This window comes from Pseudomonas sp. JDS08PS003 (assembly GCF_045013505.1).
GTDB lineage: Bacteria > Pseudomonadota > Gammaproteobacteria > Pseudomonadales > Pseudomonadaceae > Aquipseudomonas > Aquipseudomonas protegens_B.
Map to the genome: position 1 here is coordinate 6,815,858 of NZ_CP120724.1, position 55,983 is coordinate 6,871,840.

Consider the following 55,983-nt stretch of genomic DNA (forward strand, 5'->3'; position numbering starts at 1 on the left):
TCCGGGGTCTTGAAGCGCAGGAACGGCTTGCCCTTGACCACCGGCATGTCCCACGGATCGTTGGGCCCCAGGAAGATCACCATCAGGCGAATGTTCGGATTGCTGGCCAAGGTGCTCTCAACGGTCTTGGGCCAGTTGAAGAAGCTTGGATAGGCAAGGCCGGTGCTCTGCTTGCTGAGGTTCAGGCTCTTGACGTTGTAGCGTTTGCGCAAGGTGTTGGCCATGTGCGGCGCCACGCCCTGCATCAGGGAATCACCGACGAAGAACACCTCATCCCCAGTGGCCAGGCTGGCCATCAGCGGCGCCGCGTGCCCCTGCTCGACCTGGGGTGGATGGCTGACCACGGGAGCCACGGCCACTGGCTGCGGATGCACCGGGACCGGTGCCTGGGGAGCCACATGGACCGGGGCCGCGTGAGCGGTGCTCAGCGGCGGGTGCTCTGGCGCGGCCGCGACCTTCGGCAACGGCGCAGGCTCTTCGTCCGCGGCCGCTTCAGCCTGGGCCACCAGGCTCAGGTCGGCGGTTGCGGCAAAGCTGCCGACAAAGGCCACCCGGGCATTTTCCAGGGCCTGGTTGAGCTGCGCGCCAAAACGCCACTGCGGGTTCTGCGAAAGTCCCGGAATCTCGCAGTCATCGTGGTACTTCTGCTGGCAGTAGAGACGGATCGACTGCTGGTTGAACCACACCAGCAACAGGCTGGTCACCACCAGGGCATAGAACACCTTGGCTGCGCTGCCGAAGCTGACCGACAAGGGCGAACGGTTAGAAACTGGCATAGATGAACCCCGGCACGCCCGACGGTGAGGCGAAGATAACCACGCAGATGAACAGCCCCAACGGCACTGGATAGAACAGCCACGGCAAGCCGGTGGCCGCATCGAACAGGCGGCGCAGCAGCGCCACGATCCGTGGGTAGAAGGCGACAAACAACAGGCAGCCCAACAGGCTCAAGGCGCTGCCGGCCAGGCCGCTGAAGGACAGGCCGCCCAGGCCACTGAGCATGTCCATGGCGTCGGACAAGGTCGCGCAGCGGAAGAAGATCCAGGCAAAGGCCACGTAGTGGAAGGTCAGCAGGCGAGCCATCAGATCCGCGCCGATCCAGCTCGGCCCCCGGGCCAGCAACGGGCTGCACAGTTTGTACAGCGCCAGGCCAACGCCATGCAGCGCGCCCCAGATAATGAAGTTGGCGCTGGCGCCGTGCCACAAACCGGAGATCAGCATCGCCAGCAGCATGTTCAGGTTGCCGCGCCACACCGGCCCCCGGTTGCCCCCCAGCGGGATATACACGTAGTCACGGATAAAGGTCGACAGGCTGATGTGCCAGCGTCCCCAGAACTCCTTGAGGTTGCGCGCCGCATAGGGGTAGTTGAAGTTCAACGGCAGGCGAAAGCCCAGCAACAGGGCGATACCGGTCACCAGATCGGTGTAGCCGCTGAAGTTGAAGTAGATCAGGAACGAATAGCCGTACACCGCCCGCAGGATCTGCTCGGCCGAGAAGGCCACCGGGCTGTCGAACACCGGGTCGACCCATTCATTGGCCAGCCAGGAGCTGAGGAAGAACAGTTTGACCACCGCCATGGCGATCAGGCCCAGGGCCCGTTGCGGCTCCAGCACCTGACGCAACTGCGGCGGGTTGATCTGTTCCAGCATGGGGATCGCCCGGTTCACGGGACCGGCAATCAGGCTGGGGAAAAACGCCAGGTACAGCGCCAGGTCAAAGGGCGAGCCCGGCGTCAGCTCGCGACGGTTGATCGACACCAGGTAGCTGACCGAGTGGAAGGCATAGAACGACAGCCCCACCGGCAACAGCACCTCCAGCAACGGTAGCGACACTTCCACACCAAACTGGGCGAAGGCGCTCTGCACCGTGCTGGTGAAGAAGTCCTGGTACTTGAACAGATAAAAAGCCCCGAGCACCAGCAGCAACATCAGGCCATTGACCCAGCCCCGCCCGGGATAACGCTGGCTCAACAGACCGAGCAGATACACCAGGGCCGTGTAGCCCAGCAGGATGTAGAGGAAGTTCAGGCTGAAGCTGGCGAGGATCGCGTAGCTGGCGGCCAGCAGCAGGCCGTTCTGCAGACGCAGACTGAAGCCCAGGCCCCAATACAGAATGAAGAACAGGATGAAGCAGAGGCCGAATTCGATCGAGAGATAGCTCACAACGTAGTCCATTACGTGCAGACGGGGACAAACCCGGCACAGGGAGAGCAGGCAGGAGGAGTGGAAACGGGCGCGATTATGGCAGAGGGGCTTCGGCAGTCACAAGTTGAAACATTCTCCGCCTATAGCGGACGCCAGCTCCGCACCGAACGACAGACACCCCTTGTAGGAGCTGGCTTGCCAGCGAAAGCGTCCACAAGGGCGACGCCAGATCCAAGGGCCTGTTCGCCGGCAAGCCGACGCCTACGGATGAGGGCGGCTTGGCGGACCGGTTTACCGTAGGAGCTGGCTTGCCAGCGAAGGCGTCCACAAGGGCGACGCCAGATCCAAAGGACTGTTCGCCGGCAAGCCGGCTCCTACAGAGGGGCGGTGCAGCGGGCCGGGTTACTGGATGTCTTCGGGTTTGACGATGACCCAGTTCTTGTCCGCCGTCACCGGCAGGCCTTCCTTGGCCTGGGCCGCGGCGTGCTTGGCCATCATGCCGTTGAGCTGGGTCATGTACTTGTCCTTGCGGTTGATCCACAGGTGGATGCCACCCTTGGCCACGTCCACATCATGAAACAGCATGTAGCCGTCGCTGGTCGGTGTGTCGCCACCCACCAGCACCGGCTTCTTCCACTCGTCGATGTAAGTCAGGATCGCCGCGTGCTTGCCCGCCATCCAAGTGGCCGGAGTCCACAGGTAAGGCGTCAGCTCCAGGCCAAGGTTGGCCTTCTCGTCGTACTTGCCGTCGGTGATCTGTTTACGCGCGGTGGTCAGGGCGCCAGTCTTGCGGTCCTTGAGCAGGGTGGTCACGCCAATCACGTTCTGCGGCTTGACGTTGTAGCCGTACTTGGGATCGGAGGCGACCATGCGCACCAGCTCTTCGGAGGCGGCGGTCATCACATAGACCTCGATGCCGTTCTCCATCAGTTTGTTGTACAGCTCGGTCTGGCCGGTGAAGACCTTGGGCGGGTTGACCTCGATGGTCTTGACCACGTCACCGTCGTAATAAGTGCTCGGCACCGGCTTGCCGGACGCCATCAGCTCGTCGACGTAGCCCTTGAGCTCCTTGAGGGTGAAGCCGGAGAACACCTGGGCCACCCAGGGGTAGCAGACCATGTCGTCGATTTCGCAAAGGCGATAGTAGTAGCTGAACAGGCTTTCCTTGTGCTCGGCGGTGTCCTTGAACGGAATCAGTTTCAGCGACGGGTCGAGGGTCTCGCGGGTGATCAGCCCCTTGTTTTCCATGTAGGGCAACAGGGACTCTTCCAGATCGTAGCGGTAACTGGTGTTGTCCATGTCGAACACCGCGAAGTTACCCTTGTTGGCGTTGGCCGCGATCATCGCGTCCAGTTGCTTGGCCTGCTCCTGCGGCCAGTGCTTCAACTCGGTGGCGAAGGCCTGGCCGGCAAGGCCCAGGCAGAGTGCAACGGCTAGAAATTTCGGCGCGAACTTCATCTGCGGTTTCTCCCTGAGTGAAAGGTTCGACGCTAACAAATCCCTGTGACAGTTCTCGTCTCTACGCGACCGCTTGCGTCCCGAGAGCGCCAACCGCATGCGCCTGAGCGTCAGCGGCTTATTCCAAAAACGACAGTTGCCATGCGATATCGTTATTAATTCAATAGATTTCAAGCTGTTAGGCTTGCCGGTTCGCAATCGCCCTGAGCCGCGATTGACACAAGTCTTATCGGAGCCCCAATGAATCTGCCGCTGATCCTCAACCTGCTGGTGTTCCTGGCCCTGCTGCTGGGCCTGGCACAAACCCGCCACACCACCTGGAGCCTGGCCAAGAAGGTCCTCCTGGCCCTGGTGCTGGGCGTGGTCTTCGGCATCGCCCTGCACAGCCTCTACGGCGCCGGCAACCCGGTGCTCAAGGCCTCCATCAGCTGGTTCGACCTGGTGGGCAATGGCTACGTGCAGTTGCTGCAGATGATCGTGATCCCCCTGGTGTTCGCCTCGATCCTCAGCGCCGTGGCCCGCCTGCACAACGCCTCGTCCCTGGGCAAGATCAGCTTCCTGACCATCGGCACCCTGCTGTTCACCACCGCCATCGCGGCGCTGGTGGGCATCGGCCTGACCAACCTGTTCGGCCTGACGGCCGAAGGGCTGGTGGCCGGCACCCAGGAAATGGCGCGCCTGCAAGTGATCCAGAGCGATTACGCGGGCAAGGTTGCCGACCTCAACGTGCCGCAGTTGCTGCTGTCGTTCATCCCACAGAACCCTTTCGCCGACCTGGCCCGGGCCAAGCCGACCTCGATCATCAGCGTGGTGATCTTCGCCGCCTTCCTCGGTGTCGCGGCGCTGCAATTGCTCAAGGATGACGCCGACAAAGGGCAGAAAGTGCTCAACGCCATCGACACCTTGCAAGCCTGGGTGATGCGTCTGGTGCGCCTGGTGATGAAACTGACCCCTTACGGCGTGCTGGCGCTGATGACCAAGGTGGTGGCCGGTTCCAACCTGCAGGACATCATCAAGCTCGGCAGTTTCGTGGTGGTGTCCTACCTCGGCCTGGGCCTGATGTTCGTGGTCCACGGCCTGCTGGTAGCCCTGGCCGGGATCAACCCGCTGCGCTTCTTCCGCAAGGTCTGGCCGGTGCTGACCTTCGCCTTCACCAGCCGCTCCAGCGCCGCGAGCATTCCCCTGAGCATCGAAGCCCAGACCCGGCGCCTGGGCATTCCCCAGTCCATTGCCAGCTTCGCTGCCTCGTTCGGCGCCACCATCGGCCAGAACGGCTGCGCCGGCCTGTACCCGGCCATGCTGGCGGTGATGGTTGCCCCCACCGTGGGCATCAACCCGCTGGACCCGCTGTGGATCGCCACCCTGGTGGCCATCGTGACCTTGAGTTCCGCGGGTGTGGCCGGCGTGGGTGGCGGCGCGACCTTCGCCGCGCTGATCGTGCTGCCGGCCATGGGCCTGCCGGTGTCGTTGGTGGCGTTGCTGATTTCCGTGGAGCCGCTGATCGACATGGGCCGCACCGCGCTGAACGTCAGCGGTTCGATGACGGCCGGCGCCATCACCAGCCAGGTGATGCAGCAAACCGACAAGGCATTGCTGGACGCCGATGAGCACGAGGAACTGGCTCAGGCTTGATTGACCTCTTCGCCGGCAAGCCCCCTCCTACGGGGGCCGACTTGCCGGCGAAGCGCTTAACGCTTCTCCCACACCTCGAAGCTGTACGCCGGCTTATCCCCTTCCGGCGGATTCGGCACATCCGACACCAACTGCCATTGGTCCAGATCGAACGCTGGAAACCAGGCATCGCCTTCCGGGCTCAATGCCACCCGCGTCAGATACAGGCGATCCGCCTGCTCCAGGCCTTGGCTATAGAGCTGCGCGCCGCCAATCAGCATCAGCTCGTCGGCACCCTGCTCCAGAGCCCACTCCTCGGCCCGCGCTACCGCGGCCGCCAAAGACGGATAGACCTCGGCACCTTCGAGCACCAGATCGGTCTGACGACTGACCACGATGTTCAACCGCCCCGGCAAGGGCCGGCCCAGGGAATCCCAGGTTTTGCGCCCCATGATGATCGGCTTGCCCAGGGTCGTGGCCTTGAAGTATTTGAAATCCCCCGGCAGGTGCCAGGGCATGCTGTTGTCGACGCCGATCACGCGGTTTTCACCGAGGGCCGCGATCAGGCTGAGAGGGAGAGATTTTTTCATGCCGGCGAGGATACCAGAGGGCCCAAGCCTGGCAACTTCACCCGACCGCCGCTGCAGCAGTTATGCTCAGCGCACTTTTGAGCGATGGAATGACGCGTGACTGCACTGACTCCCCTGCAACGACTGTGGCTGACCGAAACCGTGCGCCTGCGCGAGGAACACGCCGGGCCACTGGACGATCAGGAAGCCAACCGCCTGGCCCGCAACCAGGGCGGCGACCTGGCGACCCGCATCCAGACCCGTGCCCTGTGGCTGGCCCAGCGCGACGGTCTGCACAGCGCGTTGCTGCACTGGCTGCAAGGCGCACGCCTGGCGTTGCTTGCCCTGGCGCTGCTGGCCGTACTCAGTGGCGCCGGCCTGGCCTTCAGCGCCCTGGGCAACACCCAGCAACCGGTCAATGTGTTCTGGGCACTGGGCAGTCTGCTGGGCCTGAACCTGATCCTGCTGCTGAGTTGGCTGATCGGCCTGCTGTTCGCCGGCGAGCACAGCGCCAGCCTGGGCCGGCTGTGGCTATGGCTGAGTGAAAAATTCTCCCGCGACGCCAAAGCCGCGCAGTTACCACCGGCCTTGTTGCTGTTGCTCCAGCGGCGCAAGCTCAATCGCTGGGCCCTGGGCGCCCTGGTCAACGGCCTGTGGTGCCTGGCCCTGTTCAGCGCCGTGGTCATGCTGCTGTTGCTGCTGACCACCCACCGCTACAGCTTTGTCTGGGAAAGCACCCTGCTGGGCGCCGATGCCTTCGTTGCCATTACCAACGCCATCAGCGCCCTGCCCCGAGGCCTGGGCCTCGGCGCGCCAAGTGTGGCAACCATCCAGGCCAGCACCCGGGATGTCTACAACACCGAGCTGGTCCGTCAGTCCTGGGCCATCTGGCTGGTGGTCCTAGTGGTGATCTACGGCGTGCTGCCGCGCCTGCTGCTGATGCTGTTCTGCCGCTGGCGCTGGAAACACGGACAGGCCCGTCTGCAACTGGACCTCAAGTTGCCGGGCTACAGCCAGTTGCGTGAACGCCTGATGCCCAGCAGCGAACGCCTTGGGGTCAATGACGCGGCCCCCGAGCAACTGCATCGGGTCGAAGCCGGCGTCAGCGCCCAGGACAGCAGCGGCGCGCTGTTGGTGGCCATCGAACTGGACCATCAGCGCTCCTGGCCACCGCAACTGCCAGACAGCATCAAGGACGCCGGCATCCTCGACAACCGAGAGTCACGCAACCGTCTGCTGGAGCAGATGAGCCGCTTTCCCCCGGCGCGCCTGGTGATTGCCTGCGACCCTCGGCGCTCGCCGGATCGCGGCAGCCTGGGGCTGATTGCCGAGCTGGCGCGCAACGCTGCGGCGACGCGAATCTGGCTGCTGCAAGCGCCTCCAGGTCAAGCGCTGGACTCGGCTCGCCTGGGCGACTGGCACGCTGCCCTGGAGCAACTTGAGCTGCCGTTCGCCGATTGCGCGCCCCTCAACTGGCTGGAGACCGGTCATGACTGAACCACGCCACCGGGCCCTGAAACTGGCGGTGGTCGGCCACACCAACGTCGGCAAGACCTCATTGCTGCGTACCCTGACCCGGGACGTGGGCTTTGGCGAAGTCTCCCATCGCCCCAGCACCACGCGGCATGTGGAAGGCGCTCGCCTCTCAGTGGATGGCCAACCCCTGCTGGAGCTCTACGACACCCCGGGCCTGGAAGACGCCATCGCCCTGCTGGACTATCTAGAGCGCCTGGAACGCCCCGGCGAACGCCTGGACGGCCCGGCCCGGCTGGCACGCTTTCTCGACGGCAGCGAGGCTCGGCAACGCTTCGAGCAGGAAGCCAAGGTCCTGCGCCAACTGCTGGCCTCGGACGCCGGGTTCTATGTGATCGACGCCCGGGAACCGGTGCTGGCCAAGTACCGGGATGAGCTTGAAGTACTGAGCGGCTGTGGCAAGCCACTGCTGCCGGTGCTGAATTTCGTCAGCAGCGACGAACAGCGCGAAGGCGACTGGCGCGAAGCCCTGGCTCGCCTGGGATTGCATGCCCTGGTGCGCTTCGACAGCGTGGCGCCGCCGGAAGACGGCGAACGACGGCTGTATGAGAGCCTGTCCCTGCTGCTGGAGCAAGCCCGCCCGGCCCTGCAACGGCTGATCGACGACCAGCAGGCACAACGCCTGGCGCGCCAGCAAAGTGCGGCACGGCTGATTGCCGAACTGCTGGTGGACTGCGCCGCCTGCCGCCGCAGCGTGGCCAGCGACACGCAACAGGAGCAGCAGGCGATTGGCGAACTCCGTCAGGCCATCCGTCAGCGTGAGCAACGCTGTGTCGAAGCCCTGCTCAAGCTCTACGCTTTCCGCCCTCAGGACGCCTCGGCCAGTGATCTGCCGCTGTTGGACGGACGTTGGGGCGACGACCTGTTCAATCCGGAAACCCTCAAGCAGTTGGGGGTGCGTGTCGGTGGCGGGATCGCCGCGGGAGCGGCAGCCGGGGCCGGCGTGGATCTGTTGGTAGGTGGCTTGACCCTAGGCGCCGCGGCGTTGGCCGGAGCGATTGCCGGCGGCGCCCTGCAGACCGCCCGCAGCTACGGCAGTCGCCTGCTGGGCAAGCTCAAGGGCCAGCGCGAATTGACCGTGGACGACAGCGTGCTACGGCTGTTGGCGTTGCGTCAGCGGCAGTTGGTACAGGCGCTGGACCGGCGCGGGCATGCGGCCATGGACAGCATCCGTCTGGCCACGCCGGAGGATAAGAGCTGGCGCGAGGGCAAATTACCGGAAGCCCTGAGCAAGGCTCGGGCGCATCCGCAGTGGTCGTCGCTCAATCCCCATGCGCGCCTGAGCCAGGCCGAGCGTCAGGAGCAGATCGAGGCCCTGGCCGAAACCTTGCTGGTTCAGGCGTAGAGCGCCTTCGCCGGCAAGCCGGCTCCTACAGCGCTCTGTAGGAGCCGGCTTGCCCGCGAAAGGGCTCAAGCCAACACCGCCAAGGCCTTGTCCTTGAGGATCTGCAGGTCCATCACCGGCACCCACATCTCCTTGGCCTGCTCGTCCCAGTGGCGCATGCGCAAACTCACCGCACACAGCGGGTCGAGCTCGAAGGCCGCCGCCTCTGCCGCGCTCATCACCCCGCCCTGATACTCCAGGGTGCGTCGACTGGCCTCGCTCAGGCGCTGGTAATACCCCGGCTCCTTGAAGGTCAGGTAACGCTTGGCCTGGACGTGGTATTCCACCAGTTGTGCCAGACGCTCGCTGAAGCCCGCCCGACGCAGATAGTCCGCCCCCAGGCGCTCGTGACTGACCACGCCAAAACCGTGCATGTTCTCGGCATCCTGCTCACAGATATGCCCAATATCGTGGAAGAACGCCGCCAGCACCACTTCGTCGTCATAACCTTCCGCCAGAGCCAACTGCGCCGCCTGGGACATATGCTCGATCTGCGACACCGGCTCGCCGATGTAGTCGTGATCGCCAAAGCGCTCGTACAAGCCGAAAACCTCATCAATCACCTGCTGCCGACTCATCACGCTTCCTCCAGCACCCGGGCGATATTGCCCTCGGCCATGGCCGGACCGACGCTCATGCCCACCCCGGTGTGCATCAGGGCCACATGGACCCCGGGGGCGGCCTCCAGGAAGGAGAACGGTCCGGGCCCGCGAGCACCATAGACGCCCTGCCAGCGCTCCACCACCTGGACCTTGCAGCCCAAGGTCTGCTCGGCCAGCTCGATCAGCCAGTCATCCACCTGCTCGCCATTGAAAGGCGACGGATCGCTGCCGTAATCATGGGAATCGCCGATGATCACCTCTCCATAGGGGGTCGGGCTGATCAACAAGTGAATGCCGTGCTCATGCAGGTGCGGCGCTTCACGCAGGATCTGCGCCTGCACGGCGGCGGCTTCCGGCAGATCGGCAAAGGCGCCGTAATGCACGCAGCTGAGCCCGGTGAGCAACGCATGTTGCAGGTTCAGGTTGACCTGGGGCCGGGCGCGAAGCATCTGCAAGCGGCAGATCTGCGGTTGCAAGGCGGCGATCTGCTCGGCCAGCAAGGTCTGATAATCGTGCCCCGAACACAGCACGATGCGTGGCGCGTGGAAGCTGCCGGCGGTGCTGTGCAGTTGCCCCGGCGCGATGTCACGCACCAGGGTCGAAAAGTGGAACTGCACCCCCAGGTCGCGGCGCAGGTAGTCGATCAGCATCGGGATGGCTTCCCGGGAATACAACTGCTGGTCGTCCAGACCGTGCAACGCCGCCCGGTGATGGCGGAATTGACCGCCGTACAGATCATTCAGGGCTGCGCCCTGGAGCAGATCGACGCGGTAGCCGTGCTCGCGCGCGCGGCCGGCGCAGAAGGCTTCGAGCAACTGCTCCTCGGCGTCGCTGCGGGCGAACAGGTAGGAACCGTTGCGCTTGAGTGGCAGGCCCGCCAGCTGTTGCCAGTCGGCCCAGATATCGCGGCTGGCACGGGCCAGCTCCAGCATGATGCCCGGCGGTTGCCCGGTGACCAGGGCCTGGCCGAAGTTGCGCACCGAAGCCCCCAGGGGCGTGGCGCTGCGCTCGAATACCTGTACCCGCAGACCGCGCTTGGCAGCCGCGTAGGCGTGGGACAGACCAAGGATGCCGGCGCCGACGATCAGCAGATCGCTGTGATGGGTCATGAGTTGTGTCCTGGATGGGGAGCGCCTTCGTCGGCAAGCCGGCTCCTACAAACCCGGTAGAAGCGGCTGGCCGACGAAGGCGATTGATCGGTTACTGCTTGGCGACCTTTTCCGACTTGCCGTCATAGCGCTTGCGCCATTCGGCGAGGATCTCGTCGCGGTTCTTCGAGGCCCAGGCAAAGTCGTTCTTGATCAGGCGCTGCTCGTAGTCGGCCGGCAGTTCGGTCTGCGGCTTGGCGATGCCGGGCTGGGCCAGGACAGCGAAGTTTTCCTTGTACAGCTCCATGGCTTCGGGGCTGGCGGAGAAGTCGGCGAGCTTCTTCGCCGCCTCTTCATGAGGGGTGCCCTTGATCACCGCCGTGGCTTCGATTTCCCAGCCCAGGCCTTCCTTGGGCAGGACGATGTCCAGCGGCGCACCCTGGCGCTTGAGCTGCACGGCCGGGTACTCGAAGGAAATACCAATCGGGAACTCACCGGCGGCGGCCAGCTTGCACGGCTTGGAGCCGGAGTGGACGTACTGGCCGATGTTCTGGTGCAGGTCATCCATGTACTGCCAGCCCTGTTTCTCACCGAAGGTCTGCAGCCAGGCGCTGACATCGAGGAAGCCGGTGCCCGAGGACGCCGGGTTAGGCATGACGATCTTGCCCTTGTACTCGGGCTTGGTCAGGTCCTGCCAGCTCACCGGTTTGGTCAGGCCCTGCTTCTGCGCCTCCACGGTGTTGAAGCAGATGGTCGCGGCCCACACGTCCATGCCGACCCAGGCCGGTGGGTTGGCGGCGTCGCGATAGTTCGGGCCGATCTTGCCCAGGTCCTTGGGCGCGTAGCTTTGCAGCATGCCCTGCTGATCGAGGATCGCCAGGCTGGAAGCCGCCAGACCCCAGACCGCGTCCGCTTGTGGCCGGGCTTTTTCCGCCAGCAGCTTGGCGGTGATGATCCCGGTGGAATCACGCACCCACTTGATCTCCACGTCCGGATTGGCCTTTTCGAAGGCTTGCTTGTAGGACTTCAATTGCTCGGCTTCGAGGGCCGTGTAGACCGTCAATTCGGTTTTCGCAGCAAAAGCGTTCAGGCTGACAGCAGAGAGGACGGCAGCGGCAAGAGCCAGGGGCTTGAACATGGTGCGGTTCCTTAGTGAGTGCAGATCAGAGGGTGAGTGAGCAAGGCATCAGTGGCCCGGCGCGGTCTGCCGCCAGGCCTGGGAGCGGCGCAACAGCCCGCGAGAAGCCCAGGCCAGCAGCAGCGAAACGCCGGCGGAGGTGAACAGGATCAGGGTCGACATGGCCGCAGCGCCGCCGACGTTGCCGGCGTCGTCCATGTTCAGCACAGCGACGGCGGCGAGGATGGTGTCCGGGCTGTAGAGGAAGATCGCCGCCGACACCGTGGTCATGGCCGAAACGAACAGGTAGCGCACGATGTCCAGCAGCGCCGGCAGGCAGATCGGCACGGTAACCCGCAGGTAGTGCCGGTACAGCGGCGCCTTGAGGGACAGCGCGGCGGCCTCGAACTCGGCATCCAACTGGCGCAGGGCGGTGGTGGCGGTCATCTGTGCGGTGGTCAGGTAGTGGGCGATGGTGCACACCACCAGCAGAGTCATGGTTCCGTAGAACACATGCAGCGGGTTGCCGTTGAGGTTGAAGAAGAACACGTAGCCCAGGCCCAGCACCAAACCGGGCACCGCCATCGGTACGAAACTGAGCATGCGCAAGGCCAGGTTAAGGCCACGCTGGCCACTGGTTTTCTCCATCAGGTAAGCCCCCGTGAAGATCACCACACTGCCGATCAGCGCGGTGCACAGGGCCATGGTCAGGCTGTTGCGGTAGGCCAGCCAACCGCCCCCTGCGGTGTCGTTGAACTGGTAGTGGTTCAGCGACAGCGACAGGTTGTACGGCCAGAATTTCACCAAGGAGGAATACACCGCCATGCCGAACACCAGCAACAAGGCCGCGCAGATCAGCAGCACGATGGCCAGGTAGCAAGCGTCGCGCAGCCGCGACGGCGCCGGTTTGAATACCTGGGCGCGGCCGCTCATGGAATCGCCATGACGGCGGCGCAACCAGGCATCGACGCCGAAGCTGAACAACGCCGGCAACAGCAACACCATGCCGATCAGGGCGCCACGGCCAAACTGCTGCTGGCCCACCACCGCCTTGTAGGCCTCCAGGGCCAGGACCTGATAGTCGCCACCCACCACCACCGGCACACCGAAGTCGGTGATGGTCAGGGTGAACACCAGGCAGAACGCAGCGAACACCGCCTGCCGGGTCGCCGGCCAAGTGATGCTGCGAAAGGCCTTGGCGGGGCTGGCGCCCATGCTCGACGCCGCATCGAACAACCGCGCATCCGCCAGGGACAGGGCCGAGAGCAGGATCATCAGGGCATGGGGAAAGGTGTAGATGACCTCGCCGAGGACGATGCCCCAGAAGCCGTAGATGTTCTCGGCGAACAGACCACGCAGCATCCCCTGATTGCCGAACAGATAGACCAGGGCAATGCCCGGCAGCATCGACGGCGCCATCAACGGCAACAGCGACAGGCCACGCCACAGGCCCTTGCCGGGAATCAGCGTGCGTTGCAGGGCGTAGGCGAACAGGTAGGCCAGGGGCACCACGATGGCGGCCACGCTGAGGGAGACTTTCAGGCTGTTGCCCAGCAACCAGTGGAAGTTGGCGCTGGCCACCAATTCACGGGCCGCCAGCCAGCCACCGCCCTGTCCAGCTTCGGCACTGAAACCGCGCCAGAAGATCGCCAGCAGCGGCAACAGCACCGCTACACCCAGCAGGAGCAGGAGCAGAACCTTGCCGCCGACGACAAAAATACGGTCGCCGATCTCGGCACGAGAGGCCTGGCGCGCCCGCTTGGCAGGTAGCGGCAGGGACATTGGCACGCTCATCTTAGGCAAACACCTGGAGGCTGCGCGGCGGCAAGGCGACCCAGATGTCCTGGGCCCCCAGACGCGGCATGGCTTCCGGTGCCAGTTCAGCCAGCAGCGCATGCCCCGGCAGTTGGTTGAGTTCGAAGCTCATGCGGCAGCGGTTACCGAGGAAAGTGATCTCGCGGACCTTGGCCGGAAACAGGTTTTCCTCATGCACCAGCGGGTTCACGCTGATGGCCTCCGGACGGCAGAACAGCCGGCCCGAGGCGGTCTTGGCCGAGCCGTCGGCCAGGCGCACATTCATTCCGCCGACCTGGGCATGGCTGTCGCTGTTGCGGCTGAAGGGCAGCCAGTTGCCCTGGCCAACGAACTCGGCGACGAAGGGCGTGGCCGGACGATCGTAGATTTCCTGGGGCGTGGCGTACTGCTCGACCTTGCCGTTGTTCATGACAGCGATGCGGTCGGCCATCAACATGGCCTCGTCCTGATTGTGGGTGACCATCAAGGTGGTGATCCCCAGGCGCCGTTGCAGCTGACGCAGCTCGGTGCACAAGTGCTCGCGAACCCGGGCGTCCAGGGCCGACATCGGCTCGTCCAACAGCAGCAGCGACGGTGACGGCGCCAGGGCACGGGCCAGGGCGACGCGCTGCTGCTGGCCGCCGGACAACTGGCCGGGGTATTTCTTCTCGCTGCCGGTCAGCCCTACCAGTTCCAGCATTTGCGCCACACGCTTGCGCACTTCCTCACGGCCGCTACCGGCCAGGCCGTAGGCGATGTTGGCTTCTACCGTGAGATTGGGAAACAGCGCGTAAGACTGGAACAGGATGCCGTAGTCCCGGGCTTGTGGCGCCAGCAGCGAAACGTCCCGATCCCCCAGGTACAACTCGCCCTGGTCCTGGCGCTCCAGGCCGGCGATGCAACGCAGCAGCGTGGTCTTGCCACAGCCGGACGGGCCCAGCAGGCACACCAGCTCGCCGGCTGCGACATCCAGGGACACGTTGTCCAGGGCGGTGAAGGCGCCAAAGCGCTTCTGGACGCCCCGCACCTTCATCGGCGCGCCGGGGTTGCTCAGGGCAGTTGCAGTGGAGTGGTTCATGGACGGACCTCATCTAGCAGATGAGGCAAATCCTAGAGTTGTAATGCGTCGGTCATATGGCAGTAAGGCAAAAACGACCGATAGTGGTATTCAGGGATTTGGGTTCACTTGTCAGGCATGTGCTGGCTGATCTGACCGATGCAGGTCTTTCAGGCGGGAGCCATTTCTTGCGCCAATCCGAGAAACGCCGCCGGCAGGCGCGCGTTCTTGCGCTCCTTGAGGCAGTACAGGTACTCGACGATCTGCGGTGCATGCTCGATGGTCAGCACCCGCAGTTGTGGATCGTGGGGCACTTCCTGACGGGCAATGATGCTGATGCCGATATTGCGCAGCACCGCCTCGCGGATCGATTCGCGACTGCCGATCTCCAGCAGCGGGCCAAAGCTGACGTTGGCGTCCTTGAGCAAGGTTTCGGTGAGGCTGCGGGTGGTGGAGCCGGGTTCGCGCATCAACAGGGTATGCCCGGCCAGGGCATTGAGCGGCACGTGATCCAGCGCCGCCAGAGGGTGGTTGCGGTGCACCGCCAACACCAGCGGATCGCTGCCCAATACCCGACGGATCAGCCGCGCGTCCTCCAGCAGTTGCGAGGAGGCCGCCACATCCACCCGGTAGTCTTCCAGGGCTTCGAGGACTTGCTGGGAGTTGCCGATTTCCACCGACACTTCGACCTGGGGCAGTCGCTCGCGGAAGGTCTTCACCAGATCGAGGATGTAGTACGGCGCGGTGGCGGCGATGCGCAATGTGCCCTGCACCTGGCCGCTGTTGCGCAGGAAGAACTCGATATCAGCCTCCTGCTGCAACAGGTCCTTGACCATGGGCAGCAGACGCGCGCCCTCATCGCTGAGGCTCAGGCGACGACCGCCGCGGTAGAACAGTTCCACCGAATACTGGCTTTCCAGGTTGCGGATCTGCGTGGTCACCGTCGGCTGACTGAGGCCAAGCTTCTTCGCCGCCTGGGTGATGCTGCCCAGGCGGGCGACCATGTAAAAAGCCTTCAGCTCGGCACTCAGCACAGGGTTCTCTCATTGCTTATTTGCGCAGTAGGCGCAGACCGTTGAACACCACCAGCAGGCTGACGCCCATGTCGGCGAACACCGCCATCCACATGGTGGCGAGTCCGGCAAAGGTTACCCCAAGAAAGATCGCCTTGATGACCAGGGCCAGGGCGATATTTTGCTTGAGCACCACCGAGGTCTGGCGCGACAGGCGGATAAACGCCGGAATCTTGCGCAGATCATCGTCCATCAGGGCTACATCCGCGGTCTCGATGGCGGTATCGGTGCCCGCCGCGGCCATGGCGAAACCTATCTCGGCCCGAGCCAGGGCCGGGGCGTCGTTGATGCCGTCGCCGACCATGCCCACCCGATGTCCCTGGGCGTACAACGCCTCGATGGCTTGCAGCTTGTCGGTGGGCAAAAGGTCGCCCCGGGCCTGATCGATGCCCACCTGGGCCGCAATGGCCTGGGCGGTGTGGGGGTTGTCGCCGGTGAGCATCAGGGTCTTGATCCCCAGCTCATGCAACTGCTGGATGGCTTCGCGACTGGACTCCTTGACCGTGTCCGCCACGGCGAACAGTGCCAGGGGGCCATTGCTGTCCAGCAACAGGACCACGGTCTTGCCCTGCTTCTCCAGGGCGAAGAGTTTTTCTTCCAGGGCCGGAGAACACAGGCCCAGCTCCTCCACCAGGCGGTGATTTCCCAGGTGATACAGCTGGCCGTTGATTTCGCCGCGCACTCCGCGCCCGGTCAGGGCTTCGAAGTTATCCACAGCGTGCAGCGCCAGCTGCTTATCCACAGCCGCCTGGGCAATGGCCAGGGACACCGGGTGGTCGGAACGTCCCGCCAGGCTCGCGGCCAGGGCCGGGGCAGTGTCCTGCGCCAACGGGTCCAGGGGCAGGAAGTCGGTCTGTACCGGCTTGCCGTGGGTGATGGTGCCGGTCTTGTCCAGGGCCAGGTAGTCGAGCTTGTAGCCACCCTCCAGATAGACCCCGCCCTTGACCAGGATGCCCTTGCGCGCCGCTGCCGCCAGGCCGCTGACGATGCTCACCGGGGTGGAGATCACCAGGGCACACGGACAGGCCACCACCAGCAGCACCAGGGCGCGGTAGATCCAGTCGAACCAGACGCCGCCCATCAACAGTGGCGGAATCAGCGCCACGGCCAGGGCGAAGGCGAATACCGCCGGGGTGTAGATTTTCGAGAAGGTATCGACGAAGCGCTGGGTCGGCGCCCGAGCGCCCTGGGCCTGCTCCACGGCGTGGATGATCCGCGCCAGGGTCGAGTTGTTGGCCGCGGCGGTGACGCGATATTCCAGGGAGCCGGCCTGGTTGATGGTGCCGGCAAACACCTTGTCGCCCACGGTCTTTTCCACCGGCAGGCTTTCACCGGTGATTGGCGCCTGGTCGATGGTGGAACTGCCGGACACGACCTCGCCGTCCAGACCGATGCGCTCTCCCGGGCGGACTCGCACTCGGGCGCCCAGTTCGACGCTTTTAGCTTCCAGTTCGCTCCAGCTGCCATCCGCCTGCTGCACCGTGACCTGTTCCGGGGTCATCTGCATCAGGCCGCTGATGGCGTTGCGCGCCCGGTCCAGGGAGCGGGCTTCGATCAGCTCGGCCACGGTAAACAGGAACATCACCATCGCCGCTTCCGGCCATTGGCCGATCAGCACGGCGCCGGTCACGGCGATGCTCATCAGGGCATTGATGTTGAGGTTGCGGTTCTTCAGGGCGATCCAGCCCTTCTTGTAGGTGCCCAGGCCGCCGCTGAGGATCGACACCAGGGCCACCAACGCCACGACCCAGTCGGGGGCGGCATTGGTGAAGTGAATGACTTCGGCGGCCAGCGCGCCGATACCGGACAGGGCCAGCGGCCACCAGGCTTTCTTCACCGGCGCTGCGGCAGGTGCGACTTCGGCGCCGTCCTGCTCCAGAGGCTCGGCGTGCATGCCCAGGGATTTGACCGCCGCAATGATCGGCGCGGTGCTCGGCAGGTCGTGGGTCACCCCCAGCACACGGTTCATCAGGTTGAACTCCAGCGCCTGAACCCCGGCCAGCTTGCCCAGCTTGTTCTGGATCAGGGTCTGCTCGGTGGGGCAATCCATGGCTTCGATACGGAAGCTGCTCAGACGCGCACCGGCAGTCGGGGTTTCGCTCAGGGTGACCTTGGACAGCACCGGGCCGGCGGAGCCGCAGCAGGAGCTGCCATGGGCGGAGTGGTCGTTAGCCTTGACCGGCTGCAGCTTGCCCGCAGAGACAGGGGCATGGGAGTGGCCATGGCTATGATCGTGATCGTGATCGTGATCGTGATCGTGATCAGCATGGACGTGCTGGGCGTCGGGCTTGCGCGGGTTGTGAATGGAGTCGCTCATAGGGGGTCGCGTCCGAATAAAGGTGCTTGTTGCCAAGTGAACACCCTGTAGCCACTATAGGGTCAAGCACCCATTCGGAGACGACGGCAATGAAGATTGGCGAACTGGCGAAACTCACCGACTGTCAGGTCGAGACCATCCGTTACTACGAGCGCGAAGGACTGCTGCCGGAACCGGCCCGCAGCGAAGGCAACTACCGCCTCTACACCCAGGCCCACACCGAGCGCCTGACCTTTATCCGCAACTGCCGCAGCCTGGACATGACCCTCGAAGAAATCCGCAGCCTGCTCAACCTGCGGGACAGCCCCGAAGGCCAGTGCGCCAGCGTCAATGCCCTGATCGACGAGCACATCCATCACGTCAAGGCGCGCATCGACGGGCTACTGGTGCTCCAGGAGCAACTGCTGGACCTGCGCCAGCGCTGCAGCGAAGGGCCGGACCTGGACCACTGCGGCATCCTCCAGCGTCTGGAAGTCAGCGGCTCGGTGGCCCCCAGCGAGGCCGAGCCGTCCCATGTCGGCCGCAGCCACGGGCATTGAGCCTGAGGCTGGGCGCCGTGGTTTCAGGAACCCCGGCGCCCCGCCACCGCCAGTAATCGCTGATATACAAGCTCCAGTACATCCAGCAGCCGCTGATCCATCTGCCGCCAGGCCAGGCCCAGACGCACCAGCCACGCGCTGAACAACCCCACCAGGCAACCACCAAGAATATCGAAGGGGAAATGCACGCCCAGGTAGACCCGCGCCCAGCTCACCAGCACCGCCAGGGCCAGCATGGCCAGCCCGGTCTTGCGCAGGGACGCCAGGATCAGGGCAAAGGCCATGGCGAACATGCCGCTGGCGTGGTCACTGGGAAAAGAGGCTCCGGGCGCATGGGCGAGAAAATTCTGCCCCAACTCCAGCATGAAGGGCCGCGGATGGAACCACAGGCCACGGATCAGCAGATTGCAGGCCAGGGCGACCACAATGCTCGAGGTCCCGAGCAGGACGGTCATTCTCTGCCGGCGCTCGCCAAAGACCCAGAACACCAGGAGCAGCAGCGGGACACAAAGGACCACCCATTGGGCGATAAAGATCGCCAGTTCACGCATGGGCAGCGATGCCTCGGCGCTGGCATTGATGGCCAGGAACAGGCTGCGATTGAGTTCTTCCATTCAGGGGCTCGCGATCAACATCAAAAGGACGACGTCCAGGCTTTCCCGGACCACTCCTGAGAGGCTAGTCGCCCGGCAGGCACGACGATGCCCGGAATACCTCCCGGGCAAAGGTCGATAAAGGCATCGGGAAAAATCGACAGGGGCCTCGGGGCCCCTGGTTGCAGGCGCTAAAAGACTTAAACCGCCATCGGCGCGGTCATCGGCGCATGGTGCTCATAGCCTTCCAGAGAGAAATCGCTCGGTTCGATCAGCTCCAGCCATTCCGGCTGGTAGACGCCGGTCTTGGCGAACTCCGGCACGCGCTCGGAAATCACCAGCTTGGGCATCGGGAACGGCTCGCGCTTGAGCTGCTCATTGAGCATGTCCAGGTGGTTTTCGTAGACGTGGGCATCACCGATGAAATAGGTGAACCAGCGCGGCGTGTAGCCGGTCAGGCGACCGATCAGGCTCAGCAGCGCGGCGCCCTCGGTGAGGTTGAACGGCGTCCCCAGCCCCAGGTCGTTGGAGCGGATGTAGAGGGTCAGGGAGATTTCCCGGGTCTCGACATTGGGGTGGAACTGATACAGCAAGTGACACGGCGGCAAGGCCATTTCATCCAGCTGCGCGCAGTTCCAGCCGTGGAACAGGATTCGCCGGCTGCCCGGGTCGTTGATGATGGTGTCAACGCACTGGCGGACCTGATCGATGGCCTTGTACAGCACCACGTAACCCTGGCCCTCTTCCTCGCCTGCGGCGATCTGCCGGTAGCCCTGGCTAAGCGCCAGGTCGATGGCGGCCTGGTTGCTGGTCTTGATCTGCTTGTAGGCCGGCCACTTGCGCCACTGCACGCCATAGATCTCGCCCAGATCGTCATCACCCTGGCGGAACGGGTTGGCCAGCCACTGGGCGTTTTCGTTGGCGTTCTGATCCCAGACCTTGCAGCCCAGGGCACGGAACTCGGCGGCGTTGTTCACCCCGCGCAGGAAGCCGACCATTTCGCCGATGGCCGACTTGAAGGCCATCTTGCGGGTGGTGATGGCCGGAAAACCTTCCTTGAGGTCGTAGCGCAGCATGGCCCCGGGGAAACTGATGGTGTTCACACCGGTGCGGTTGGCCTGCTTGGTGCCGTTGTTGATGACGTGGGCCACCAGATCAAGATATTGCTTCATGAATTACCTGCATCCTTGAACCCGGGGCTGGCGCCCCGGGGTTCGAATTTATTGCGCCGCGCTCTGGGCCGGAGCGCGATGATAAGCCAGCCAGATCAGGCCCAGGCCGCCGAGAATCATCGGCACGCAGAGAACCTGACCCATGGTCAGCCAGCCAAAAGCCAGGTAGCCGAGCTGGGCATCCGGGACCCGGACGAACTCGACGACAAAGCGGAAAATACCGTAGAACAGGGCGAACATACCGGAAACCGCCATGGTCGGCCGGGGTTTGCGCGAGAACAGCCACAGGATCAGGAACAACGCCACGCCCTCCAGGGCGAACTGATACAACTGCGACGGATGCCGCGGCAACTGCGCCGGATCGCTGAACGGCGGGAAGATCATCGCCCAAGGCACGTCGGTGGGTTTGCCCCACAGCTCGGCGTTGATGAAATTGCCAATACGCCCGGCCCCCAGGCCAATCGGCACCATGGGCGCGACGAAGTCCATCAGCTCGAAGAAGCTCTTGTTGTTGCGCTTGCCGAACCACCAGGCCGCCAGCATTACCCCGATGAAACCGCCGTGGAACGACATGCCGCCCTTCCATACCTCGAAGATCAGGGTTGGGTTGGCCAGGTAGGCACTGAGGTCGTAGAACAGCACGTAACCCAGCCGCCCACCGACGATCACCCCCATGGACATCCAGAACACCATGTCCGAGAGCTTTTCCTTGCTCCAGGTCGGATCGAAACGGTTCAGCCGGCGCGACGCCAGCAACCAGGCACCGCCAATGCCGATCAGGTACATCAGGCCGTACCAGTGGATTTTCAGCGGGCCGATGGCCAGCGCTACCGGATCAATCTGCGGGTAAGGCAGCATTGCGACTCCTCGTAAGGGTTAGAACTCTAGATTCCCGGGCGAAACTGCCACTCCAGGATTAAGCCAGGATTGCGTCACCGTTCAGAACAGGAAGCTGATCCCCACGCAGAACAGCAGCGCGGCAAACATTCGCTTCAACAGTCGCGGCGACAGTGTGTGGGCCATGCGCGCACCGATCCGGGCGAACACCATGCTGGTCAGGGCGATGCCCAGCAGCGCCGGTAAATAAACGTAGCCGAGACTATGAGCCGGAAGCTGCGGATCATGCCAGCCCAGAATCATGAAACTTAAGGCACTGGCCAGGGCAATGGGCAAGCCGCAGGCCGATGAAGTGGCCACCGCCTGCTGCATCGGCACGCTGCGCCAGGTGAGAAACGGCACGGTCAGCGAACCGCCGCCAATGCCGAAGATCGCCGAGGCCCAGCCGATCACCCCGCCGGCCGCCGCCAGACCCAGCTTGCCGGGCACCTGGCGACTGGCCTTGGGCTTGAGCTCCAGGGTCATCTGCAAGGCCACCACCAGGGCGAAGACGCCGATGATTTTTTGCAAGTGCGGGCCGGAAATCGCTTCGGCGGTCAGCGCGCCGAACCCGGCCCCCAGCAGAATGCCCAGGGCCATCCACGCAAAGATTGGCCAGCGCACCGCACCACGGCGATGGTGTTCGCGAACGGCGTTGACCGAGGTGAAGATGATGCTGGCCAGAGAGGTACCGACCGCCAGATGGGTCAGCACCGAGGCATCGAAGCCTTGCAGGGTAAAACTGAACACCAGCACCGGGACAATGATGATCCCGCCGCCCACGCCGAACAGCCCGGCCAGTACGCCTGCGCAGGCGCCCAACAGCAGATAGAGCAGAAATTCCATGGGAGCATCCGAAAATAAGACCGGCATGGTAACGGATGCGCCGCCCCGGACTCCACTGGATGGCGATGGATACCCATTGGATCTGTGCGTAAAGTGGGCAAAAACACACAGGGGGCCACCTTAATGTGCTTGATCGTATTCGCCTGGCGGCCGGGTCATGCTCAGCCACTGATCGTCGCGGCCAACCGTGACGAATTCTACGCCCGGCCCAGCCTGCCTCTGGGGCAATGGCCGGAGTCGCCGCAGATCCACGCCGGACGCGACCTGGAGGCGGGAGGCACCTGGCTTGGTGTCGGTGCCAATGGCCGCTTTGCCGCCCTGACCAATATCCGCAACCCTCATCAACCCCCGGCACGACGCTCCCGGGGCGAACTGGTGGCGCGCTTTCTCGCCGGGGACGTGGCCCTGGAAGACTATCTGCACGATGTGGTGGGCCGCTCGGTGGAGTACGCCGGTTTCAACCTGTTGCTGGGCACAGCAGAACAACTGTGGCACTACAACGCCCAGGATGTGGAACCGCAATTGCTCAAGCCCGGCATCTACGGCCTGTCCAATGCCGGACTCGATACGCCGTGGCCCAAGTTGCTCAAGGCCAAGGCCGCGCTGCAGGAAGTGCTGCCCAATCCGCAACCGCAGGCCCTGCTGGCGCTGCTGAGCGATCCGCAAACCGCGCCCTTCGCCGAGCTGCCGGATACTGGAGTTGGGTTGGCCACTGAAAGCCTGCTGTCCAGCGTGTTCATCGCCAGCCCCAGCTACGGCACCCGCGCCAGTACCGCGCTGATCGTCAACGCCGACGGTTCGCGGCATTTGCTGGAACGCAGTTTCGGCCCTTATGGCGGGCACCTGGGAGAGGTCGAGCTGAAGGTGTGAAGCGTTCGCCGGCAAGCCGCCCCTACACAGGCCTTCGTAGGAGCCGGCTTGCCGGCGAAGAAAACACCTCGATTACAGGGTCTTGCTCGAAGCCGGATTGATCATCCGCGCCAGACCGAGCTTCTTCAGCGCCAATTGCAGCGAGCTGTGGATTACTTGCGGGTTGTCGATGGTCATCATCTCGTCCAGCAGTTCCTTGGCCTTGCTCAGGTTGATCTGACGCAGCATCCACTTCACTTTCGGCAAGTTGGTGGCGTTCATCGACAGGCTGTCGAAGCCCATGGCCATCAGCAGCACCGCAGCCGCCGGGTCACCGGCCATTTCGCCACAGATGCTCACCGGCTTGCCTTCGGCATGGGCGTCACGCACCACGTTCTGCAGCGCTTGCAGCACAGCCGGATGCAGGTAGTCGTAGAGGTCGGCGACCCGCGGGTTGTTGCGGTCCACCGCCAGCAGGTACTGGGTCAGGTCGTTGGAACCCACCGAGAGGAAGTCCACCTGGCGCGCCAGTTCCCGGGTCTGATAGACCGCCGCCGGAATCTCGATCATCACCCCCACCGGAGGCATGGGCACATCGGTGCCTTCATCGCGGACTTCACCCCAGGCACGGTGGATCAGGTGCAGGGCTTCTTCCAGTTCATGGATACCGGAAATCATCGGCAGCAGAATGCGCAGGTTGTTCAGGCCCTCGCTGGCCTTGAGCATCGCCCGGGCCTGCACCAGGAAGATTTCCGGGTGGTCGAGGGTCACGCGGATGCCGCGCCAACCAAGGAAGGGGTTGTCTTCCTTGATCGGGAAATACGACAGCGACTTGTCACCGCCAATGTCCAGGCTGCGCATGGTCACCGGCTGCGGATGGAAGGCCGCCAGCTGCTCGCGATAGATCGCCAGCTGTTCTTTCTCGCTGGGGAAGCGCTGGTTGATCATGAACGGCACTTCGGTGCGATACAGGCCTACGCCCTCGGCACCGCGCTTCTGCGCCCGGGCCACATCGGCCAGCAGGCCGGTGTTGACCCACAGCGGCATGCGGTGGCCATCAGGGGTGATGCAAGGCAGGTCGCGTAACGCGTCCAGGCCCTGGGCCAGTTGCCGCTCTTCTTCCACCACATCGGCGAACTGCTTGCGCAGCACGTCACTGGGGTTGGTGTAGACCTCACCGTGGTAGCCGTCGACGATCATCTGGATGCCGTCGACCTTGGAGTACGGCAGGTCGACAAGGCCCATCACCGTGGGAATGCCCATGGCCCGGGCCAGGATGGCCACGTGGGAGTTGCCCGACCCCAGCACCGACACCAGCCCCACCAGCTTGCCTTCCGGCACTTCGCCGAGCATGGCCGGGGTCAGTTCTTCACTGACCAGGATGGTGTTGTCGGGGTAGACCAGGGTCTGCTGGCGCTCTTCCTGCAGATAGGCCAGGAGCCGTCGCCCCAGGTCCTTGACGTCCGAGGCACGCTCGCGCAGGTAGGCGTCGTCCATCAACTCGAAACGGTTGACGTGATCGGTGACCACTTGGCGCAACGCACCCTGGGCCCATTGCCCGGTCTTGATCACGGTCTTCACTTCGCTGCCCAGGGAGGCGTCGTCGAGCATCATCAGGTAGACGTCGAACAGCGCGCGCTCTTCCGGGCGCAGTTGGGTCGCGAGTTTTTCCGACAACGCCCGCATATCGGCGCGCACCCCTTCCAGGGCGGTCTTGAACAGCCCCAACTCGGCGTCGATGTCGGTGATGTATTTGTCCGGCACCACGTCCAGGTCGGCCGGCGGCAACATCACCACCGCGCTGCCTACCGCGGCACCGGGGGAGCCCGGCACGCCAATGAACTTGGCCTCCTGAATGCCCTTGCCCTGGCGCCCCAGGCCGCGGATCGAACCGGTGGCCTCGGCATGGGCGATCACCCCGGCCAGTTGCGCGCTCATGGTCACCAGGAAGGCTTCTTCGCCCTCGTCGAACTGGCGGCGCTCTTTCTGCTGGATGACCAGAACACCCACTACGCGCCGATGGTGAATGATCGGGGCGCCGAGGAACGAGGCGTAACGCTCCTCACCGGTTTCGGCGAAGTAGCGATAACGCGGGTGATCGGCGGCGTTTTCCAGGTTGAGAGGTTCTTCCCGAGTGCCCACCAGACCGACCAGGCCTTCGTTGGGAGCCATGCTGACCTTGCCGATGGAGCGCTTGTTCAAGCCCTCGGTGGCCATCAGCACGAAACGGTTGGTTTCCGGGTCCAGCAGATAGACCGAGCAGACCTGGCTGCCCATGGCCTCTTTGACGCGCAATACAATAATCCCCAACGCCGCCTTGAGATCCTTGGCGGAGTTAACTTCCTGGACGATCTTGCGCAGCGTATTGAGCATGGCTCGGGGTCGAACTCCGTCGTCAGTCGCGCACTAAAAGGCGCGGGGCAAGCTCTTTGAGAGCGCGGCGATACACTTCGCGCTTGAATGTCACCACCTGGCCCAACGGATACCAATAACTGACCCAGCGCCAGCCATCGAATTCCGGTTTACCGGTCAAATCCATCCGCACCCGCTGCTCGTTGGAGATCAGGCGCAGGAGAAACCATTTCTGTTTCTGGCCGATGCACAGCGGCTGGCTGTGGGTCCGGACCAGACGCTGCGGCAAACGATAGCGCAACCAGCCCCGGGTGCAGGCGAGAATTTGCACATCTTCGCGCTCCAGCCCTACTTCTTCGTTCAACTCGCGATACAAGGCGTCTTCCGGCGTCTCGTCGGGGTTGATGCCCCCTTGAGGAAACTGCCAGGCATCTTGATTGATACGGCGAGCCCATAGCACCTGTCCGGCATCATTGGTCAGAATGATCCCGACATTGGGGCGGAAACCATCGGGGTCGATCACGGCTACAACCTCGCAAACGCATGTCGCCGCATTGTTCCACAAAGCTTGGGAATGCAGCAACGAGGCTGCTTACCTTATGTGCACTCTTGTGAAAAGACCGTATTCTGGGCACCTTTTTCCGCGACTTTTCAGCGAGTAACTGCAATGCGCCTGGCTTTATTCGACTTGGACAACACGCTTCTGGGTGGCGACAGCGACCACGCCTGGGGCGACTACCTGTGCGAGCGGGGCTTCCTCGACGCCGTCGCCTACAAGACCCGCAACGACGAGTTCTACCAGGACTACCTGGCCGGCAAACTCGACAACGCCGCCTACCTGAACTTCTGCCTGGAAATCCTCGGCCGCACCGAGATGGCCGTGCTCGAACAATGGCATCGCGACTACATGCGCGACTGCATCGAGCCCATCCTGCTACCCAAGGCCCAGGCCCTGCTGGCCCAGCACCGCGAGGCCGGCGACAAGCTGGTGATCATCACCGCTACCAACCGTTTCATCACGGCGCCGATCGCCGAGCGCCTGGGGGTGGAACACCTGATCGCCACTGAATGCGAAATGCAGGACGGCCGCTACACCGGACGCAGCACCGACGTACCGTGCTTCCGTGAAGGCAAGGTCATCCGCCTGCAGCGCTGGCTGGAAGAAACCGGTCATGACCTGGAAGGCAGCTACTTCTACAGCGACTCGATGAACGATCTGCCGCTGCTCGAGCAAGTGGCCACCCCAGTGGCCGTCGACCCTGATCCAAACCTGCGGGCCGAGGCTCTGAAACGCGGCTGGCAGGTGATCAGCCTGCGAGATTGAGCGCTTCGCGGCAACCGGCTCCTGCACAAGCGGTCGTAGGAGCCGGCTTGCCGGCGAAGGCTCCTAAACCGGCTTGGCCACCATCAAATAGAAAATCGCCATAAAGGCCAGAAACGCCGGCCAGCCCAAGGCGAACCACCAGCGCATGTAAAGGTTTGCCCGCAAGGGCATCGGCACACCGTCCCGCAGCGCCTGCTCAGCCATCTTGTGCACCCGGATCTGCAGCCAGACCACCGGCAACCAGCACACGCCCGCCAACACATAGAGCCCCAGGCTCCACATCAGCCAGGCTTGCTGGATCGGCCAACCCGCCAGATGCACCAATCCCAGCCCACTCAATGGCTGGAAGACCGCCGTAGTTGCAGTAAAGGCCCAATCGGCGAACACCAAGTGCTTGAATGTCACGGCAATCACTTCCAGCTTGCCGCTGCGCCAGGCCCGCAGTGCGTAATAGGCCGAACCCGCGCCGAGACCGAAAAGAACGGTCGAGGACAGGATATGCAGGGTTTTCAACAGCAGATAAGCGCTCATCGACGGGGTTCAGTCCACAACAGCCATAGGGTCGCCACCATCAGCACCAGGTTCTTGGCCACGGCGGCATAAGGGTCAAACCAGAAATGCGGCAGGATCAGACTGATGATCAGGGTATAGCCGAGCATCAGTGCGAGCTGCGCCTGCAAAGCCCGCCGGCGCCAACGCCGCAGCAGCAGACCGACACCCAGCACCGCGTCGCAGAACGATCCCACGATCACCGCCAATGCCGCCCAGGCGCCCTGCACCCCGGCCTCGGCCATGATCCGCAAGCCCCAGTCGTAGCCAGGGCCGATACACACCACCGCAGTACCCAGCCAGATCAGCACCATTACCGCCAGCAGCAGCGGTCGCAGCGCCAACTGAGTGCTCTGTGCGGCCTGTGGCCAGTCTTGCAGCCGGGCTGCCAGGGGCGCGGCGTGATAACCGCAGACCGACGCCAGTACTTCAGGGTCCCCCAGGTTGTCGCAACGGGCCATGCTCAGGCTCTGCCGGTTCAGGGCCCGCCAGCCCAGGCGCTCCCCCACCCTTGCGACCAGCGCCAGGACGACTGAGGGCAACTGGAAATAGCGCGCAGGGGCCCAGCCCTGGGCCGCACGCAGACGATCCAGCAACTGCGCCATGGTCATCCGTTCAGGGCCAACCAGCGGCAGCACCATGGACTGCGCAGGCCATTGCCCGATCAACGCAAGCACGGCAGCACTCAGGTCATCCACATGCAGGGGCTGCATTCGGGCCTTGGCGGACAACAATGGAATCAGCGGCCAGGGCGACAGCCGGGCCAGCCAGCCACTGCTGGCGCCACCCGCGCCAAGCACCAGGGATGGCCGCAACACCACGGCCGGAATACCCAGGCGCAGCAGGTAATCATCCGCAGCCGCCTTGCTCGCCAGAAACGGCACTTGCGGCTGCTGGCCGGCGCCCAAGGCGGAAATCTGCAACACCCGTACACCCCGGGCTGCCGCCAGGTCGAACAGCGCACGGGTCCCCAGGTCCTGAGTCAGAGTCAGTGCCTGGGCATCATTGCTCAACAGCCCGGCAGCATTGATCAACAGGTCGGTATCAGCAGGCAAGTCAAAAGGCTGCGGCTCAAGCCCCAGGCGATCGAGGTCCAGTTGCCGCCATTGCACGCCAGGCAGACTCCGGGTTTGCCGATGGCGACTGGTGGCAATGAGTTGATGGCCGGCGGCGTGCAACGCCGCCAGCAGATGACGGCCGACAAACCCTGTAGCCCCCACCAGAACAACCTTCATGGCAATCCTTAAGGGTTAGACCGGCTTGGCGCCCATGAGGCCGGCAATGGTGACGAAACACACCGCACTGAAGATCGCCAGCACCAGGGTGAAGGTCAGGCCACTGGCGGCCTTGGCCTGACGCAGACGGTTGAGGCGCACCATCAGCCATAGCCAGGCCAGAGCCCCCAGGGTGTAGAGCACACTGGAGCCCAGAACCCAGGTCTGCCCCAGCGGCCAACCCACCAGATGCACCAGCCACCAGCCGCTGAATGGCAGGGTCAGCAAGCCCACCGCCAGCAGCAACCAGCCGAACAACCCCGGACGGTGCAGCACGCGGCTGTAGACCGTCGCATCACCTTGGCGGCGCAGGCGCCAGACCCAGATCGCCAGGCCCAGTGCACTGCCTAAGAGCAGCACGCTAGCCAGCACATGAAGCGTCTTCAGCGTGGTCAGTGTTTCCATGTTCTCGCTTCCTTAAGGCTCCGATCCTCAGCGTAGTCGTTCAGCCGAGGAACAGCTGATAAGCCGGGTTATCGCTTTCATCCCAGTACGGATAGCCGATCTGCTCCAGGGCCGCCGGCACCAGATGACGCTCATCGGCCGGTACTTGCAGGCCGGCGACCACTCGGCCATCGGCCGCGCCATGGTTACGGTAATGGAACATGGAGATGTTCCAGCGCCCGCCCAGCTTGTTGAGGAAGTTGAACAGCGCCCCCGGACGCTCCGGGAATTCGAAGCGCAGCACCACTTCGTCGCTGACCTTCTCCGCATGGCCACCGACCATGTAACGGATATGCAGCTTGGCCAGTTCGTTGTCGGTCAGGTCGATCACCGGGAAACCCTGATCGGTCAGGCTGGCGACCAGAGCACTGCGCGGATCGTTTTCCGGGTGAGTCTGAACGCCGACAAAGATGTGGGCTTCGCTGCCGGTGTTGTACCGGTAGTTGAATTCGGTGATCTGACGCTTGCCCACCGCTTCGCAGAACGCCTTGAAGCTGCCCGGTTTCTCGGGAATGGTCACGGCGATGATGGCTTCACGGCCCTCGCCCAGCTCGGCGCGCTCGGCGACGTGGCGCAAGCGGTCGAAATTGACGTTGGCTCCGGAATCGATGGCCACCAGGGTCTGCCCGGTGATACCGCGTTGCTCGACGTACTTCTTGATCCCCGCCACGCCCAAAGCGCCGGCAGGTTCGGTGATCGAGCGGGTATCGTCGTAGATGTCCTTGATTGCCGCACAGATTTCGTCGGTGCTGACGGTAATCACTTCATCCACATAGTCCTTGCAGATGTCGAAGGTGTACTGACCGATCTGCGCCACCGCCACACCGTCGGCGAAGATGCCCACCGTCGGCAGCACGACCCGCTCACCCGCAGCCATGGCCACTTGCAGGCAGTTGGAGTCGTCCGGCTCGACACCGATCACCTTGATCTCAGGACGCAGGTACTTCACGTAAGCGGCAATACCGGCGATCAGCCCGCCACCGCCCACCGGCACGAAAATCGCGTCCAGCGGTCCCGGATGCTGACGCAGGATCTCCATGGCCACAGTGCCCTGCCCGGCAATGGTGTGGGGATCGTCGTAAGGATGGATATAGACGTAGCCTTTTTCATCCACCAGCTTCAGCGAATAGGCCAGTGCTTCGGGGAAAGAGTCGCCATGCAGCACCACCTTGCCGCCACGGGAACGCACGCCTTCGACCTTGATCTCCGGCGTGGTCTTGGGCATCACGATGGTGGCCTTGACCCCCAGCACCTTGGCCGCCAGGGCCAGGCCTTGGGCATGGTTGCCCGCCGACGCGGTGACCACGCCGCGCGCGCGCTCGGCATCGCTGAGCTGGGTCAGCTTGTTGTAGGCGCCACGAATCTTGAACGAGAACACCGGCTGCAAGTCTTCACGCTTGAGCCAGATCTGATTGCCCAGCCGCTCGGAGAGCTGGCGGGCAGTCTGCAATGGGGTTTCTACGGCAACGTCATAAACGCGCGAGGTGAGGATCTTCTTGACGTACTGTTCGAGCATCGGAAAGCATCACTGAGCGGGTTGGGCAGGGCCAGGGAGTCTAACCCAGCGTTTGTCTGCACGACCACACGAATACAGAGGTTTTAGCCGCGCCCCGAACGAGCCGAGAAGCCAAACGGGCAATGACCTGATCTGCCGCGGCGCCTATAATGCCGGCCTTTGTGCCCCCCTTGCCCGCTTCGGAGCCCGCATGACCCAGGATCAACTCAAACAGGCAGTCGCCCAGGCCGCCGTCGACCTTATCCTCCCGAAACTCGATGACAAGAGCATCGTCGGGGTCGGTACCGGCTCCACCGCCAACTGCTTCATCGATGCCCTGGCCCTGCACAAGGGCGCCTTCGACGGCGCCGTAGCCAGCTCCGAAGCCACCGCCGCACGCCTCAAGGGCCACGGGATTCCCGTGTACGAACTCAATACCGTCAGCGACCTGGAGTTCTACATCGACGGTGCCGACGAGAGCGATGAGCACCTGAACCTGATCAAGGGTGGCGGCGCAGCCCTGACCCGGGAAAAGATCGTGGCCGCCGTGGCCAAGACCTTTATCTGCATCGCCGACGCCAGCAAGCTGGTACCGGTCCTGGGCAACTTCCCACTGCCTGTTGAAGTGATCCCGATGGCCCGCAGTCACGTAGCCCGCGAACTGGTGAAACTGGGCGGCGACCCGGTGTACCGCGAAGGGGTGATCACCGATAACGGCAACATCATCCTCGACGTGCACAACATGCAGATCACCAACCCGGTGGAGCTGGAAAGCCAGATCAACGGGATTGTCGGCGTGGTCACCAATGGCCTGTTCGCCGCGCGCCCTGCGGATGTACTGCTGCTGGGTACAGCCGAAGGGGTAAAAACCCTCAAGGCCTGAGCCAGCCCTGCGGGAAGGAGCCGGCGGACGGGCGAAGGCGGTTTTGCAAGCCTCTTCGCTGGCCAGCCAGCTCCTACATCGGTTTCTTGAAGACGTAGAACAGGTTCGGTTCGCTCACCAGATACAGGGTGCCGTCGTCATCCATCGCCATCCCTTCGGCCTGAGGCACGGCCTTGCTCAGGCCTTGGCGGCCCTTGCCCAATGCCAGGGTGCTCAGCGGGCGCCCTTCGACGTCCAGCTCAACCACCAGACGCGACTCGTCCGACAAGGCCAGCAGATGACCGCTGCGCTCATCGTATTGCAGGCTGGAGAGGTCGCGGACAAAAAGCCCGGCATCCCGTTTGGGGTTGTTAAGTACATGCACCCCGTAGGACTTTTCCGGATCGTGATGGGGAAAGCCCTGCACCTCATAGATCAGCATCGGGTCGCGCTCCTTGGCGACGAACAAACGCTGGCCCTGTGAATCGTAAGCCAGGCCCTCAAAGCCCTTGTTCCCCGAAAGGTGCACGCCGAGCGTGATCTGCTCCGCCTCTGCCGCATCCACCACGGTGGTTTCATCGTCCAGCTGAATCTTGATCAACCGGTGCTGCCGCTCATCGCTGATCACGTAGGTATTGGCGCTGATGAACTCCACTGCCTCCGGATCACCAAAGCCCAGCAGAGCAATACGCCGCAGGACCTGCCCGTCCAGGGACAGCTCGACCAGCTCGGAATTCTTGTTGGTCACGGTGAACAGGCTGTTGCGCAGCGGATCGTAGGTCAGCGCCGAAACCTCATCCAGCCCCTCAATAGGCTGCGCCTCCAGCACCACTCGATAGTCACCCAGGCCCAGGGAATGGGGGGTCGTCACTTGCCAGTAGGATTGCCAATCGAACCAGGCGCGCTGCCACAACCGATGGTTATGGGCAAATGCGGCAAGCAGCACGGCCATCAGGCAGAGGATCAGGTAGAGAGGTTGCAAGCGGGTCAGACGAAACATTGCGGGCGAACTCGAAATCAGGACAGGCTGATGAAATATCACAGCCGTCTGAATTCAAGCTTAATCGACGGTCCGGCAAAGGCGCCGGACCAGCAGATCATTGCTTCTCGAAGCGATAGAACAGATTGGGCTCACTGACCATATACAGGTTGCCGGCCTCATCCATGGCCACGCCTTCGGCCCGGGGAATGGTGTTCTGCAGGCCGTTGAAGCCGCCGAGCAGGGCCATGAAGCTGACTTGCTCACCCTGCTCGTCCAACTCCAGCAGCAGATGGGAGTCGGCGGACAGCACCAGGGTATGACCGGTACGCGGATCGATGCCCAAGGCCGAGAGGTTGCGCAGGTCGAGTTCGTCGCTGGAGAGCTTCTGCTTGCTGCCCGTGAGCACCTGACTGCCATCACTGTTCCAGGTGAACAGTGCCGGTGGACGCTCCTCTCCCAACAGCAGCTGCTGCTTGCGCGGGTTCCAGGCGATGGCTTCGAAAGCCTTGTTCTGGTCTTCCGAAGGGCCCAGGTCGTATTTGGGGAAAGCCGCGATATTCAGCTCTTTGGTATCCGCATCGACCTTGACGATCACCAGCGAATGTTCGCGCTCGTCGACAATCGCCAGCAGCCCGTTCTCCAGAACGGCCACCCCTTCCGGGTTGCTCCAGCCCACTAGGGGGATCTTGCGCAGAACGTCGCCTTGCAGGGTCAGTTCCGCCAGGAACGGATGCTTGCCCATCACTGAGAACAGGGTCTTGGTCTGTGGGTTGTAGGAAAGATCGGAGGCTTCATCACGCTCCATGCCAGGCAGCGCCTTGGCATCGATGACCACGCGATAACCGGGCAGCCAGATGCTGGCGCTGCGCTCGGAAGAACTGACAAACCGCTCCTGCACCCAGAGCGCTCCCCGATCGTCCCAATGCATGAGGCTGGCAACGCCATAGCAGATCACCCCCGCCAGCAGCAGCCAGGAATACCAGCGCATGCGCAGGCGAATACGCGACAGACGATTGCCAAGAGGCTTAGTCAGAGGAGCGGCGTCCATCACAAGAGTTCCAGAGGTCGGCCATAGTTAATAGCACGCAGTTTTCAGATCGGCGAACCATAAACTTAGGAATTATCCGGAACGAATGTGAAAAAACGGTTAAAGGCCATGAGCTTTCTACGAGGCGCCCCGGATTCCCGGGCCCTCGCAGAAAGTTCCCGATCAACGGACGCTGCTGGTGAAGCGACTGACGCCCGGCAGTTCCAGCACCAGCTCATCACCGACATTCAGCGGCCCGACGCCAACCGGGGTACCGGTGAGAATCACATCGCCGGCCTGCAGGGAAAAGCAGCCGGCCATGTACTGGATCATCGGCACTATGGGATTGAGCATATCGCGGCTGTTGCCGTCCTGGCGCACCTCACCATTGATGGTCAGGCGAATGCCAATATCGCTCAGGTCGGCAAAACTGCTGCCCACCACGAATGGCGCGATGACCGCCGCACCATCGAACGACTTGGCGATTTCCCAAGGCAGACCCTTGGCCTTGAGCTCGGCCTGCTTGTCCCGCAGGGTCAAGTCCAGTGCCGGGGCGAAGCCTGAGATGGCGTCCAGCACTTCTTCGCGGCTGGGATTGGTAGACAGCGGCTTGCCGATCAGCACGGCAATTTCCGCCTCGTAGTGCACCGAGCCGCGCTCGGTGGGAATGGCAAAACCACCTTCCAGCGGCACCACGCAACTGCCGGGTTTGATAAACAGCAGGGGCTCAGTGGGAACCGGGTTGTCCAGCTCCTTGGCATGCTCGGCGTAGTTACGACCGATGCATACCACCTTGCCCAGAGGGAAATGAATCCGGGTACCGTCGACATACTGGTGCTGATAGCTCATTACCGACTCCTGCTCTTGTGCTTCATCAGGGCGCTGCTTGCATTCAAGCAGCGAAGATCTTGCCCGGGTTCATGATGCCGTTCGGATCGAATACTGCCTTGACCGCCTTCATGTACTCGATCTCAACCGGCGAGCGGCTGTAGGTCAGGTAATCACGCTTGGTCATGCCCACGCCATGCTCGGCGGAGATCGAACCGTTGTACTTCTCGACGGTTTCGAACACCCACTTGTTGACCGTGGCGCACTTGGCGAAGAACTCGTCCTTGCTCAGGTTGTCCGGCTTGAGAATGTTCAGGTGCAGGTTGCCGTCGCCAATGTGACCGAACCAGACAATTTCGAAGTCCGGGTAGTGTTTGCCGACGATGGCGTCGATTTCCTTGAGGAAAGCCGGCACTTTCGAAACGGTGACCGAGATATCGTTCTTGTACGGAGTCCAGTGGGAGATGGTCTCGGAAATGTATTCCCGCAACTTCCACAGGTTCTGCAGCTGGGTTTCGCTCTGGCTCATCACCCCGTCCAGCACCCAACCCTGTTCGACACAATGCTCGAAGGTTTCCAGGGCGTGGTTGGCCACTTCTTCAGTGGTGGCCTCAAATTCCAGCAGGGCGTAGAACGGGCAGTCGGACTCGAATGGAGCCGGCACATCACCACGGGCCAGGACCTTGGCCAGGGCCTTGTCGGAGAAGAATTCGAAGGCAGTCAGGTCGAGCTTGCTCTGGAAAGCGTGCAGCACCGGCATGATCGAGTCGAAGTCGGCGGTGCCGAGCACCATGGCGGTGAGGTTCTTCGGCGCCCGGTCCAGGCGCATGGTGGCCTCGACCACGAAGCCCAGAGTGCCTTCCGCGCCGATGAACAACTGGCGCAGGTCGTAGCCGGTAGCGTTCTTGATCAGATCCTTGTTCAACTCCAGCAGGTCGCCCTTGCCGGTGACCACCTTCATGCCGGCCACCCAGTTGCGGGTCATGCCGTAGCGAATCACCTTGATCCCGCCGGCATTGGTGCCGATATTGCCGCCAATCTGGCTGGAGCCGGCAGAAGCGAAGTCCACCGGGTAGTAGAGGCCGTTTTCTTCCGCCAGGTTCTGCAGTTGCTCGGTGACCACCCCCGGCTGGCACACCGCAGTGCGGTCAGTCAGGTTCAGGTCGAGAATCTGGTTCATATAGTCGAAGGACACCACCACTTCGCCGTTGGCTGCCACGGCAGCGGCCGAGAGCCCGGTCCGCCCGCCCGAGGGCACCAGCGCAACCTTGTGCTGATTGGCCCAGCGCACGATGGCCTGGACCTGCTCGGTGGTCTTGGGGAAAACGATGGCCGTGGGGGCCGGGGCGAAATGCTTGGTCCAATCCTTGCCGTAAGCATTCAGGGAGTCAGCGTCGGTCAGCACCTTGCCAGGCTCAACCAGGGTCTTCAGCTCATCAATCAGGGCAGGATTGGTCATCGACAGAACTCTCGAACAATTCATGGTCATCCTGAGAACGCTTCACGTCGCAGGAATGAGTGTTTAGCGGGGCGCGTATGCTAGCATACCGCCCCCGCAGGAGAGTGCCCAAGGGCCTTTCTGCGGTGGCGGTTTCATGCCGTCCAGGTCAGCTCAAGCTGTCCATTTCCCTGCCATTTTTCTCCGGGACACAGGTTTACGCAGATGAGCAAGACTTCTCTCGATAAGAGCAAGATCAAGTTCCTTCTCCTCGAAGGCGTCCACCAATCCGCTGTCGACGTCCTCAAGGCCGCCGGCTACACCAGCATCGAGTACCTCACCGGTTCTCTGCCGGAAGCCCAGCTCAAGGAAAAGATCGCCGATGCACACTTCATCGGTATTCGCTCCCGCACTCAACTGACCGAAGAGATCTTCGACCACGCGAAGAAACTGGTCGCAGTGGGTTGCTTCTGCATCGGCACCAACCAGGTTGACCTGTCCGCCGCTCGCGAGCGCGGCATCGCGGTGTTCAACGCGCCTTACTCCAACACCCGTTCGGTCGCCGAGCTGGTACTGGCCGAGGCCATCCTGCTGCTGCGTGGCATCCCTGAGAAAAACGCTTCCTGCCACCGTGGCGGCTGGATCAAGAGCGCAGCCAACTCCTTCGAAATCCGCGGCAAGAAGCTGGGTATCGTCGGTTACGGCTCCATTGGTACTCAGCTGTCGGTCCTGGCCGAAGGTCTGGGCATGCAGGTGTTCTTCTATGACACCGTGACCAAGCTGCCACTGGGCAACGCCACTCAGGTGGGCAACCTGCACGAGCTGCTGGGCATGTCCGACATCGTCACCCTGCACGTGCCGGAAACTGCGGCCACTCAGTGGATGATCGGCGAAAAGGAAATCCGTGCCATCAAGAAAGGCGGCATCCTGATCAACGCCGCACGTGGCACCGTGGTCGAGCTGGACGCCCTGGCGGACGCCATCAAGGACAAGCACCTGATCGGCGCAGCCATCGACGTGTTCCCGGTTGAGCCGCGCTCCAACGACGAAGAGTTCGAAAGCCCGCTGCGCGGCCTGGACAACGTGATCCTGACTCCGCACATCGGCGGCTCCACCGCTGAAGCCCAAGCCAACATCGGCCTGGAAGTGGCAGAGAAGCTGGTCAAGTACAGCGACAACGGTACTTCGGTCTCCTCGGTCAACTTCCCGGAAGTGGCGCTGCCTGCCCACCCTGGCAAGCACCGCCTGCTGCACATCCACGAGAACATCCCGGGCGTGATGAGCGAGATCAACAAGGTCTTCGCCGAAAACGGTATCAACATCTCCGGTCAGTTCCTGCAGACCAACGAAAAGGTCGGCTACGTGGTGATCGACGTCGACGCCGAGTACTCGGACCTGGCGCAAGAGAAGCTGCAGCACATCAACGGCACCATCCGTTGCCGCGTGTTGTTCTAAGAAATCTTGGCGGCACAAAAAAGGGAGCCCTCTGGGCTCCCTTTTTTATCGCGTTTACGATTATTTCACTGTCACTGTGATTTTCTTGGAGACGATTGCCGGGTTGAACGGCACGTGGTTCTTGTCACCCAGCTCCAACTGCAGGGTGTGCTTGCCCGGAGTCAGGGTCACTTCGGTTTCGGTCTGCGCCTTGCCGAAATGCAGGTGATTGGCATCCATTGGGATTGGCAGGTTTTCCGCTGGCAGTTGCTCGACATCGATCAGCAGGTGATGGTGGCCGGTGTTGGCGGTCTGGTCGCCGGCAGGGGCCAGGGCGATGCCTTCAACGCCGAACTTGACCTTGAAGGTCTTGTCGACGGTGGCCCCATCGGCCGGGGAAACGATAAACACCTTGGCGCCCGCTGGTGCCTCAGTACGAGGAATTTCCGCTGCGCCGGCCAGCATCGAAGCTCCCAGCAACAGACCGGCCAATGCAGCACGCGACATAAAAATTTTCATTATCTTCTCCAGTTTTTCCGCAAATCTTTTACGGTTATGACAACTTCGTGGCGATTCGTTGTCGAAGGCACTCAACACCTTAGCAAAGCGAGCCTGAACGGCGCATCGCTCATATAAATTCAAGGAGTGACCATGCGTTTCCTGCCTGGCCTGTTACTTTTGCTGCCCCTTGTGAGCACTTACGCTCAAGCCGAACTGATGGACGACATCAATGACCGCGGGGAACTGCGCATCGCCCTGGAAGCCAATACGCCGCCCTTCAACTTCAAGGATGACGGCAAACTCACCGGTTTCGAGGTGGAGTTGGGGCAGTTGCTGGCCAGTGAACTGGACGTGCGCGCGGACTTCGTGGTGACTGCGGCGGCCGAGTTGCTGCCAGGTGTGGAGAGCGGCAAGTTCGACGTGGCCATCAACCACATAGCAGTGACCCCGGAACTCAAGGATCGTTTCGACTTCAGCGAGCCCTACAGCTATTCCAGTGCCCAGTTGATCGTGCGCAAGGAAGAACAACGCCCGCTGTTTTCCCTCCAGGCCCTGCGTGGGCAAGCGCTGGGCGTGGCTCAGGGCAGCCAGTTCGTTGATCAGGCACGGACCGTGGAAGGCATCAACCTGCGCAGCTATGCCGATGCCCAGCAACCGATCAAGGATGTGGCGGACAAACAGATCGACGCGGCCATCAGCGACCGCCTGCTGATTCCCTACGCCATTCGCGACAGTCGCCTGCCGGTAAAGGAAGGAGCCAAGGTGGGCCCGACCCTGAGCCTGGCGATTCCCTTCCAGAAAGGCAACCCGGCGTTCCAGGCGAGCCTGGACAGCGCCCTGCAGCGGATCAAGGCAGATGGGCGACTGATGGCCCTGTCGGAGAAGTGGTTCGGCATGGATGCGAGCAAACCGCCCAAGGCTGAAGCCGGGCAGTAATCCTTGCCCGATAGCCGCCGCAAGCTGCGGCTACAGGGCGGCCAGGACAGCAGCAGCCTCGGGCAGCTGCAGCTCACTGAAGACTTGCACGCCATGGCGCTGCAATAGCGCCGCAGTCACGCCCTCGCCCTGAACCTTGATGCCGCTGAAGGTGCCGTCATAGGTGAGCACATTGCCGCAGGACGGGCTGTTGGCCTTGAGCACGGCGATGCGGATCCCGTGCTTTTCCACCAACTCCAGGGCCTGCCGAGCACCAGAGAGGAATTCGGCGCTGACATCTTCGCCTTCCGTGGTCATCACCGGTGCCCGGCCCTCAAGCACATCGACGCCTTGCCCACCAGGAATCTCCGCCGCCGCCCGTGGCGTCGGCAAGCCGCCGGCCACCTCCGGGCACAGCGCAACCACCCGCCCCTCTTGCAGCCAGGCGGCCAGTTGATCGAACGGGCCGCTGGCACCGCCGTCGTAGCGCACGCGGTGGCCCAACAGGCAGCGGCTGACCAGGATCTTGTGCATATTCAGAACGGCTCGTTACCACGACGCCGGAACCAGCCGGTCAGGGACAGGCGATCCCGCGTCGCGGGCAGGACTTCATGGGGGACTTCACCGGAAAGAAACACCACCAGCCGCCCCCCGACAGGGACCACATCGTATTGCCCCTGGTCATTGAGGTACATGCGCAATTGCCCGCCGTGATCGGGCAGCCACTGCTCATTGAGGTAGATCACCGCCGAGACCATGCGCCGATCATCATCGCGAAAGCGGTCCACGTGGCGCTTGTAAAATGCCCCCGGCGGGTACATTGCGAAGTGGCACTCGAAGTCCTCAAGCCCGAGAAACAGGCCTCGATTGAGGGCCTCGCGCAGGCTGTCCATCAACCCCAGATAGGTATCGACAGCCTCGGCCTGGCCGGGCTCGAGCCACTGGATATGGTCGCCGCGAATACCCTCGCGTATTTCCTGAGCCGGGCCACGTCCTACCGCCGCAGGCGCCAGCTCACCTTCTATCGCACGTTTACGGCACTCAGCCGCCAGTTCGAGGGTCAGACCCTCGGACAGGAAAACATTCTGCTGCGACCAGCCACAGGCGGCCAGGTCGTCGACGATACGCAACAACAGCGGATGATCAGAGGGTATTTGCATGGCGCGCATAGTATCCAGCATCAGATAAATCTGACAGAGCCACAGAGCGGAGGATTACGCATTTTTTTCCAATGCACTTTCCACTCATTACTTTAGCGGGCGATCCTGATACGAATTCTCGACAACCATCGCCTTGCCCCGGAGAATAGTCGCCTGCTGACAGGAGTCCTTATGCGCCGTTTGCTTTTCTCACTGTTGATGTTCTGCGCCTTGCCTGCCTGGGCAGACAGCCACGACCAGTTGTACAAGGTCGCCGGTTGGCCGGAACAGCGCGCGCATTTCAACGATGCCCTGAGCGCCGCCCAGCAGCGCTACCAGAACAGCTTGCCGCCAGCGGTCTACCAGGCCCTGGTGGACAACAGCAACCAGCGCTTCGCGCCCCAGGCCGTGGACCGTCGCGCCGAAGAGCAACTGCGCCAGCATCTCGCCAATCCCGCTCCCGCCCTGGCCTTCTTCCAGTCGCCCCTGGGCCGCAAGATCGTCGCCGCCGAATTGCTGGCCACCCGTCGCGACCAGTTGGCCAAGAATGCCCAGGGCCTGCCGAAGATGCAGGTCAGTGATAACCGCCAATTGATCATCGGCCACCTGGCCCAGGCGCTACCGGCCAAGGAAGCCGGCGCGGAAGTCAGCCTGGCGATCGCCGGAGTCGCCGCAGACAGCCTGAGCCAGATGATTCCCGGCCTGCTGGGAGGGGGGCAGGCCCAGGGCATGCTCAACGGTCAGCGCCAGCGATTGATGCAGCAGATCGGCAACGACCTGAACAACACCCTGCTGTACGTTTATCGGGACCTGTCCGACACCGAGCTGGAAGAATTCGCGACCTTCGCCGAATCCAGTGAGGGCAAGGCCTATTACCAGGCAGCCCTGGCAGCGATTCGCGCCGGCCTGGCGGTCGGCCAGAGCACCTCCAGCCTCACGCCCTGACCCCTGGGCTCAGGCTGCACGGCGGCGCGGCCGGGCACGCGGATCAAAGGTGCTGGGTAAGAAAGGCGAAGTACTGATCGCGGTACAAGGGAATTTCATTCGCCAGGTGATGCCGCGCCTCCGGCAGCATCAAGACCTCAGGTGCGGTGAACTTGCCGCGAATCACTTGCAGGTTGTGCTCCCAATCCACCGTCATGTCCGCCTGCCCCTGGACGATCAGCGGCTGCCTTGAACTGCGCGGAGCTGCTTCCAACTGCTTGATCCAACGTGCCAGCGCGCCGACCCAGGCAGTGGGCAAACGTTGTGGCTGCAACGGGTCGGCCTGAAGGAAGGCGAGAAAATCCGCATCGTTGGAGTTCTCGCTGAAGCGCCGGGCAATGCCACTGACAAATGGCCGCAGCAGGTAATAGCTGAGCATCGACCAACCCCAGGCACGAGGTCGCACCAAGGGTGACAGGAGCACCACTTGCCCCTGGGCCGGGCTCTCGGCGCCCTGGTTGAGCAGGTGATCCATGATGATCGCGCCACCGGTGCTTTGCCCGAACAAGTGCCAGGGCTGGGGCAAGTCCAGGGACCGCGCCTGGGCGAACAGGCCTTGCAGTACCCGTTGATACACCGCGAAATCATTGATGCTGGCGCGCTCGCCACTGGACAGGCCATGCCCGGGCAGGTCACAGGAAATCACCACGAAGCGGCGCTGCAGGGCCCACTCGATCACGTGCCGGTACAAGCCCATGTGGTCGTAGAAGCCGTGGAACAGAAACAGCGTTGCCTGTGGCTGTTCCGGCCACCACACCTGCGTGACCACCTCGTAGCCCTCCACGTGAAAGCGCCCCAGGCGACTGCGTGGCACCAGCGCACGCCCGGCGAAGTCCAGCCCATAGAAGCGCTGATAGGCCTGAGCCTCCACCGACAAGGGCTGCCCAGCCACCAGGGGTTGCAGACTGGCGCGCAGGTGGTCGGGGTCGAAGGTCACGGACATGGAGTTTTCCAAAACGGGGGGGTACCGAGGACAAAACAGGCTTTCTAGGCCTGCGATATTCATCTGTCGCGGCAAGCATGGCAAGCTACGCGACCTTCGAGGACCGATCTTAATGCGCCAGTCTTACCGCACGCCCCTGATTGCCAGCTTGCTCGTCCTGATCTGCGCCGTGGTGCTGTGGTGCGCCTACGACTGGTTCCAGGGACGCTATCTGCGGGCCTTCAGTGAACACACGGCGGTGTTCTCCGGCGACCCACTGCAACTGCCCGCCGAGCTGGCCGGCCCTGGCGCCATCCGCCTGGTGCACTTCTGGGACCCGGCCTGCCCCTGCAACGTCGGCAACCAGCAGCACCTGGCCGAGCTGATCGAAGCCTATGGCCCGCGGGGCGTGGAGTTCTATTCCGTGCAGAAGCCCGGCAGCCACGGCCAACTGCCTGCCACCCTGGGCCGCCTGAAGCCGCTCGACAGCCTGCCCGGTGCCGAACAGATTCCCGCCAGTCCGGCGGTGGCGATCTGGGATCGCAACGGCAAGCTGGCCTACTTCGGGCCCTACAGCGAAGGCCTGACCTGCAACTCCAGCAACAGCTTTATCGAGCCCATCCTCCAGGCGCTAGAGAACCATCGCCAGATCAATGCCACCCACACCCTGGCGGTAGGCTGCTACTGTCCCTGGCCAGCCACTGCCAATTAAAGGCATTCGCGCCTATTCAAGGACTGCCTCCTGCGCGATGCCCATGACTTGTGCTAAATCTCTGCAGCTCTTCCAAGGCGGCACTGAAAACAACAGCAAGGAGCCCGCATGAAACGCAGCCTGACCGTCGTTGCCGTCCTGATCCTCGCCCTGCTGGCGGGTGTCGTCGGCTATCTCTACAGCAAGCAGCCGACACGTCAGGGCCAGGTGGAAGTCCGCGGCCTGCAGGGCTCGGTCACTGTGCGTTACGACGAGCGCGGCGTGCCCCATATCCGCGCGGAAAACGAAGCCGACCTGTATCGCGCCCTGGGTTACGTCCACGCCCAGGACCGGCTGTTCCAGATGGAAGTCCTGCGGCGCCTGTCCCGGGGCGAACTGGCAGAGGTTCTGGGGCCCAAGCTGCTGGACACCGACAAACTGTTCCGCAGCCTGCGCATCCGCGAGCGCGCCGACAGCTATGTGGCCGGGCTCGACCGTCAGTCTCCCGCGTGGAAGGCCCTGGAAGCCTATCTGGACGGCATCAACCAGTATCAGGACAGTCACGCCAGCCCCATGGAGTTCGATGTCCTGGGCATCCACAAGCGGCCATTCACGGCAGAAGACACCGTCAGCGTTGCCGGCTTCATGGCCTACAGCTTCGCCATGGCCTTTCGTACCGAACCGCTGCTGACCTATATCCGCGACCAGTTGGGCAACGATTACCTGAAAGTCTTCGACCTCGACTGGCAGCCCAAGGGCGTGCTGGCCAAGGGCAAGCCGCAACCGTCCCTGCCACTGGCCGCTGTCGACTGGCAGGACCTGGGGCAGATCGCCCTCCTGAGCCTGCAAGCCCTGAGCGAGGCCGGACTGCCGCAATTCGAAGGCAGCAACGCCTGGGCCGTGGCCGGCGCTCGGACCAAGAGCGGACGCCCACTGCTGGCCGGCGACCCACACATTCGCTACTCCCTGCCGTCGGTGTGGTACGAGGCGCAACTTTCGGCTCCGGGTTTCGAACTCTACGGCCATCACCAGGCCCTGGTGCCCTTCGCCTTCCTGGGTCACAACCTGGATTTCGGCTGGAGCCTGACCATGTTCCAGAACGACGATCTCGACCTGATCGCCGAGAAGGTCAACCCGGAGAATCCCAACCAGGTCTGGTTCCATGACAAATGGGTCGACCTGATCAGCAGCGAGCAACAGATTGCGGTCAAGGGCCAGGCGCCGGTGACCTTGACCCTGCGCCAGTCGCCCCACGGCCCGATCATCAACGACATGCTCGGCACCACCGTGGGCAAGGCCCCCATAGCCATGTGGTGGGGGTTTCTGGAAACCCCCAACCCGATCCTCGATGGTTTCTACCAGCTCAACCGCGCCGATACCCTGGCCAAGGTTCGCGCGGCCTCCGCCAAAGTCCACGCCCCCGGACTGAACATTGTCTGGGCCAACGCCAAGGGTGATATCGGCTGGTGGGCAGCGGCGCTGCTGCCCAAGCGTCCGGCCGGGGCCAAACCGGCGTTCATTCTCGATGGCAGCACCGCCATGGCTGACAAGGAGGGCTTCTACCCCTTCAGCGCCAACCCACAGGAAGAGAACCCGGCCCGGGGCTATATCGTCTCCGCCAACTTCCAGCCCGTATCCCCGACCGGCATGGAGATCCCCGGTTACTACAACCTCGCCGACCGGGGCCAGCAACTGGACCGTCAGCTCAGTGACAAAAGCGTGAAATGGGACCTGGAAAACACCCAGAAACTGCAATTGGGCACCACCACCGCCTACGGTCCGCGCCTGCTGGCTCCCTTGCTGCCAGTGCTGCGGGAAGTGGTCAGCGATCCCGAAGAACTGAAACTGCTGGAGCAACTGGCGAAGTGGCAGGGCGACTACCCCCTGGACTCCACCAATGCCACCCTGTTCAACCAGTTCCTGTTCGACCTGGCCGACGCCACCTTTCATGAAAAGCTCGGCGACGCCTACTTCGACGCTTTGATCCAAGCCCGGGTGGTGGATGCCGCCCTGCCCCGGCTGGCGGCCGATCCCGACTCCCCCTGGTGGGACAACCGCACGACGCCCCAGCGTGAAAGCCGAGCCGACACGGTCAAGGTGGCCTGGCGCGCCAGCATCGACCACCTCAAGCGCACCCTGGGCGCCAACCCCGCGCAATGGCGCTGGGGCACCGCCCATACCCTGACCCACGCTCATCCGCTAGGGATGCAGAAGCCCCTGGACCGGGTATTCAACGTCGGCCCCCTGGATGCCCCGGGCAGCCATGAAGTGCCGAACAACCTCACCGCCAAGATCGGCCCGGCGCCCTGGTCCGTGGTGTATGGCCCCTCGACCCGGCGCATCATCGACTTCGCCGACCCGGCCCACAGCCTGACCATCAACCCCGTGGGCCAGAGCGGTGTGCTGTTCGACAAGCACTACGACGACCAGGCCGAGGCCTACATCGAAGGGGTCTACCAACAGGCGCACTTCAGCGACGAAGAAGTCAGCGCCAACACCCGCAGTACCCTGAAGCTGCTGCCGGCCCGCCGCCCCTGAGCGCCTATTGTAGGAGCTGGCTTGCCAGCGAAGAGGCCCGCAAGCCCGGCATGTATCTCAAGATCGCCTTCGCCGGCAAGCCGGCTCCTACGGCGGGAGTCGGCGTGGGGCAATAAAAAACCTCGCTCCCGGTTACCGGGGCGAGGTTTTTTTGTTGCGTACCTAAGGTAGCGCGAGCCTGGGGTCAGGCAGCTTCCGGCGCCTGAGCCCGACGTACGTCCGGCTGCTTCCAGGAGTCGGCAGCACTCTCTTCGATGGCTTGCTGAATCGCACGCTTGCGAGCTTCTTCGGCGCGACGGCTGAAGAACCAGACCAGGAAGGTCACCAGGGACACCGCCAGCAGGATCAGGCTGGCCACAGCGTTGATCTCCGGTTTGACCCCCAGGCGCACCGCCGAGAACACTTCCATCGGCAAGGTGGTGGACCCCGGGCCAGAGACGAAGCTAGCCAGTACCAGGTCATCCAGGGACAGGGCGAAGGACATCATGCCCCCCGCTGCCAGGGACGGCGCGATCATCGGGATGGTGATCAGGAAGAACACCTTCCACGGCCGCGCGCCCAGGTCCATGGCCGCCTCTTCGATGGACAGGTCCAGCTCGCGCAGGCGAGCCGACACCACCACCGCCACATAGGCGGCGCAGAACGTGGTGTGGGCGATCCAGATGGTGACGATCCCGCGTTCCTGAGGCCAGCCGACGGCTTGGGCCATGGCCACGAACAGCAGCAACAGCGACAGGCCGGTGATCACTTCAGGCATCACCAGCGGCGCAGTCACCAGGCCACCGAACAGCGTGCGTCCCTTGAAGTGGGTGATCCGGGTCAGGACGAACGCTGCCAAGGTGCCCAGGGCCACCGCGGCAACGGCGGTGTAGCAGGCGATCTCCAGGGAACGTAAGACCGAACCCATGAGCTGGGTGTTATCCAGCAGGCCGATATACCAGTTGATCGACCAGCCGCCCCATACCGTCACCAGTTTCGAGGCGTTGAACGAGTAGATCACCAGGATCAGCATCGGCAGATAGATGAACAACAGGCCCAGCACCAGCATCATGCTCGAGAAACTGAAGCGCTTCATTCCTTGCCCTCCATTTCTTTGGCCTGACTGCGGTTGAACAGAATGATCGGCACAATCAGGATCGCCAGCATCACCACTGCCAAGGCGGATGCCACCGGCCAGTCACGGTTGTTGAAGAACTCTTGCCAGAGCACTTTACCGATCATCAGGGTTTCCGGGCCGCCCAGCAGTTCCGGAATCACGAACTCGCCCACCACCGGGATGAACACCAGCATGCAACCGGCGATGATGCCGTTCTTGGACAGCGGCACGGTGATCTTCCAGAAGCTGTTGAACGTACTCGAGCCCAGGTCGGCCGCGGCCTCCAGCAGGCTGGTGTCGTGTTTCACCAGGTTCGCGTACAGCGGCAGGATCATGAACGGCAGGTAGGAATAGACCACGCCGATGTACACCGCGATGTTGGTATTGAGGATCTGCAGCGGCTCGTTGATCCAGCCCATCGACATCAGGAAGCCATTGAGCAGGCCGTTGTTGCTGAGGATGCCCATCCAGGCATAGACCCGGATCAGGATCGCAGTCCAGGTCGGCATCATGATCAGCAGCACCAGTACGGTCTGCAGTTCTTTACGGGCGCTGGCGATGGCATAGGCCATCGGGTAGCCGATCAGCAGGCAGAGGATGGTGCTGAAGAACGCCATCTTCAGCGAGCCAAGGTAGGCGGCGATGTACAGCTCGTCGTCCCCCAGCATCGCGTAGTTGCCAAGGTTGAGCAGCACCTGCAGCTTCTGATCGACGTAACTGTAGATCTCGGTGTAGGGCGGAATGGCCACGTCCGCTTCGGCGAAGCTGATCTTCAGGACAATGAAGAACGGCAGCATGAAGAACAGAAACAGCCAGATGAACGGAACCCCGATGACCAGTTGACGGCCACCGGGAATAATTCGATCGAGTCGGCGCTTGAGCTTTCGCATGTTCATGAGCGCAGTACCACGCCGCTGTCGTCTTCCCACCAGACGTAGACCTGATCACCCCAGGTCGGCCGCGCGCCACGACGCTCGGCGTTGGCCACGAAGGACTGCACCAGCTTGCCGCTCGGCAGCTCGACGTAGAACACCGAGTGACCGCCCAGGTAGGCAATGTCGTGGACCTTGCCGCTGGACCAGTTGTACTCGCAGGTCGGCATCTCGGCGGTGACCAGGAGCTTTTCCGGACGGATCGCGTAGGTCACCGACTTGTCCTGGACCGAGGTGCTGATGCCGTGGCCGACATAGATATTGCGGTCCAGGTCCTTGCAGGTGATCAGCGCGTGACCTTCGGCATCGTCCACCACCTCACCTTCGAAGATGTTGACGTTGCCGATGAACTCGCACACCAGGCGACTGACCGGGGTCTCGTAGATATCGATCGGGCTGCCGATCTGGGCAATCCAGCCCAGGTGCATGATGGCGATACGCTCGGCCATGGTCATGGCCTCTTCCTGATCGTGGGTCACCATGACGCAGGTCACGCCTACGCGCTCGATGATCTCCACCAGCTCCAGTTGCATCTGCGAGCGCAGCTTCTTGTCCAGGGCGCCCATGGGTTCGTCCAGCAGCAGCAGCTTGGGACGCTTGGCCAGGGAGCGGGCCAGGGCCACGCGCTGGCGCTGGCCGCCGGACAGCTGGTGCGGCTTGCGCTTGGCGTACTGGCTCATCTGCACCAGCTTGAGCATCTCCGCCACCCGGGCGTCGATCTCGGCGGCAGGGATCTTGTCCTGCTTGAGGCCGAAGGCAATGTTCTGCGCCACGGTCATATGGGGGAACAGGGCGTAGGACTGGAACATCATGTTGATCGGCCGCTCGTAGGGCGGCATGTCGGTGATGTCCACGCCATCGAGGAAGATTCGCCCCTCCGTTGGCCGTTCGAAACCGGCCAGCATCCGCAACAAGGTGGACTTGCCCGAACCCGAGCCACCGAGCAGAGCGAAGATCTCGCCTTTCTTGATTTCCAGGGACACATCGTCCACGGCAACCGTCTCGTCGAACTTCTTCGTGACCCGGTCGATTTTGACCAGCACCTGCTTAGGTGTCTGGTCGCCCTCGAGGGCTTTCTTATAGGCGCCGGAGGCAACTGCCATTTGCGAAACTCCCAACAAAATTTGCAGCCCGTCCCACGTGGACGGACCTTGGATAGTTTGAGCCTGTGGAACTACTTACCCGTCTTGACCTTGGTCCAGCTGCGGGTCATCAAGCGTTGGATATTGGGTGGCAACTCGGTGGACACGTAAGTCTTTTCGAGCACGGCCTGCGGTGGATAAACCGCTTCGTCGGTGCGAATGGATTGCTCCATCAGCTTGTCCGACCCGGGATTGGGGTTGGCATAACCGACGTAGTCACTGACCTGGGCAATCACCTCAGGTTGCAGCAAATAGTTGATGAAGGCGTGCGCTTCCTTGACGTTGCTCGAATCCTTGGGGATCGCCAGCATGTCGAACCACAGGGCACCTCCCTCCTTCGGAATCGCGTAGGCGATGTTCACGCCCTTGCCGGCGTCGGCGGCCCGGGCCTTGGCCTGGAACACGTCGCCGGAAAAACCGATGGCCACGCAGATATTGCCGTTGGCCAGGTCCGAGATGTACTTGGACGAATGGAAGTAAGTCACGTAAGGACGCACCGCCAGCAACTTGGCTTCGGCCTTCTTGTAGTCCTGGGGATTGGTGCTGTTGGCGTTCAGCCCCAGGTAGTTGAGGACCGTGGGCATCATTTCATCGGCAGAATCGAGGAAGGCCACGCCGCAGCTATTGAGCTTCTTGATGTTCTCCGGCTCGAACAACACGCTCCAGGAGTCGATCTTGTCCACACCCAGGACCGCCTTGACCTTGTCGACGTTGTAGCCGATGCCGTTGGTGCCCCACAGGTACGGCACCGCGTACTGGTTGCCCGGATCGTTCATTTCCAGGCGCTTGAGCAGGGCCGGGTCAAGGTTCGAATAATGGGTCAGCAAGCTCTTGTCGAGCTTCTGGAAAGCCCCAGCCTTGATCTGCTTGCCCAGGAAGTGGTTGGACGGCACCACCACGTCATAACCGGTGCGACCGGCCAGCAACTTGCCTTCCAGGGTTTCGTTGGAATCGAATACGTCGTACACCGGCTTGATGCCCGTGGCTTTTTCAAATTCGGCCAGGGTGTTCTGACCGATGTAGTCGGACCAGTTATAAATATGCACGGTCGGTGCAGCCTGCGCGCCAGCCACCAGCGTCAGGCTGGCGGCGACCAGCATGGCTTTGCAAAATAAAGAAATAGGCAAGTGGAGGTCCTCTTAAATAGTTGGGCCCAAGTTGCCCCGCGCTACCTGACAGCCTCCGAGCTGCCCAGCAACAAAACCGGCGCGCAACTTACCCTCGATAAACCAATCCAGCAAAACTTTCTGTCATTTAATTGTTTCCTGTTGCCGCCCTCGCCACGACGACGGCAACAGGTGGTGCTGCAAATCGGCTTATTTACCGGATTTGATCTTGGTCCAGCTGCGGGTCAGGATGCGCTGGGTCGCGGCCGGCAAGTCGGCGATCGCATACAGCTTGGCCTGTACATCAGCCGGCGGGTAAACGCCCGGGTCGCTGGTGATGTCTTTATCGACCAACGGGGTTGCAGCCGCGTTACCGTTGGGGAAACGCACGGCGTTGGTGATTTCGGCCATGACTTCAGGCTTTTGCAGGAAGGTCATGAACTTGTAGGCGCCGTCGACGTTTTCCGCGTCTTTAGGGATGGCGACCATGTCGTAGAAGCTGCCAGCACCCTCTTTGGGAATGTTGTAGCTGACCTTGACCTTGTCACCGGCTTCGGCGGCACGAGCCTTGGCCTGATAGATGTCGCCCGAGTAACCCACAGCGACGCAGATGTTGCCGTTAGCCAGGTCGGAGATGTACTTGGACGAGTGGAAGTAGGCGATCGAAGGACGGATCTTGAGGAACAGCGCTTCGGCTTCAGCCAGTTGCTTTTTGTCCTGGCTGTCGGTCGGGTAGCCCAGGTAGTGCAGCGCCACCGGAATCATCTCGGTTGGCGAGTCGAGGAAACTGACGCCGCACGCCTTCAACTTCTCGGCGTTTTCCGGCTTGAACAGCAGGTCCCAGGAGTTGGTGGGTGCGTCGGCGCCCAATACGGCCTTGACCTTCTCGGCGTTGAAACCGATGCCGATCGAACCCCACATGTAAGGGAAGGCGTGCTTGTTGCCCGGGTCGCTCACCGATACTGCCTTGAGCAGCGATTCGTTGAGGTTCTTCCAGTTCGGCAACTTGGACTTGTCCAGTTCCTGATAGACACCGGCCTTGATCTGCTTGGCCAGGAAGTTGTTGGAAGGCACTACCACGTCGTAGCCGGATTTGCCGGCGAGCAACTTGGCTTCCAGGGTTTCGTTGCTGTCGAACACGTCATAGACCACTTTGATGCCCGACTCGGCTTCAAATTTCTTGATGGTGTCCGGGGCAATGTAATCGGACCAGTTGTAAACGTGCAGCACTTTATCGTCCGCCTGCGCTGCCGCCGCCATCACGCCCATCAGGGACATGGCGAGGAGGGTCTTGCCAGCTAACTTCATACCTAATGCCTTCATGCGTAATGCTCCAATTATTCTTTTTTAACCACTCGCTCAGCGGCCAGTCTCGGGGCGACCAAAACGGCGGGTAGTCTGGCAAGATCCAAGGCCGGCTTTCAAGGAAAGACCCATCCTTTATATCTGCTTCGAGCGCCGTGCCCGCAAGCACCGCGCTCAAAGCCTAGCACTCAGCTCTGCAGCACACTCAAGGTCAGATCCAGGCACTTGCGCGCCTTGGCCACCAGTTCGTCGATCTCCGCCTCGCTGATCACCAGCGGTGGCGCAATGATCATGGTGTCGCCGACGGCACGCATGATCAGACCGTTATCGAAGCAGAACTGTCGGCAGATCATGCCTACGCCACGACCTTCGTAACGTGCCCGGGTGGCCTTGTCCTTGACCAGCTCGATCGCCCCCAGCAGGCCTACCCCGCGAACTTCGCCCACCAACGGGTGATCACTCAGCTCACGCAGACGTTTCTGCAAATAGGGTGCCGCTTTTTCGTGGGCGCGCTGAATAATTTTTTCATCGCGCATGATGCGGATGTTTTCCAGGGCCACGGCTGCGGCCACCGGATGGCCGGAGTAGGTGAAACCGTGGTTGAAATCACCGCCCTCGTTGAGCACCGCCACCACTTCGTCACGGACAATCAGGCCGCCCATGGGGATGTAGCCGGAGGTCAGGCCCTTGGCGATGGTCATCATGTCGGGCTTGAGATCGTAGAAATCGCTACCGAACCACTCACCGGTGCGGCCGAAGCCACAGATCACTTCGTCGGCGACGAAGAGGATGTCGTACTTGGCGAGGATTTCCTTGATCCGCGGCCAGTAGCTGTCCGGCGGCACAATCACGCCGCCAGCGCCCTGGATCGGCTCGGCGATAAAGGCACCGACGTTATCCACGCCCAGCTCCAGGATCTTCTCTTCCAGCTGGTTGGCCGCCCAGATGCCGAACTCTTCTGGGCTCATGTCGCCGCCTTCGCCGAACCAGTACGGTTGCGGGATGTGGACAATGCCCGGAATCGGCAGGTCGCCCTGTTCGTGCATGTAAGTCATGCCGCCGAGGCTGGCGCCCGCCACGGTGGAGCCGTGGTAGCCGTTAACCCGGCTGATGATGGTCTTCTTGTTCGGCTGGCCCTTGATCGCCCAGTAATGGCGGACCATGCGCAGCATGGTGTCGTTGCCTTCGGAGCCGGAGCCGGTGAAGAACACGTGATTCATGCCTTCCGGTGCGACATCGGCGATTGCCTTGGACAGCTCCAGCACCGGCGGGTGGGCGGTCTGGAAGAACAGGTTGTAATAGGGCAGTTCACGCATTTGCTTGCTGGCGGCTTCCGCCAATTCATCACGACCATAGCCGATGGCTACGCACCACAGGCCAGCCATACCGTCGAGAATCTGATTGCCTTCACTGTCCCAGAGGTACACACCCTTGGCATGGGTGATGATCCGCGGCCCCTTCTCCTTCAATTGCTTGAAGTCGCTGAAAGGCGCCAGGTGGTGATCACTGCTGAGGGTTTGCCACTCGCGGGTTTGCGGGTTTTTATGAGTCATCAATCTCTCCTAAGTGTCAGTGAAGGCGCCGCTGGGGGGCAGCGGCGCCCGGCGAATCAGACGGCGAACAGCAGGAATTCCCGCTCCCACGAACTGATCACGCGCTTGAAGTTTTCGTGCTCGGCCCGCTTCACCGCGACGTAGCCGGTGATGAACTTCTGGCCCAGGTACTTCTCGATGGTCTTGCTGTTTTCCATTCGCTCCAGGGCGTCCTCGATGGTCAACGGCAGGCGCAGGTTGCGTCGCTCATAACCACGACCGACCACTGGCGCGCTCGGGTTGTGGCCTTCGACCATGCCAATGAAGCCGCACAGCAGGCTGGCAGCAATGGCCAGGTAAGGGTTGGCGTCGGCGCCCGGCAGGCGGTTTTCCACCCGACGGTTCTGCGGCCCGGCATCCGGCACCCGCAGGCCCACGGTGCGGTTTTCTTCGCCCCACTCGACGTTCACTGGCGCCGAGGTATCGGGCAGGAAGCGGCGGAACGAGTTGACGTTGGGGGCGAACAGCGGCAGCAGCTCGGGGATGAACTTCTGCAAACCGCCAATGTGGTTGAGGAACAGCTGGCTCATGGTCCCGTCTTCGTTGGAGAAGACGTTCTTGCCGGTGTTGATGTCGATGACGCTCTGGTGCAAGTGCATGGCGCTGCCAGGCTCGCCGGTCATGGGCTTGGCCATGAAGGTTGCGGCCACGTCATGCTTGAGTGCGGCTTCGCGCATGGTGCGCTTGAACACCAGGATCTGGTCAGCCAGGGACAAGGCGTCACCGTGACGGAAGTTGATCTCCATCTGCGCCGTGCCGTCCTCATGGATCAGGGTGTCCAGGTCCAGCTCCTGCAGTTCGCACCAGTCGTAGACATCTTCGAACAGCGGATCGAATTCGTTGGCCGCTTCAATGGAGAACGACTGGCGCCCGGTTTCAGGACGGCCGGAACGGCCGATGGGCGGCTGCAGGGGATAGTCGGGGTCGTCACTGCGCTTGGTCAGGTAGAACTCCATCTCCGGCGCCACGATGGGCTGCCAGCCGTGGTCGGCGTAGAGCTTGAGGACCTTCTTCAAGACGTTGCGTGGCGACAGCTCGATGGGGTTGCCCTGCTTGTCGTAGGTGTCGTGGATCACCTGGGCAGTGGGTTCGATGGCCCAGGGCACGAGATACACCGCGTTCTGGTCGGGACGGCAGACCATGTCGATGTCCGCCGGGTCCAGCAGCTCGTAATAGATGTCGTCTTCGACATAGTCGCCGGTCACGGTCTGCAACAGCACGCTCTCGGGCAGGCGCATGCCTTTTTCGGCAATGAACTTGTTGGTCGGCGAGATCTTGCCCCGGGTGATACCGGTCAAGTCGCCGATCATGCATTCGACTTCTGTGATCTTGTGGTCTTTCAACCAATCGGTGAGCTGGTCGAGGTTGTTACTCATAAATGCCTCTAGGCTGAGTTTCCTGACTCTCTATTAAGTCAGGCCTTGTGTGACGCTTCGGCGTCGCGTTGTTTTGCCCGCTTGCGGCAGGCATCACCAAAAGCCTGGAAGATGGCCAGATAGTGAGGATTGCAGCTTACCTGCCATTCGGGGTGCCATTGCACCCCTAAAGCAAATGCCTTGCCTCCCTCGACCGAGATGGCCTCCACCAGACCGTCAGGCGCCAGCGCCTCGACCCGCAGGCCCGGCGCCAGACGTTCAATACCTTGCGCATGAATCGAGTTGACTTGAATCTTCTGCGGCAGGCCCAGATTCGCCAGGATCCCGCCCGTTTGAACGTGCAGATCATGGGCGGGCGCGTACCAGGCATCCAGGGGCTGATCGGGCTCTTCATCATGGCGGTGGTCCATGAACGGCTGCACTTCATGCACGTTCTGATGAAGGCTGCCGCCCAGGGCCACATTCATTTCCTGAAATCCGCGACAGATACCCAGCACCGGAACACCGGCTTGGACGGCGGCATTCAACAGCGGCAGAGTGGCCGCGTCCCGTGCAGAATCATGAGCAGTGCCCGGCGCGCTGGCAGGCCCCTGATAATGGAAAGGTTCGATATTGGAAGGAGAACCGGTAAAGAGGATGCCGTCCAGGCCGTCCAGAATATCGGACGGGGAAAGCCACTGCGCCATGGACGGAAGAATCACCGGCACGCCCTGGGCTGCGCTGGCTACCGCCTGTACATACTCGTCGCCACTGATGTGATAGGCATGCAGACCGATCTGCCTGGAGCAGGCGGTGACGCCGATTAACGGCAGGCGAGACATGAAACACCCCGGTATTATTGCTGTTATGGGTTTGATTCGAGCTTAGCGTTGTTCATTTTTTTACACAACACCCCCGTAAAAAATACAACACGGCCCGCTCAAGCCTGCGGTACCCAAGGTAGTCGAAGCCCAAAAAACGCCCTGTTTTGCCTCAAAAGAGCCTCGCCAGCCCTTTATTAGGGCATAAAAGGCCTTACTTGACTTCGGCATGCCGTTCGGGTTGACTGAAACCAGAAAAGATCAATGATTGATATTTTTAACAACAAAGGTGTTGCATCATGTCGGTACCCCCGCGTGCCGTTCAGCTCAACGAAGCGAACGCGTTCCTTAAGGAACATCCTGAGGTTCTGTACGTTGACCTTCTGATTGCGGATATGAATGGTGTGGTGCGCGGCAAGCGCATCGAACGCACCAGCCTCCACAAGGTTTACGAGAAAGGCATCAACCTGCCGGCCTCCCTGTTTGCCCTGGATATCAATGGTTCTACGGTGGAAAGCACCGGCCTGGGCCTGGACATCGGCGATGCTGACCGAATCTGCTATCCAATCCCCGATACCCTGTGCAACGAGCCCTGGCAGAAGCGTCCTACCGCGCAACTGCTGATGACCATGCACGAGCTTGAAGGCGATCCGTTCTTCGCCGATCCACGAGAAGTACTGCGCCAGGTCGTGGCCAAGTTCGACGAACTGGGACTGACCATCTGCGCCGCCTTCGAACTGGAGTTCTACCTGATCGACCAGGAGAACGTGAACGGCCGCCCACAACCGCCACGTTCGCCGATCTCCGGCAAACGCCCGCATTCCACCCAGGTCTACCTGATCGACGATCTCGACGAATACGTCGACTGCCTCCAGGACATTCTCGAAGGTGCCAAAGAGCAAGGCATCCCCGCAGACGCCATCGTCAAGGAAAGTGCCCCGGCGCAGTTCGAAGTGAACCTGCACCACGTCGCCGACCCGATCAAGGCCTGCGATTACGCGGTACTGCTCAAACGCCTGATCAAGAACATCGCCTACGACCATGAGATGGACACCACCTTCATGGCCAAGCCTTACCCGGGCCAGGCGGGCAACGGTCTGCACGTCCACATTTCGATTCTGGATAAAGATGGCAAGAACATCTTTGCCAGCGAGGATCCCGAGCAGAACGCCGCACTGCGTCACGCGATCGGCGGTGTGCTCGAGACCCTACCGGCGCAGATGGCTTTCCTCTGCCCGAACGTCAACTCCTACCGTCGTTTCGGCGCACAGTTCTATGTGCCGAACTCGCCGAGCTGGGGCCTGGACAACCGTACCGTGGCCCTGCGGGTGCCTACCGGTTCGGCCGATGCCGTGCGCCTGGAACACCGGGTCGCCGGCGCCGACGCCAACCCTTACCTGTTGATGGCTTCGGTCCTGGCGGGCGTGCATCACGGCTTGACCAACAAGATCGAGCCGCCTGCGCCGACCGAAGGCAACAGCTACGAGCAGAACGAGCAGAGCCTGCCGAACAACTTGCGCGATGCCCTGCGCGAGCTGGACGACAGTGAGGTGATGGCCAAGTACATCGATCCGAAATACATCGACATCTTCGTGGCCTGCAAAGAGAGCGAGCTGGAGGAGTTCGAACACTCCATCTCCGACCTCGAGTACAACTGGTACCTGCACACCGTCTAAGCGGTTGTTGCAAAAAAACAACGCCGCGGAGCTCACACAGCCCGCGGCGTTTTTTTGTGCCTCGCCGTTATGGCCGGCGGATACAGGAATCCTGGCGCTCTCGCGTACAATGCCCGCTGCCCAGTAGGAGACACCGATGACGCGCACCGCCCCTCTTCGCAAACCCCGTGCACGCAGCCAGGCCCGGATCGACTCGATACTCGACGCCGCCCGGACCCTGCTGGCCAGCGAGGGGGTGGCCAGCCTGTCGATCTACAGCGTGGCGGAACGAGCGCAGATTCCACCGTCCTCGGTCTATCACTTCTTCGCCAGTGTCCCTGCCCTGCTGGAAGCCCTGACCGCTGATGTCCACGCCGGGTTTCGCGCCTGCCTGCAAGCTCCCATCGACCACGACCGGCTCGACAGCTGGCGGGACCTGTCACGCCTGGTTGAACAACGCATGCTCGACATCTACGGCGAGGACGCGGCAGCCCGCCAGTTGATCCTCGCCCAACACGGCTTGACGGAAGTCACCCAAGCCGATCGCCAGCACGACATCGAGCTGGGTGACCTGATGCACAAGCTGTTCGATCACCACTTCGAGCTGCCGACCCTGCCCCGGGATGTGGATGTATTCGCCCTGGCCATGGAGCTGGG

Annotated in this window: 51 protein-coding genes (2 of these 51 only partly in view); 14 read left to right on the forward strand and 37 right to left on the reverse strand. The window is 62.4% G+C overall.

What is annotated here, in order from left to right; genetic code table 11:
* From P7C00_RS30520 to P7C00_RS30530, 3 genes are all read right to left on the reverse strand, one after another.
* A protein-coding gene (locus tag P7C00_RS30520; RefSeq protein ID WP_346633264.1) for an SGNH family hydrolase crosses the window boundary here: on the reverse strand, positions 1–776 show its 5' portion. The gene continues 364 nt to the left of window position 1, outside the view; 776 of the gene's 1,140 nt are visible here — the first part of the coding sequence; its start codon is at positions 774–776; its stop codon lies off the left edge, out of view.
* The gene (locus P7C00_RS30525) at positions 763–2,163 is read right to left on the reverse strand and encodes an MBOAT family O-acyltransferase (RefSeq protein ID WP_404937853.1); all 1,401 of its coding nucleotides are present in this window, start codon (positions 2,161–2,163) and stop codon (positions 763–765) included. The genes P7C00_RS30520 and P7C00_RS30525 overlap by 14 nt, the downstream gene beginning before the upstream one ends.
* 384 nt (positions 2,164–2,547) lie before the next feature.
* Entirely contained in the window at positions 2,548–3,603 is a 1,056-nt protein-coding gene (locus P7C00_RS30530; RefSeq protein WP_402892729.1) for a haloacid dehalogenase-like hydrolase, read from the reverse strand.
* 240 nt (positions 3,604–3,843) lie between these two features.
* Between P7C00_RS30530 and P7C00_RS30535 the strand changes: the two genes are divergently transcribed.
* Positions 3,844–5,235 (forward strand): L-cystine transporter, encoded by a 1,392-nt coding sequence (locus P7C00_RS30535; RefSeq protein WP_404937854.1) that lies wholly within the window; start codon positions 3,844–3,846, stop codon positions 5,233–5,235.
* A gap of 56 nt (positions 5,236–5,291) precedes the next feature.
* Here the strand turns inward: P7C00_RS30535 and P7C00_RS30540 are convergent, their stop codons facing one another.
* Entirely contained in the window at positions 5,292–5,804 is a 513-nt protein-coding gene (locus P7C00_RS30540; RefSeq protein WP_346633268.1) for a dihydrofolate reductase, read from the reverse strand.
* A 96-nt stretch (positions 5,805–5,900) separates the two neighbouring features.
* Between P7C00_RS30540 and P7C00_RS30545 the strand changes: the two genes are divergently transcribed.
* Together P7C00_RS30545 and P7C00_RS30550 are read left to right on the forward strand one after the other, a co-directional pair.
* A complete protein-coding gene (locus tag P7C00_RS30545) occupies positions 5,901–7,280 on the forward strand; it encodes a DUF2868 domain-containing protein (RefSeq protein WP_346633269.1) in 1,380 nt (459 codons plus the stop codon).
* The gene (locus tag P7C00_RS30550) at positions 7,273–8,661 is read left to right on the forward strand and encodes a GTPase/DUF3482 domain-containing protein (RefSeq protein WP_404937855.1); all 1,389 of its coding nucleotides are present in this window, start codon (positions 7,273–7,275) and stop codon (positions 8,659–8,661) included. The genes P7C00_RS30545 and P7C00_RS30550 overlap by 8 nt, the downstream gene beginning before the upstream one ends.
* Before the next feature lie 65 nt (positions 8,662–8,726).
* On the opposite strand, the gene P7C00_RS30555 is transcribed toward P7C00_RS30550, so the two are convergent.
* The 7 genes from P7C00_RS30555 to P7C00_RS30585 form a co-directional block, all read right to left on the reverse strand.
* Positions 8,727–9,278 carry a phosphonate degradation HD-domain oxygenase gene (locus P7C00_RS30555; RefSeq protein ID WP_404937856.1) on the reverse strand — a complete coding sequence of 184 codons (552 nt, stop codon included), beginning with the start codon at positions 9,276–9,278 and terminating at the stop codon, positions 8,727–8,729.
* On the reverse strand, positions 9,278–10,411 hold the full coding sequence (locus P7C00_RS30560) for a TIGR03364 family FAD-dependent oxidoreductase (RefSeq protein WP_346633272.1): 1,134 nt from the start codon (positions 10,409–10,411) through the stop codon (positions 9,278–9,280). Before P7C00_RS30560 ends, P7C00_RS30555 begins: the two co-directional genes overlap by 1 nt.
* A gap of 91 nt (positions 10,412–10,502) precedes the next feature.
* On the reverse strand, positions 10,503–11,528 hold the full coding sequence (locus P7C00_RS30565) for a putative 2-aminoethylphosphonate ABC transporter substrate-binding protein (RefSeq protein ID WP_346633273.1): 1,026 nt from the start codon (positions 11,526–11,528) through the stop codon (positions 10,503–10,505).
* Positions 11,529–11,576: 48 nt separating this feature from the next.
* Complete coding sequence (locus P7C00_RS30570; RefSeq protein ID WP_404937857.1) at positions 11,577–13,301, reverse strand: putative 2-aminoethylphosphonate ABC transporter permease subunit; 1,725 nt, start codon at positions 13,299–13,301, stop codon at positions 11,577–11,579.
* Position 13,302: 1 nt separating this feature from the next.
* On the reverse strand, positions 13,303–14,379 hold the full coding sequence (locus P7C00_RS30575) for a putative 2-aminoethylphosphonate ABC transporter ATP-binding protein (RefSeq protein WP_346633275.1): 1,077 nt from the start codon (positions 14,377–14,379) through the stop codon (positions 13,303–13,305).
* A 149-nt stretch (positions 14,380–14,528) separates the two neighbouring features.
* Complete coding sequence (locus P7C00_RS30580) at positions 14,529–15,392, reverse strand: LysR family transcriptional regulator (RefSeq protein WP_404937858.1); 864 nt, start codon at positions 15,390–15,392, stop codon at positions 14,529–14,531.
* Positions 15,393–15,408: 16 nt separating this feature from the next.
* Positions 15,409–17,748 carry a heavy metal translocating P-type ATPase gene (locus tag P7C00_RS30585; protein ID WP_404937859.1) on the reverse strand — a complete coding sequence of 780 codons (2,340 nt, stop codon included), beginning with the start codon at positions 17,746–17,748 and terminating at the stop codon, positions 15,409–15,411.
* 89 nt (positions 17,749–17,837) lie between these two features.
* Between P7C00_RS30585 and cadR the strand changes: the two genes are divergently transcribed.
* A complete protein-coding gene (gene cadR / locus P7C00_RS30590) occupies positions 17,838–18,287 on the forward strand; it encodes a Cd(II)/Pb(II)-responsive transcriptional regulator (protein ID WP_092308673.1) in 450 nt (149 codons plus the stop codon).
* 23 nt (positions 18,288–18,310) lie between these two features.
* Here the strand turns inward: cadR and P7C00_RS30595 are convergent, their stop codons facing one another.
* From P7C00_RS30595 to P7C00_RS30610, 4 genes are all read right to left on the reverse strand, one after another.
* Positions 18,311–18,901 carry an undecaprenyl-diphosphatase gene (locus tag P7C00_RS30595; protein ID WP_404937860.1) on the reverse strand — a complete coding sequence of 197 codons (591 nt, stop codon included), beginning with the start codon at positions 18,899–18,901 and terminating at the stop codon, positions 18,311–18,313.
* A 179-nt stretch (positions 18,902–19,080) separates the two neighbouring features.
* On the reverse strand, positions 19,081–20,052 hold the full coding sequence (locus P7C00_RS30600) for a thymidylate synthase (RefSeq protein WP_102881199.1): 972 nt from the start codon (positions 20,050–20,052) through the stop codon (positions 19,081–19,083).
* 48 nt (positions 20,053–20,100) lie between these two features.
* Complete coding sequence (lgt, locus tag P7C00_RS30605; protein ID WP_253128521.1) at positions 20,101–20,910, reverse strand: prolipoprotein diacylglyceryl transferase; 810 nt, start codon at positions 20,908–20,910, stop codon at positions 20,101–20,103.
* A gap of 81 nt (positions 20,911–20,991) precedes the next feature.
* Positions 20,992–21,774: a sulfite exporter TauE/SafE family protein gene (locus P7C00_RS30610; protein ID WP_346633279.1), complete on the reverse strand. Its 783-nt coding sequence runs from the start codon at positions 21,772–21,774 to the stop codon at positions 20,992–20,994.
* Between the two features lie 123 nt (positions 21,775–21,897).
* Between P7C00_RS30610 and P7C00_RS30615 the strand changes: the two genes are divergently transcribed.
* Positions 21,898–22,644 carry an NRDE family protein gene (locus tag P7C00_RS30615; RefSeq protein WP_404937861.1) on the forward strand — a complete coding sequence of 249 codons (747 nt, stop codon included), beginning with the start codon at positions 21,898–21,900 and terminating at the stop codon, positions 22,642–22,644.
* A 72-nt stretch (positions 22,645–22,716) separates the two neighbouring features.
* On the opposite strand, the gene ptsP is transcribed toward P7C00_RS30615, so the two are convergent.
* Both ptsP and P7C00_RS30625 read right to left on the reverse strand, forming a co-directional pair.
* Positions 22,717–24,996 carry a phosphoenolpyruvate--protein phosphotransferase gene (gene ptsP / locus P7C00_RS30620; RefSeq protein WP_346633281.1) on the reverse strand — a complete coding sequence of 760 codons (2,280 nt, stop codon included), beginning with the start codon at positions 24,994–24,996 and terminating at the stop codon, positions 22,717–22,719.
* A 22-nt stretch (positions 24,997–25,018) separates the two neighbouring features.
* Entirely contained in the window at positions 25,019–25,498 is a 480-nt protein-coding gene (locus P7C00_RS30625) for an RNA pyrophosphohydrolase (protein WP_011064073.1), read from the reverse strand.
* 144 nt (positions 25,499–25,642) lie between these two features.
* Here P7C00_RS30625 and P7C00_RS30630 point away from each other — a divergent pair, with 144 nt between their 5' ends.
* Entirely contained in the window at positions 25,643–26,299 is a 657-nt protein-coding gene (locus P7C00_RS30630; RefSeq protein ID WP_102862126.1) for an HAD family phosphatase, read from the forward strand.
* A gap of 63 nt (positions 26,300–26,362) precedes the next feature.
* On the opposite strand, the gene P7C00_RS30635 is transcribed toward P7C00_RS30630, so the two are convergent.
* The 4 genes from P7C00_RS30635 to ilvA are packed head-to-tail and all read right to left on the reverse strand — an operon-like array spanning position 26,363 to position 30,082.
* Positions 26,363–26,830: a DUF2269 domain-containing protein gene (locus tag P7C00_RS30635; protein WP_346633282.1), complete on the reverse strand. Its 468-nt coding sequence runs from the start codon at positions 26,828–26,830 to the stop codon at positions 26,363–26,365.
* Positions 26,827–28,083 carry an SDR family oxidoreductase gene (locus P7C00_RS30640; protein WP_404937862.1) on the reverse strand — a complete coding sequence of 419 codons (1,257 nt, stop codon included), beginning with the start codon at positions 28,081–28,083 and terminating at the stop codon, positions 26,827–26,829. Before P7C00_RS30640 ends, P7C00_RS30635 begins: the two co-directional genes overlap by 4 nt.
* A gap of 15 nt (positions 28,084–28,098) precedes the next feature.
* Positions 28,099–28,527, reverse strand: coding sequence for a DUF2269 family protein (locus P7C00_RS30645; protein WP_404937863.1), 429 nt, complete (start codon positions 28,525–28,527; stop codon positions 28,099–28,101).
* A gap of 40 nt (positions 28,528–28,567) precedes the next feature.
* On the reverse strand, positions 28,568–30,082 hold the full coding sequence (gene ilvA, locus P7C00_RS30650) for a threonine ammonia-lyase, biosynthetic (protein ID WP_346633285.1): 1,515 nt from the start codon (positions 30,080–30,082) through the stop codon (positions 28,568–28,570).
* A 190-nt stretch (positions 30,083–30,272) separates the two neighbouring features.
* Between ilvA and rpiA the strand changes: the two genes are divergently transcribed.
* Complete coding sequence (rpiA, locus tag P7C00_RS30655; protein WP_346633286.1) at positions 30,273–30,944, forward strand: ribose-5-phosphate isomerase RpiA; 672 nt, start codon at positions 30,273–30,275, stop codon at positions 30,942–30,944.
* Between the two features lie 73 nt (positions 30,945–31,017).
* On the opposite strand, the gene P7C00_RS30660 is transcribed toward rpiA, so the two are convergent.
* From P7C00_RS30660 to P7C00_RS30675, 4 genes are all read right to left on the reverse strand, one after another.
* Complete coding sequence (locus tag P7C00_RS30660) at positions 31,018–31,923, reverse strand: SdiA-regulated domain-containing protein (protein ID WP_346633287.1); 906 nt, start codon at positions 31,921–31,923, stop codon at positions 31,018–31,020.
* Positions 31,924–32,020: 97 nt separating this feature from the next.
* The gene (locus P7C00_RS30665; protein WP_283988105.1) at positions 32,021–32,953 is read right to left on the reverse strand and encodes an SdiA-regulated domain-containing protein; all 933 of its coding nucleotides are present in this window, start codon (positions 32,951–32,953) and stop codon (positions 32,021–32,023) included.
* 162 nt (positions 32,954–33,115) lie between these two features.
* Positions 33,116–33,781: a fumarylacetoacetate hydrolase family protein gene (locus P7C00_RS30670; protein ID WP_346633288.1), complete on the reverse strand. Its 666-nt coding sequence runs from the start codon at positions 33,779–33,781 to the stop codon at positions 33,116–33,118.
* A gap of 43 nt (positions 33,782–33,824) precedes the next feature.
* Positions 33,825–35,219 carry an FAD-binding oxidoreductase gene (locus tag P7C00_RS30675; RefSeq protein ID WP_346633289.1) on the reverse strand — a complete coding sequence of 465 codons (1,395 nt, stop codon included), beginning with the start codon at positions 35,217–35,219 and terminating at the stop codon, positions 33,825–33,827.
* A gap of 204 nt (positions 35,220–35,423) precedes the next feature.
* Here P7C00_RS30675 and serA point away from each other — a divergent pair, with 204 nt between their 5' ends.
* Positions 35,424–36,653 carry a phosphoglycerate dehydrogenase gene (serA, locus tag P7C00_RS30680; RefSeq protein WP_011064084.1) on the forward strand — a complete coding sequence of 410 codons (1,230 nt, stop codon included), beginning with the start codon at positions 35,424–35,426 and terminating at the stop codon, positions 36,651–36,653.
* Positions 36,654–36,713: 60 nt separating this feature from the next.
* Here the strand turns inward: serA and P7C00_RS30685 are convergent, their stop codons facing one another.
* Complete coding sequence (locus P7C00_RS30685) at positions 36,714–37,151, reverse strand: DUF4399 domain-containing protein (RefSeq protein WP_346633290.1); 438 nt, start codon at positions 37,149–37,151, stop codon at positions 36,714–36,716.
* A 132-nt stretch (positions 37,152–37,283) separates the two neighbouring features.
* Between P7C00_RS30685 and P7C00_RS30690 the strand changes: the two genes are divergently transcribed.
* Positions 37,284–38,069, forward strand: coding sequence for a transporter substrate-binding domain-containing protein (locus tag P7C00_RS30690; RefSeq protein WP_404937864.1), 786 nt, complete (start codon positions 37,284–37,286; stop codon positions 38,067–38,069).
* A 30-nt stretch (positions 38,070–38,099) separates the two neighbouring features.
* Here the strand turns inward: P7C00_RS30690 and P7C00_RS30695 are convergent, their stop codons facing one another.
* Both P7C00_RS30695 and P7C00_RS30700 read right to left on the reverse strand, forming a co-directional pair.
* Entirely contained in the window at positions 38,100–38,582 is a 483-nt protein-coding gene (locus P7C00_RS30695; RefSeq protein ID WP_404937865.1) for a DUF523 domain-containing protein, read from the reverse strand.
* 2 nt (positions 38,583–38,584) lie between these two features.
* Positions 38,585–39,217 (reverse strand): 2OG-Fe(II) oxygenase, encoded by a 633-nt coding sequence (locus P7C00_RS30700; protein ID WP_346633432.1) that lies wholly within the window; start codon positions 39,215–39,217, stop codon positions 38,585–38,587.
* Positions 39,218–39,379: 162 nt separating this feature from the next.
* On the opposite strand from P7C00_RS30700, the gene P7C00_RS30705 reads away from it, so the two are divergent.
* Positions 39,380–40,132 (forward strand): DUF2059 domain-containing protein, encoded by a 753-nt coding sequence (locus tag P7C00_RS30705; RefSeq protein ID WP_346633293.1) that lies wholly within the window; start codon positions 39,380–39,382, stop codon positions 40,130–40,132.
* Positions 40,133–40,175: 43 nt separating this feature from the next.
* Here P7C00_RS30705 and P7C00_RS30710 read toward each other — a convergent pair whose 3' ends face one another.
* On the reverse strand, positions 40,176–41,114 hold the full coding sequence (locus P7C00_RS30710; protein WP_404937866.1) for an alpha/beta hydrolase: 939 nt from the start codon (positions 41,112–41,114) through the stop codon (positions 40,176–40,178).
* Between the two features lie 112 nt (positions 41,115–41,226).
* Between P7C00_RS30710 and P7C00_RS30715 the strand changes: the two genes are divergently transcribed.
* Both P7C00_RS30715 and P7C00_RS30720 read left to right on the forward strand, forming a co-directional pair.
* Positions 41,227–41,805 carry a DUF6436 domain-containing protein gene (locus P7C00_RS30715; protein ID WP_346633295.1) on the forward strand — a complete coding sequence of 193 codons (579 nt, stop codon included), beginning with the start codon at positions 41,227–41,229 and terminating at the stop codon, positions 41,803–41,805.
* Between the two features lie 108 nt (positions 41,806–41,913).
* The gene (locus tag P7C00_RS30720; protein WP_404937867.1) at positions 41,914–44,322 is read left to right on the forward strand and encodes a penicillin acylase family protein; all 2,409 of its coding nucleotides are present in this window, start codon (positions 41,914–41,916) and stop codon (positions 44,320–44,322) included.
* Positions 44,323–44,506: 184 nt separating this feature from the next.
* On the opposite strand, the gene P7C00_RS30725 is transcribed toward P7C00_RS30720, so the two are convergent.
* The 8 genes from P7C00_RS30725 to P7C00_RS30760 form a co-directional block, all read right to left on the reverse strand.
* On the reverse strand, positions 44,507–45,397 hold the full coding sequence (locus P7C00_RS30725) for an ABC transporter permease subunit (protein ID WP_346633297.1): 891 nt from the start codon (positions 45,395–45,397) through the stop codon (positions 44,507–44,509).
* The gene (locus P7C00_RS30730) at positions 45,394–46,275 is read right to left on the reverse strand and encodes an ABC transporter permease subunit (protein WP_170001853.1); all 882 of its coding nucleotides are present in this window, start codon (positions 46,273–46,275) and stop codon (positions 45,394–45,396) included. The genes P7C00_RS30725 and P7C00_RS30730 overlap by 4 nt, the downstream gene beginning before the upstream one ends.
* Before the next feature lie 35 nt (positions 46,276–46,310).
* Complete coding sequence (locus P7C00_RS30735; protein WP_346633298.1) at positions 46,311–47,453, reverse strand: polyamine ABC transporter ATP-binding protein; 1,143 nt, start codon at positions 47,451–47,453, stop codon at positions 46,311–46,313.
* A 71-nt stretch (positions 47,454–47,524) separates the two neighbouring features.
* Positions 47,525–48,619: a polyamine ABC transporter substrate-binding protein gene (locus P7C00_RS30740; protein ID WP_404937868.1), complete on the reverse strand. Its 1,095-nt coding sequence runs from the start codon at positions 48,617–48,619 to the stop codon at positions 47,525–47,527.
* Between the two features lie 189 nt (positions 48,620–48,808).
* The gene (locus P7C00_RS30745) at positions 48,809–49,906 is read right to left on the reverse strand and encodes a polyamine ABC transporter substrate-binding protein (protein WP_102862145.1); all 1,098 of its coding nucleotides are present in this window, start codon (positions 49,904–49,906) and stop codon (positions 48,809–48,811) included.
* 185 nt (positions 49,907–50,091) lie between these two features.
* Positions 50,092–51,456 carry an aspartate aminotransferase family protein gene (locus P7C00_RS30750; protein WP_346633300.1) on the reverse strand — a complete coding sequence of 455 codons (1,365 nt, stop codon included), beginning with the start codon at positions 51,454–51,456 and terminating at the stop codon, positions 50,092–50,094.
* Positions 51,457–51,512: 56 nt separating this feature from the next.
* On the reverse strand, positions 51,513–52,871 hold the full coding sequence (locus tag P7C00_RS30755; protein WP_346633301.1) for a glutamine synthetase family protein: 1,359 nt from the start codon (positions 52,869–52,871) through the stop codon (positions 51,513–51,515).
* Between the two features lie 38 nt (positions 52,872–52,909).
* Positions 52,910–53,692 (reverse strand): gamma-glutamyl-gamma-aminobutyrate hydrolase family protein, encoded by a 783-nt coding sequence (locus P7C00_RS30760; RefSeq protein ID WP_404937869.1) that lies wholly within the window; start codon positions 53,690–53,692, stop codon positions 52,910–52,912.
* A 278-nt stretch (positions 53,693–53,970) separates the two neighbouring features.
* Between P7C00_RS30760 and P7C00_RS30765 the strand changes: the two genes are divergently transcribed.
* The gene (locus P7C00_RS30765) at positions 53,971–55,347 is read left to right on the forward strand and encodes a glutamine synthetase family protein (protein WP_346633303.1); all 1,377 of its coding nucleotides are present in this window, start codon (positions 53,971–53,973) and stop codon (positions 55,345–55,347) included.
* 136 nt (positions 55,348–55,483) lie between these two features.
* Positions 55,484–55,983, forward strand: partial view of a TetR/AcrR family transcriptional regulator gene (locus P7C00_RS30770; RefSeq protein ID WP_346633304.1) — the 5' portion only. 139 nt of this gene lie beyond the right edge of the window; the window shows 500 of its 639 coding nt (coding positions 1–500); it begins with the start codon at positions 55,484–55,486; its stop codon lies beyond the right edge, outside the window.

What these genes read in the sequence shown, in the direction of transcription:
- P7C00_RS30530 (WP_402892729.1), bottom strand. Translation starts at nt 3,603, where the DNA reads ATGAAGTTCGCGCCGAAATTTCTAGCCGTTGCACTCTGCCTGGGCCTT.
- P7C00_RS30535 (WP_404937854.1), top strand. Translation starts at nt 3,844, where the DNA reads ATGAATCTGCCGCTGATCCTCAACCTGCTGGTGTTCCTGGCCCTGCTG.
- P7C00_RS30540 (WP_346633268.1), bottom strand. Translation starts at nt 5,804, where the DNA reads ATGAAAAAATCTCTCCCTCTCAGCCTGATCGCGGCCCTCGGTGAAAAC.
- P7C00_RS30550 (WP_404937855.1), top strand. Translation starts at nt 7,273, where the DNA reads ATGACTGAACCACGCCACCGGGCCCTGAAACTGGCGGTGGTCGGCCAC.
- P7C00_RS30555 (WP_404937856.1), bottom strand. Translation starts at nt 9,278, where the DNA reads ATGAGTCGGCAGCAGGTGATTGATGAGGTTTTCGGCTTGTACGAGCGC.
- P7C00_RS30560 (WP_346633272.1), bottom strand. Translation starts at nt 10,411, where the DNA reads ATGACCCATCACAGCGATCTGCTGATCGTCGGCGCCGGCATCCTTGGT.
- P7C00_RS30565 (WP_346633273.1), bottom strand. Translation starts at nt 11,528, where the DNA reads ATGTTCAAGCCCCTGGCTCTTGCCGCTGCCGTCCTCTCTGCTGTCAGC.
- P7C00_RS30570 (WP_404937857.1), bottom strand. Translation starts at nt 13,301, where the DNA reads ATGAGCGTGCCAATGTCCCTGCCGCTACCTGCCAAGCGGGCGCGCCAG.
- P7C00_RS30575 (WP_346633275.1), bottom strand. Translation starts at nt 14,379, where the DNA reads ATGAACCACTCCACTGCAACTGCCCTGAGCAACCCCGGCGCGCCGATG.
- P7C00_RS30585 (WP_404937859.1), bottom strand. Translation starts at nt 17,748, where the DNA reads ATGAGCGACTCCATTCACAACCCGCGCAAGCCCGACGCCCAGCACGTC.
- cadR (WP_092308673.1), top strand. Translation starts at nt 17,838, where the DNA reads ATGAAGATTGGCGAACTGGCGAAACTCACCGACTGTCAGGTCGAGACC.
- P7C00_RS30595 (WP_404937860.1), bottom strand. Translation starts at nt 18,901, where the DNA reads ATGGAAGAACTCAATCGCAGCCTGTTCCTGGCCATCAATGCCAGCGCC.
- P7C00_RS30600 (WP_102881199.1), bottom strand. Translation starts at nt 20,052, where the DNA reads ATGAAGCAATATCTTGATCTGGTGGCCCACGTCATCAACAACGGCACC.
- lgt (WP_253128521.1), bottom strand. Translation starts at nt 20,910, where the DNA reads ATGCTGCCTTACCCGCAGATTGATCCGGTAGCGCTGGCCATCGGCCCG.
- P7C00_RS30610 (WP_346633279.1), bottom strand. Translation starts at nt 21,774, where the DNA reads ATGGAATTTCTGCTCTATCTGCTGTTGGGCGCCTGCGCAGGCGTACTG.
- P7C00_RS30615 (WP_404937861.1), top strand. Translation starts at nt 21,898, where the DNA reads ATGTGCTTGATCGTATTCGCCTGGCGGCCGGGTCATGCTCAGCCACTG.
- ptsP (WP_346633281.1), bottom strand. Translation starts at nt 24,996, where the DNA reads ATGCTCAATACGCTGCGCAAGATCGTCCAGGAAGTTAACTCCGCCAAG.
- P7C00_RS30630 (WP_102862126.1), top strand. Translation starts at nt 25,643, where the DNA reads ATGCGCCTGGCTTTATTCGACTTGGACAACACGCTTCTGGGTGGCGAC.
- P7C00_RS30635 (WP_346633282.1), bottom strand. Translation starts at nt 26,830, where the DNA reads ATGAGCGCTTATCTGCTGTTGAAAACCCTGCATATCCTGTCCTCGACC.
- P7C00_RS30640 (WP_404937862.1), bottom strand. Translation starts at nt 28,083, where the DNA reads ATGAAGGTTGTTCTGGTGGGGGCTACAGGGTTTGTCGGCCGTCATCTG.
- P7C00_RS30645 (WP_404937863.1), bottom strand. Translation starts at nt 28,527, where the DNA reads ATGGAAACACTGACCACGCTGAAGACGCTTCATGTGCTGGCTAGCGTG.
- ilvA (WP_346633285.1), bottom strand. Translation starts at nt 30,082, where the DNA reads ATGCTCGAACAGTACGTCAAGAAGATCCTCACCTCGCGCGTTTATGAC.
- rpiA (WP_346633286.1), top strand. Translation starts at nt 30,273, where the DNA reads ATGACCCAGGATCAACTCAAACAGGCAGTCGCCCAGGCCGCCGTCGAC.
- P7C00_RS30660 (WP_346633287.1), bottom strand. Translation starts at nt 31,923, where the DNA reads ATGTTTCGTCTGACCCGCTTGCAACCTCTCTACCTGATCCTCTGCCTG.
- P7C00_RS30665 (WP_283988105.1), bottom strand. Translation starts at nt 32,953, where the DNA reads ATGGACGCCGCTCCTCTGACTAAGCCTCTTGGCAATCGTCTGTCGCGT.
- P7C00_RS30670 (WP_346633288.1), bottom strand. Translation starts at nt 33,781, where the DNA reads ATGAGCTATCAGCACCAGTATGTCGACGGTACCCGGATTCATTTCCCT.
- P7C00_RS30675 (WP_346633289.1), bottom strand. Translation starts at nt 35,219, where the DNA reads ATGACCAATCCTGCCCTGATTGATGAGCTGAAGACCCTGGTTGAGCCT.
- serA (WP_011064084.1), top strand. Translation starts at nt 35,424, where the DNA reads ATGAGCAAGACTTCTCTCGATAAGAGCAAGATCAAGTTCCTTCTCCTC.
- P7C00_RS30685 (WP_346633290.1), bottom strand. Translation starts at nt 37,151, where the DNA reads ATGAAAATTTTTATGTCGCGTGCTGCATTGGCCGGTCTGTTGCTGGGA.
- P7C00_RS30690 (WP_404937864.1), top strand. Translation starts at nt 37,284, where the DNA reads ATGCGTTTCCTGCCTGGCCTGTTACTTTTGCTGCCCCTTGTGAGCACT.
- P7C00_RS30695 (WP_404937865.1), bottom strand. Translation starts at nt 38,582, where the DNA reads ATGCACAAGATCCTGGTCAGCCGCTGCCTGTTGGGCCACCGCGTGCGC.
- P7C00_RS30700 (WP_346633432.1), bottom strand. Translation starts at nt 39,217, where the DNA reads ATGCGCGCCATGCAAATACCCTCTGATCATCCGCTGTTGTTGCGTATC.
- P7C00_RS30705 (WP_346633293.1), top strand. Translation starts at nt 39,380, where the DNA reads ATGCGCCGTTTGCTTTTCTCACTGTTGATGTTCTGCGCCTTGCCTGCC.
- P7C00_RS30710 (WP_404937866.1), bottom strand. Translation starts at nt 41,114, where the DNA reads ATGTCCGTGACCTTCGACCCCGACCACCTGCGCGCCAGTCTGCAACCC.
- P7C00_RS30715 (WP_346633295.1), top strand. Translation starts at nt 41,227, where the DNA reads ATGCGCCAGTCTTACCGCACGCCCCTGATTGCCAGCTTGCTCGTCCTG.
- P7C00_RS30720 (WP_404937867.1), top strand. Translation starts at nt 41,914, where the DNA reads ATGAAACGCAGCCTGACCGTCGTTGCCGTCCTGATCCTCGCCCTGCTG.
- P7C00_RS30725 (WP_346633297.1), bottom strand. Translation starts at nt 45,397, where the DNA reads ATGAAGCGCTTCAGTTTCTCGAGCATGATGCTGGTGCTGGGCCTGTTG.
- P7C00_RS30735 (WP_346633298.1), bottom strand. Translation starts at nt 47,453, where the DNA reads ATGGCAGTTGCCTCCGGCGCCTATAAGAAAGCCCTCGAGGGCGACCAG.
- P7C00_RS30745 (WP_102862145.1), bottom strand. Translation starts at nt 49,906, where the DNA reads ATGAAGTTAGCTGGCAAGACCCTCCTCGCCATGTCCCTGATGGGCGTG.
- P7C00_RS30750 (WP_346633300.1), bottom strand. Translation starts at nt 51,456, where the DNA reads ATGACTCATAAAAACCCGCAAACCCGCGAGTGGCAAACCCTCAGCAGT.
- P7C00_RS30755 (WP_346633301.1), bottom strand. Translation starts at nt 52,871, where the DNA reads ATGAGTAACAACCTCGACCAGCTCACCGATTGGTTGAAAGACCACAAG.
- P7C00_RS30760 (WP_404937869.1), bottom strand. Translation starts at nt 53,692, where the DNA reads ATGTCTCGCCTGCCGTTAATCGGCGTCACCGCCTGCTCCAGGCAGATC.
- P7C00_RS30765 (WP_346633303.1), top strand. Translation starts at nt 53,971, where the DNA reads ATGTCGGTACCCCCGCGTGCCGTTCAGCTCAACGAAGCGAACGCGTTC.